Origin of the sequence: Croceibacterium segetis, assembly GCF_011320115.1 — a bacterium.
Lineage (GTDB): Bacteria > Pseudomonadota > Alphaproteobacteria > Sphingomonadales > Sphingomonadaceae > Croceibacterium_B > Croceibacterium_B segetis.
In genome coordinates, this window is the sequence record NZ_JAANOZ010000002.1 from 56,971 (window position 1) to 113,794 (window position 56,824).

Here is a 56,824-nt window from a genome sequence, read left to right on the forward strand (position 1 = left end):
TAGACCTTGGCGCGGTCCGAATCCCAGCTGTCGAACACCGCGGCGATCGCGCCCCACAATTGCTCGCCGACGTCCTGCGGGAACGGCGCGTCGTGCTCGCGGGCGACGATCGCCTGGTACTGGCCAACCAGGTCCTTCCAGTCGGCGGCGGTCATCTCGGTGTCGGCCTGGTAGCCGCGATCTTCCTTGGCGATCTCGAGCGCTTCTTCGAACAGCCCGTGATCGAGCCCGAGCACCACGTCGGAGTACATCTGGATGAACCGGCGGTAGCTGTCCCACGCGAAGCGCTCGTCGCCCGATACGGCAGCGAGGCCCTTCACGGTCTCGTCGTTGAGGCCGAGGTTGAGGACGGTGTCCATCATTCCGGGCATCGACACCCGGGCGCCCGAGCGGACGGAGACGAGCAGTGGGTCGGCCGCATCGCCGAAGCGCTTGCCGACGGCCTTTTCGATATGGTTCAGCGCCTTGCCGACCTCGCTTCGCAAGTCGTCCGAAAAGTCGGCGCCTTCCTTGAGGTAGCGCACGCATTCCTCGGTGGTGATGGTAAAGCCCGGCGGGACCGGCAGGCCGATGCTCGCCATCTCCGCCAGGTTCGCGCCTTTGCCGCCGGTGACGGTCTTGTCCTTCGCGCGCGGATCGTCATGCGCCGCATGGCCGCCGAAGGTGTAGACAGTCTGCATGGACAACCTTTCGAAAACAGGGTGACACTTTACGGACCCTGTCACCCTGCAGGATTTTCTAAACTGCTGTTTTAACTTAGATAATTCAGAAACCGGCGGGTGACACTCTTCCTACAGGAAACCGCGCGGTCAGCCCTCTATCCTCGAGAAATCGGCCACTTTGTGCACTGCAGCACGGAAGCGTGCAAGCAGGCTCAACCGGGCCTCGCGCCTCGCGGGATCGTCGTCATTCACCGTCACCGTGTCAAAGAACCGGTCTATCGGGCCGCGCAAGGACGCCAGCGCGGCCATCGCCGCCTCGAAATCCTCCGCCTGGACCGCGGCGGCGGCTTTCGGCTCGGCCGAATCCAACGCCTCGATCAGGTCCTTTTCCGCAGGTTCGGGCGTGTAGGAAAGTGTTTTCTTCCTGTTCTCGGCCATTTTGGCCGCAATCACCGGCTTGAGGTCGGGATCGTCGACCAGCGCCAACGGGTCCTCCTCGCCGGTGCGTGCGATCTCCCCTTCGGCGCCCTTCCAGTCCTCCTTCTTGAGGATATTGGCCGCGCGCTTGTAGGCGGCGAGCAGGTTGGCGCCGTCCTCGGTCTTGATGAAGGCCTGCAGCGTGTTCACACGAGAAAGAAGGCGAACGAGGTCGTCTTCGTTCCCGAGCGCGAACACCGCGTCGATCAGGTCGTGGCGAACGCCGGCTTCGCGCTGCTGGACTTTTAGGCGGTCGGCGAAGAAGTCGAGGAGTTCATCGGCCGCTGCATCTCGGCGTGCGAACACGGCCTTGGACCCTTCGAGATGTTGAGCTTCGGCGTTCGCAAGGATGTCAGTGATGAATTTGTCATCCATTTCGAATGGGCGACCATATTCTTGAGAAATCAGCGCTAACCTTTCCGCAGCATCTCGCAGCCGATCGTCCTTTGGATCGTACGGAAGGTGCGCACCAGTCGCCTTGCGAGCAAGCTGATGCAGAGAGACGCGAAGTGAGTTGGTCAGAATGAGTTGAATCGCTCCGATGCTGGCTCTCCGAAGAGCGAAAGGGTCCTTTGAGCCAGTCGGACGCTCACCGATCACGAAGAATCCGGCTAAGCTATCGAGCTTGTCGGCCAAACTGACAGCTACGGTTATAGGAGCGGTTGGAACTTGATCGCCTTGGCCGGTCGGTTTGTAATGATCGCGGATTGCGTCGGCGACTTCAACCGGCAAACCTTCAGCGCGAGCGTAGTAGCCACCCATAAGACCTTGAAGCTCGGGGAACTCACCGACCATCTCGGTGACGAGATCTGCCTTGCAGAGCCGGGCAGCGTCCTGCGTCCAATTAAACAGCATAGTCTCAGGCTGCTGGTGATTGAGTGCAGGCTTTACAACTTGCTGTTCCACCAGCCACCGCGCCAGCCTGGCCACGCGCTCCACCTTGTCGGCGACGGTGCCGAGCTTCTCGTGGAAGGTGATCCGTTCGAGCTTCCTGGCCTGCTCGGCCAGCGGCACCTTGCGGTCCTGCTCCCAGAAGAAGCGCGCGTCGGAAAGGCGCGCGGCGAGGACCTTGCGGTTGCCGTCGACGATCGCCGCGCCCTCGTCGGTCGCGACGATGTTCGCCGTGCAGACGAAGGCGTTGGCGAGCTTGCCCTTCTTGGTGCGGCAGATGAAATATTTCTGGTTGGTACGCGCGGTCAGCTGGATGACTTCCGGCGGCACGTCGAGAAACGCCTCATCGAAATGTCCCAGCAAGGGGACCGGCCATTCGGTGAGCCCGGCGTTCTCGACCACCAGCCCCTCGTCCTCGACGAGCACCAGCCCGGCCTGGTGGGCGGCGTGGATGGCGCCCCGCCGGATCAGGTCCTCGCGCTCGGCCTGGTCGACAATGACGTGGCAGGCGCGCAGCTTCTGGGCATAGTCCGCGGCCGAGCCGATGGTGATCGGGCCGGGACAATGGAAGCGGTGGCCGAGCGTCATGTAGCCGCTGGCGACATCCCCCACGGTGCATTCGACCAGTTTCTCGCCGAAAATCGCAACGATCCCCGACAAAGGCCGCACCCATCGCAGGCTCTCGGTGCTCAGCGAAGCCGCGCCCCAGCGCATCGACTTGGGCCAGGGGAATGCGCGGACAATCGCCGGGATCGCCTTGGCGAGCACTTCCCGGACCGCGCGGCCGGGCCTCTCGATCACCGCGAAGTAGACCCCGTCGCGATCCTCGAGCTGCTCCTGCGTGAGCCCCGACTTGCGCAGGAACCCTTCGAGCGCCTGCGGCGGCGCGCTGGTGCGCGGGCCCTTCGTCTCCTCACGCACCGCCTCGGTGGCTTCGGGCAGCCCGCGCGCGATCAGCGCCAGCCGCCGCGGGGTCGACCACACGGTGATTTCACCGACCGCCACGCCCGCCGCCTGCATCTCGCCGCGGAACAGCTTCTCGAGGTCCGCCCGCGCGCCGGCCTGCATCCGCGCGGGGATTTCCTCGGAACGCAGCTCAAGGAGGAAGTCGGTCACGCGGACCACCCGGGGAACTTCGCTTCCCATTCGGGCGAATTCTTCTCGATCCACGCCTCGCAGCTGCCCTTGGCAAGATCGCGGACGCGGCCAATATAGCTGGCGCGTTCCTGGACGCTGATCACGCCGCGCGCCTGGAGCAGGTTGAACAAATGGCTCGCCTCGATCGCCTGGTCGTAGGCGGCGAGCGGGATCTGTGCCTCGATGCAGCGTTGGCATTCGGCTTCGGCGTTGCGGAAGCCGGCGAACAGTTGTTCGGTGTCGGCGACTTCGAAGTTGTATTTCGAGTGCTCGCGCTCGTTTTCGAGGAACACCTGGCCGTAGGTCACGCCGTCGGAATTGAACGCGAGATCGTAGACCCGGTCGACGCCCTGGAGGTACATCGCCAGCCGTTCGAGCCCGTAAGTCAGCTCGCCGGCGACCGGCTTGCAGTCGTAGCCGCCGATCTGCTGGAAATACGTGAATTGGGTCACTTCCATTCCGTCGCACCAGACTTCCCAGCCGAGGCCCCAGGCGCCGAGCGTCGGGCTTTCCCAGTCGTCCTCGACGAAGCGGATGTCGTGCTTCAAGGGATCGATGCCGATGGCCTCGAGGCTCTTGAGGTAGAGCTCCTGCAAGTCCGGCGGGTTGGGCTTGAGGATCACCTGGTACTGATAATAGTGCTGCAGGCGGTTGGGGTTTTCGCCGTAGCGACCGTCCGTGGGCCGGCGGCTCGGCTGGACGTAGGCGGCCTTCCACGGCTCCGGCCCGAGCGCGCGCAAGGTCGTCGCGGGGTGGAACGTGCCCGCGCCCATGCGCATGTCGTACGGCTGCAGGATCAGGCAGCCCTGCGCGCTCCAGTAATCGTGGAGCGCGAGGATCATGTCCTGGAAGCTCTTGGCGCCGGTCCCGCTCATGGCGCGGCGCTTTGCAGGATGGCCGAAACAGCGTCAATGCCGCGCTGCAAAACGCCCCTGTAAGTCGGCGTGGAAAGCGCCTAAATAGGCACCGGGCTTAAACAGGGTCACTTTCACCGATGCCGCCGTTTCGCCGATTCATTGCCGCGCTGGTCGCGCTCGCCATGCCGGCGTGCGCGCCGGTCGACGCACGCCCGGCGCACGCGGCCGCGGCCTACCAGGGCCCGGCGATCTGGAAGGTCGCCGACAAGGACACCACGATCTACCTGTTCGGCACCGTCCACGCGTTGCCCAAGGACACCAAGTGGTTCTCCGGGCCGGTCGAACGCGCCTACAAGGCGTCGGACGAACTGGTCACCGAAATTCCCATGGATGCGAGCGGCGACGCCCAGGCGATTGCCGCGCGCGCCTTGCTGGCCAAGGGCCAGTCGCTGCGCGCCATGATGGCCCCGGACGATCGCATGAAGTTCGAGGAGGCGCTCGTCGGCCTCGGCCTGCCGATCGAGGCGATGGACCGCTTCGAACCGTGGTACGCGGCGATGACCCTGTCACTGCTGCCGGTGATCAAATCGGGCTACGATCCGCAGACCGGCGCCGAAACCAAGCTGACCGCCGAAGCCGAGGGCAAGCGCAAGGCGGCCCTGGAGACGGTCCAGCAGCAGATCGACCTGTTCGACGGATTGCCGGTCGAGGCCCAGCTTTCGTTCCTCAAGGAGACGGTGGATTCGATTTCCAAGGCAACGACGACGCTCGATGCGATGGTCGCCGAGTGGATGAAGGGCGATGCCGACGCGCTCGCCATGCTGCTCAACGACGAGCTCGACGACCCGGTGCTCTACAAGCGACTGCTGACCGACCGCAACACGCACTGGGCGCAATGGATCGACCAGCGGATGAAGCAACCGGGCACGGTCTTCGTCGCCGTCGGCGCCGGGCACCTCGCGGGGCGGGACAGCGTGCAGGCGCAACTCAGGAAGCGCGGCATCAAGGCCCGCCGCGTCTGGGAGTAATGCGCGCGCTCGCGGCGCTGGCGCTCGCGCTGGCGCTCGCCGGATGCGGCGAGCCGGCGCGCGACTGGCCCGCCCCTTCGCCGGCGCTGTGGGAGGTGACTGGCCCGGGCGGCGCGCACGGCTGGCTGTTCGGCACGATCCATTCGCTGCCCGAGGGCGCCCACTGGCGCACCAAAGCGGTCGACCAGGCGCTGGCCGATTCAGGCGTGCTGGTGGTGGAGATCGCCAACCTTGGCGATGCGGCGGCGGCAAAAGAGGCTTTCGACCGGCTGGCCACGACACCCGGGCTACCGCCGCTGTCGCAGCGCGTTCCGGCGAAGGAGCGCCCCGCCCTCGCCGCGTTTCTCGGGCGCGCCGGTCTCGCCGACGACGCCTTCCCGCATACCGAGACCTGGGCCGCCGCGATCGTCCTCGCCAACCGGGCGCGCGGGCGCGATCCCGGGACCGGGGTCGACCGCGCGCTGATCGCCGGAGCGAAACGCGTCGAGGGGCTGGAGACGTTCGAGCAGCAGTACCGCGCCTTCGATGCGCTCCCGCCGGCCGAACAAGCCGACCTGTTGCTGGCGCTGGCCCGCGAGGCCGACGACACGTCCGACGCGCGGCAGGTCGAGGCGTGGCTGACCGGGGACCTTGCCGGCCTCGAGAGCGATTCCTCCGCCGGCGTCCTCGCCGACCCCCAGTTGCGCGAGGCACTGCAAGTCGCCCGCAACCGGCGCTGGGCGGAACGGATCGCCCGGTTGCTCGCTGGCCGGGAGCAGCCTTTCGTTGCCGTGGGCGAAGCGCACATGTTCGGCGAGCAGAACTTACCCGAACTGCTCGAGGCGCGCGGTTACACCGTCCGCCGCGTGCAGTAAGGCCTTCCTTGCTTGCCCGCGGCTGCGCTGCTTGAGGCAAGACTTGCACCGCGCGTCGCTTTCCCCTAGGGGCGCGCCTCCGTCATGGTCATCCCTGGAGGCGTGGCGGTAACCCAATGCAATTCGAAAGGCACGTGACATGAGCGACGCTCTCACCCTGCCGGCCGAGGCGCGCGAACGGGCTGGCAAGGGAGCCTCCCGCGAGTTGCGCCGTCAAGGCCGTGTTCCCGCCGTGATTTACGGCGGCAAGGAAGAACCCACCCCGATCCACCTCGAGGCGAAGGAGCTGGTCCGCCAGCTCGGCTCGGGCCACTTCATGAACTCGATCGTGATGATCGACGTCGGCGGCAAGATGGTTCGCACCCTGCCCAAAGACGTCGCCCTGCACCCGGTCACCGACCGGCCGCTGCACGTCGATTTCCTGCGGCTGTCGAAGGATGCGAAGATCCAGGTCGCCGTGCCGGTGGTGTTCGTCAACGAAGAGGAATCGCCCGGCCTCAAGAAGGGCGGCGTGCTCAACGTCGTGCGCCACGAGCTCGAGCTGGTTTGCGAATCCGACAAGATCCCCGACGAGATCAAGCTCGACGTCACCGGCCTCGACATCGGCGATTCGATCCACATCAGCCATGTCACGCTGCCCGAAGGCTCGGTCAGCGCGATCACCGACCGCGACTTCACCATCGCCACGGTCGTCGCCCCGTCGGCGATGAAGCGGACCGATGAGGAAGAAGCCGAGGAAGCCGCCGCCGGCGCCGCCGCACCGGCCGAAGCTGCCGGCGAGGAAACCGAAGCCAGCGAAGGCGAAGCGGAAGCGACCGAGCAGTAATCCTCGCTCTTCCCGGACCGGACAAGCAGGCGCCGGCTCCGCAAGGGGCCGGCGCTTTGCTTTTCGCGCCCGCGCAGAATAGGACGCCGCGATGCAACTGTGGGTGGGCCTCGGCAATCCCGGACCTAAGCACGCGATGGAGCGGCACAACGTCGGCTTCATGGCGGCCGACGTGATCGCCGAGATGCACCGTTTCGGCCCGGTGCAGAAGAAGTTCCAGGGGTGGCTGCAGGAAGGCCGCATCGGCGGCGAGAAGATCCTCCTCCTCAAGCCGGCGACCTTCATGAACGAAAGCGGTCGCTCGGTCGGTGAGGCGCTGCGCTTCTACAAGCTCGGCATCGAAGACCTGACGGTGTTCCACGACGAGCTCGACCTCGCCCCGTTCAAGGTCAAGGTGAAGCGCGGCGGCGGCACCGCCGGGCACAACGGCCTCAGGAGCATCGACCAGCACCTCGGCCCCGATTTCCGCCGCGTGCGCCTCGGCATCGGCCATCCGGGGCACAAGGACCGCGTCACCGGCTACGTCCTCGGCAATTACGCCATGGGGGAGATGGACGACCTGACCGACATGCTCGCGGCCCTGGCCGGCGAGGCGGAATGGCTCGCGAAGGGCGAGGACGCGCGGTTCATGAGCGACGTGGCGTTGAGACAGCAGGAGACCGAACGATGAGCAAGCGCGTTTCCCTGGCCCTCATGTGCGGCGCGCTTACGGTCCTCGGCACTGCCTCCGCCGCCCAGGAGCCAACCGACAAGGCGGCCGATTACCGCGCCGACGCCCTGTCGTTCGCGCCGCTGGTCAACGAACGTTACGCCTATCTCGACCGACTGGGCGGGCATTTCGACCTGCCGCCGGCGCTCCAGCACGAGGCCGAGGCGGTTCACGACGACAAGTCGCTGCTGAAGTTCCTCGAACGCGGCGTGGCGCTGCTCGCCGACCACCACGCCATTACCGGCAGCTCGTTCAACGACAGCTGGGCGATCGTGCCGAGCTATTCGGACATGTGGGTCGAGGAGAAGGACGGGACTTACACGATTACGTCGATTCGCTCGGCCTCCCCGGCCGAAGGCGTCGTCAAACCGGGAGACAAGCTGATTCAGGTCGCCGGCGTTCCGATGGCCCAGGCCGTCACCGCGTTCTGGCACGACCTCGGGCTCGACGCTCCGGATGCCGTTCACCGCGCCTATGCCGCCCGCGTTCTGCTCGCCGGACGACGCGACCGCGAACGCGCCTTCACGGTCCAGCGCGGGGCCAAGCAGCTGCCGCTGACCCTGCCGAGCCTCTATGCCGTGCGCAAGAACGACCGGCCCCCGGTCACGGTTACCCACGACGGTCCCGCGTGGCGAGTGCGCTTCAACGACAGCATCGGCGATGACGCGACGATTCCCGCGTTCGACGCGGCGATGGCACAAATACCCGACGCCGCGCCGGTCATCCTCGACCTGACCGACACCGCCAGCGGCGGCAATTCGTCGATCGCCCGGGCGGTGATCGGCTGGTTCATCGACCGCCCGCGTCCCTATCAGGTCCATTCGAGCCCCGAGGAAGAGCGCGCCACCGGCGTTCCCCGGATGTGGGTCGAATACGTCATCCCGCGCGCGGGCAAGCATCACTCCGGCCCGGCGACGGTCCTGGCGGATCGCTGGACCGGGAGCATGGGCGAAGGCATGGCGATCGGCTTCGACGCGATGGGCGTGCCCGTCTGCGGTACGGCGATGGCCGGGCTGGTCGGCGCGGTCGACGACAACCGGCTCGAGCATTCGGGGCAGGTGGTGAAACTTCCGACGGAGCGGCTGACGACGGTCGCCGGTCTGCCGCGCGAGCAATTCCAGCCGAAATCGCTCAGCGATCCGGCGTGCGCGACGATCGCCAGCGACAAGAAGGCGCGATAGCCAAGAGGCGAGGAGCGCGCTAAGCGCGCGCCACATTTTCTACCGAAGGATCGAAATGGGTTTTCGTTGCGGAATCGTCGGGCTGCCGAATGTCGGCAAGTCCACCTTGTTCAACGCGCTGACCGAGACGCAGGCGGCGCAGGCGGCGAACTATCCGTTCTGCACGATCGAGCCGAACGTCGGCCAGGTGTCGGTGCCGGACGATCGACTTGATCAGCTGGCGAAGATCGGCGGCAGCGCCAAGACCATTCCGACCCAGCTCGGCTTCGTCGACATCGCCGGCTTGGTCAAAGGCGCGAGCAAGGGCGAAGGCCTGGGCAACCAGTTCCTCGGCAACATCCGCGAGGTCGACGCGATCGTCCACGTGCTGCGTTGCTTCGAGGACGACGACATCCAGCATGTCGCCAACAAGGTCGACCCGCTCAGCGACGCCGAAGTGGTTGAGACCGAGCTGATGCTGGCGGATCTCGAAAGCCTCGAGAAACGCGTCCCAGCGGCCGCCAAGAAGGCGACCGGCGGCGACAAGGAGGCGAAGGTGATGGCCAGCGTGCTCGGCCAGGCGCTCGAGCTCTTGCGCGAGGGCAAGCCGGCGCGGTTGACCGAGCCGAACGGCGACGACGAGGCGCGCGTGTTCGCCCAGGCTCAGCTGCTGACCGCCAAGCCGGTGCTCTACGTCTGCAACGTCGCCGAGGAGGACGCCGCCAACGGCAACGCCATGTCCGAGCAGGTCTTCGCCAAGGCCAAGAGCGAGGGGGCCGAGGCCGTTGTCGTATCCGCCGCGATCGAAAGCGAGCTGGTGGCGATGGAGCCGGACGAACGGGCGGAATATCTCGCCGACCTCGGGCTCACCGAAAGCGGCCTCAGCCGCGTGATCCGCGCCGGTTACAAGCTGCTCGGCCTCAACACCTTCTTCACCGTCGGGCCCAAGGAAGCGCGCGCCTGGACCTTTCACAAGGGCGCCAAGGCGCCGCAGGCGGCGGGCGAAATCCACACCGACTTCGAGCGCGGCTTCATCCGCGCCGAGACGATCGCCTTCGACGACTACGTCAAGTTCGGCGGCGAGGCCGGCGCCCGCGAAGCCGGCAAGCTGCGCCAGGAAGGCAAGGAATACCTCGTGCAGGACGGCGACGTGATGCTGTTCAAGTTCAACGTCTGAGCGGGCCACGAAAAAGGGCGCGGAAGCCGAAGCTGCCGCGCCCCTTGTTCGATTGGTCCGGTGTCAGGCCGCTGGCGGAGCGGGCGGAGCCGGCGGAGCCGGCGGCGCATTCTTGCTGTCGATGTAGGCCTGCCACATCCTGGCGATGGTCGCCCGCGTGCCGCCGACCCGTTGCAGGGTGGCCTTCGCCTGGTCGGGCTGCCCCGCGTTGAGCTGGGAGATGCCGAGACGCGTCAGGATCATGTCGCGGTCTTTCACGCCCTTGTCGAGCGCCAGCTGGTACATCGCCGCCGCCTGGGCGTAATCACCGAGCGAGAAGAACGCGTCGCCCGCGCCTTGCGCGGTCGAGCCGTTGGCCGCGCTCTTTGCATCGGCGGCCAGAGCGGGCGCATCCTTGCGATCGAGTGCGACGCGGGTGGTCGCGGTGGTCTTGGCTTCGGTGTAGATCGGATCGCTTGTCGTGAGTGCGCCCGCCTTGACGCCCTCGTCGAGCACCGCGAGCACTTCGCCGGCCATCAGCCGCGGGTCGGCCGCCTGGATATACTCGACGTATTCGTTCCGCTCCTTCAGCGTGCCGGTCGCGCGCATCAGCCGAAGCATGTCGAGCTGGCCTTGCGGGTCGAACGGGCTGACCGCGCGGATCACCTGCAACGAGCTGAGCCAGGATTTCTGGCTCGGATAGTCGTGCACCAGCATCTCCGAGAACTCGGCTGCTTGAGGGGCGAGCCTGGCCTGGTAGGCCACCTGAAGCCCGCGCAGCATCCAGTCGTTGGGCGCCTTGCGCCCGGCCGCTTCCTCCTGCTTGATGACGTCGGACAGGTACTTGAGGCCTTCGACCGCCTGGTTCGAGCCGAAATAAGTCTCGGCGATCGCCGGACGGGCGTCGTTATCGGTGTAACCGGCCTGCTGGGCCGCCTGGAATTGCGTGCGCGCCTCGGCGTAGTTCTTCTCGTCGTAAGCGAACTTGCCGAGGAAGAAGTGGAACAGGCCGGCCTGCGCGTTGCTGATCTTGCCGCCATCCAGCGCCAGCTCGATGCCCTGCTTTTCCAGCGGGATGTCCTTGAGCTTGCCGCCGAGGGAAATCAGCGCGAGGCCGAAGGTGTTCTTGTCGGTGCTGTTCTGGATCGCTGCCTGGATCGTCGGCACCATGGCCTTGGCGGCGGCGAAGTCGCCGGCCGGATTGTTGACGATCGTCTGAAACGGCGCATAGGCGGCGGCAAAGGCCGCCGAGTTGCCTTCCGCTTTCGGCGCTTCCTTCTTGTCCTTGGCGAACGCGGGGGCCGACACGGCGACGCCGCCGAGCGCCATTCCGCTCGCCAGCGCGGCGGCGAGCACCGCACGAGGAGCGAAGCGCTTGCGCGAGCCAGCGACGTGATGAGTGGACTTGCGGTACATAAATTCGTCTCTCCTGAGGAAACCGTCGGCCGCGCCGGCCGCTGAAAATTCTGCGCGCGCTCCTGCCGCGTCGCGCAGCAATTTGCAAATGCCAAGCTAGCTCCGGTGCGCTGAATAGCGATTGAACACCTCGTTGTTGCGACGAAACGGCCAGGGGCCCCGGAACCGGGCTGGAAGTGTGGAAAACGAGGCCCATATGGGCCTACACACCCCCCGCAAGCTGGCACCGCCGCACCCTTTGCCCTAGGGTCCGCGCCACGCCACTTACCCTATAACAGAACAGGCCGATTTCGCAGGTGAGCGACACCACCGACACACTCGATCCCCCCGCCGAGCCCGGCGGCTACGAACGCATCGACATCGTCGATGAGATGAAGACCAGCTACCTCGATTACGCGATGAGCGTGATCGTCAGCCGCGCGCTGCCCGACGTGCGCGACGGCCTCAAACCGGTCCACCGCCGCATCCTGTGGAGCTGTTACGAGGGCGGCTTCGTACCCGGCCGGCCCTATCGCAAGTGCGCCAAGATCACCGGCGACACGATGGGCAACTACCACCCGCACGGCAACCAGGCGATCTACGACGCGCTCGCGCGCATGGCACAGTGGTGGTCGATGCGCGTGCCGCTGATCGACGGCCAGGGCAACTTCGGCTCGATGGACCCCGATCCGCCGGCCGCCGAACGCTACACCGAAGCGCGGCTGGCCAAGGTGGCGACCTCGCTGCTCGAGGACATCGGCCAGGACACCGTCGATTTCGTCGACAACTACGACGGCAGCCGGCAGGAACCCTCGGTTCTCCCGGCGCGGTTCCCCAACCTGCTGGTCAACGGCGCGGGCGGCATCGCTGTCGGCATGGCGACCAACATCCCGCCGCACAACCTCGGCGAAGTGATCGACGGCTGCCTGGCGTTCATCGACAACCCCGGAATCACCACTGAAGAACTGATCGAGTTCATCCCCGGCCCCGACTTCCCGACCGCGCCGCTGATCCTCGGCAGCGCCGGCAGCCGAGCGGCTTACACCACCGGCCGCGGCTCGATCATCATGCGCGCCCGCCACACGATCGAGGAAGGCCGCGGCGACCGCCGTTCGATCGTGTTCACCTCCATTCCCTACCAGGTCGGCAAGGCCGGCCTGGTCGAGAAGATCGCCGAAGGCGCCAAGGAAAAGCGCATCGAGGGCATTTCCGACATCCGCGATGAATCCAACCGCCAGGGCGTGCGCGTGGTGATCGAATTGAAGCGCGACGCGACGCCTGAAGTGGTGCTCAACCAGCTGTGGCGGCACAGCCCGGCGCAAGCCAATTTCCCGGCCAACATGCTGGCGATCCGCGGCGGCCGGCCCGAGACTCTGACGCTGCGCGATTTCATCCAGAGCTTCGTCGTCTTCCGCGAGCAGGTCATCACCCGCCGCACCAAGTTCGAGCTCAACAAGGCGCGCGACCGGGCGCACATCCTGCTCGGCCTCGTGGTCGCGGTGTCGAACCTCGACGAGGTCGTGGCCATGATCCGCAGCGCGCCGAATCCGGCCGAAGCGCGCGCGCGCCTGCTCGCCAAGGAATGGCCGATCGGTGAGATCGCGCCCTACCTGACGCTGGTCGAGGCGGTCGAACCCGATCTCGGCGCGGCGGAAGGGTCCTACCTGCTGTCCGAAGCGCAAGTGAAGGCGATCCTCGATCTGCGCCTGCACCGTCTCACGGCGCTCGGCCGCGACGAAATCGGCGACGAACTGCGGAAACTCGCCGTGGCGATCGAGGAATACCTCGCGATCCTCGCCGACCGGGCCAGGCTCTACGCGGTGATGCGCCAGGAGCTCGAGGAAATCCGCGAGGCCTATGCCACCCCGCGCCTCTCCGAGATCGCTCCGGCGTGGGACGGCCTCGAGGACGAGGACCTGATCGAGCGCGACGAGATGGTCGTGACGGTCACCCTCGACGGTTACATCAAGCGCACCCCGCTCTCGACCTTCCGCGCCCAGAACCGTGGCGGCAAGGGCCGCGCCGGGATGGCGACCAAGGACGAAGACGCGATCTCCGAGATGTTCGTCACCTCGACGCACAACCCGGTGCTGTTCTTCTCGACCGCCGGCAAGGTCTATCGCCTCAAGGTCTGGCGCCTGCCCGAAGGCGGGCCGACCACCCGCGGGCGGCCGATCGTCAACCTGCTGCCGGCGCTCGATCCGGGTGAGACGATCGCCACCGTGCTGCCGCTGCCGGAGGACGAGGAAAGCTGGGGCGCGCTCAACGTGGTGTTCGCCACCGCCAAGGGGCGTGCGCGGCGCAACTCGATGGACGCGTTCGCCAACATCCCGCGCGGCGGCAAGTTCGCCATGCGCTTCGACGAGGACAGCGACGACCGCCTGATCGGCGTCGCGCTGCTCGATCCGGGCGACGATGTCCTGCTCGCCAGCCGGCAGGGCAAGGCGATCCGCTTCTCCGGCGACGACATCCGCGAATTCCAGAGCCGCACCTCGACGGGTGTGCGAGCGATGAGCCTCAAGCCTGACGATGAGGTCGTCTCGCTGTCGATCCTGCACAAGGTCGGAGTGAAGGACCAGGATGAGCGGGACGATTACCTGCGTCACGCGCCGTGGAAGCCGGACAAGGAGAGCGAGCCGCAAATGTCGGCGGAGCGCTTCGCCGAGCTGGCGGAGAAGGAGCAGTTCATCCTCACCGTCTGCGCCAATGGCTACGGCAAGCTGTCGTCCGCCTACGAATACCGGCGTACCGGCCGCGGCGGCCAGGGCATCCTCAACATCGACAACATCGCCCGCAACGGCCCGGTGGTGGCGAGCTTCACCGCAACCAAGGAGCACCAGCTCATGCTGGTGACCGACCAGGCCAAGCTGATCCGCATCGGGCTCGATTCCCTGCGCGTCATCGGCCGCAACTCGGCCGGCGTGAAGCTGTTCGACGTGGCCGACAAGGAACAGGTGGTCAGCGCGGTCAGGCTCGACGAGCAGGAAGAGCCCGAGAACGAGGCCGAGGAAGCCATCGTCGAGGAAATGCTCGGCCGCGAGAGCGAGGACACGGTGCCCGACACCGAGCAGGCGCGCGACGATATCGCAGATGAGGACGAGGCGGAGTAACGCTCCGCCTCGAATTGCCCCTTGACCCTCACGCGGCGTGAGGGACTATCAGCCGTCCTCGCGGAAGGACGATCGACATGGGCACCTACACCGTCAAGCAGCTCGCACGGCTCTCCGGAGTCTCCGTGCGCACGCTGCATCACTACGACGAGATCGGGCTGCTCAAACCGGCGTTCACCGGCGAGAACCGCTATCGCTACTACGGCCGCGAGGAGCTCCTGCGCCTGCAGGACATCCTGTTCCATCGCGAGCTCGGCGTTCCGCTGCAGGAGATCGGCAAGCTGCTCGATCTCCAAGGCCGCGACCGGGCGGCCGTGCTCAGCGAGCATCGCAACTGGCTCGACCAGAGGATCAAGCGCTCTCGCCAACTCCTGCGGACGATCGACCGCACGATCGCCGAATTGAACGGAGAAGGCACCATGAACGACAAGGACATCTACAAGGGCTTCGCGCCCGAAAAGCAGGCCGAGTACGAAGAGTGGCTCGTCAAGCGCTACGGCGGCGACATGCGCGACCGGATCGAAGCAAGCAAGGCGAAGCTCGCCTCGCTCAGCGAAGAAGGGCTGAAGGCACGGCTGGCCGAAGGGGAGGCCGCATCGCGCGCGCTGGCGGACGCATTCAAAGCCGGGGCGAAACCTGACGATCCGTCCAACGACCCGCTGCTCGCTCGTCACCATGGCTGGATTGCCGGGATGTGGGATCGGGCCTGCCCGCCGCAGGCCTATGCCGGGCTGTCCGACCTTTACCTCGAGAACCCGGACTTCCGGGCCATGTTCGAGAAGCAGCGCGAGGGTTTCGCCGAATGGCTGGCGGCAGCGATGAAGGCTTACGCAGCGCGACTGTCCGGCTGACGCGAGTGCAGGCGCTGCACCACACCGACGGCGATCAGGAACTGGCCGACATAGTACAGCGGCCAGACCAGCGCGTCGGCTTGGCCCTGCCCCATCAACGGTCCCTCCCCCGCGATGAGCAGCAGGTCGGAGGCGAGGAAGAGCGCGGCGCCGACACCGACGCGGTAGCGCGGGAAAGCGCTCATCCACGCGCACGCGGCCATGGCCCCGAGCGCGAGGCCGTAAAGCCCGGTCGACCAGGCCGTCGCCCGGTCGGCCGGGAGCAGCCATGCCAGCAGCGGCGTCAGCAACAACATCGCCACCGCGGCCGCTTTCTGCGTCGGCGTGGCGTGCTCGCGCGGGTGGCGCAGGTACAGCGAGATCGCGATCACGTGATACGTGAAGAACAACAGCGCGCCGGAGCCGACGTCGATTTCGAGCACCATGTCCCCGAGCGCGGCGATGGCCATCATTCCAGCGAGCCAGCGGCTCTCCCGCCCGCCATGGACAAAGGCGTACAGCGCCAGCAGAGCGCACCCCGCGCCTTTGACGGGGATGAGGAAGAGTTCCGGCATCGTCGAAACGCGCAGCGCATAATACGCGACGGCCGCGACAATGCTCGCCACCAGCCACGGCCGTTTCTCGATCAACGCGCGCCTCGGCATCGCCCTCCCCTTCGCCTTTCGCGTGAGTTGCCCTTGATGTGGAGTGCACGCAAGCACTAGGCGGGTTAGCAATGTCTTACGATGTCCATATCGTCGGCGGCGGACTCGCCGGCAGCGAGGCGGCCTGGCAGCTCGGCCGGCGCGGAGTGCGCGTGCGTCTCTCGGAGATGCGCGGCGGAGGGGATTCGACGCCTGCCCACCAAGGCGAGGGGCTCGCCGAGCTGGTCTGCTCGAACAGCTTCCGCTCCGACGACGACGAGCGCAACGCCGTCGGCCTGCTGCATCACGAGATGCGCCGCCTGGATTCGCTCATCATGCGTGCGGGGGAAAAGGCGCGAGTGCCCGCCGGTTCGGCGATGGCGGTCGACCGCGCCGTGTTCTCCGCCGAAGTCGAGCGCGAATTGCGCTCGCTGCCCAACGTCGAGATCGTCCGCGAGCGCGTCGACATCCTCCCGGAGAGCGGCCTGACCATCGTCGCCACCGGGCCCCTCACGGCAGCTTCGCTCGCCGCCAGCATCGGCGCAGCCACGGGGCGCGAGAGCCTGGCGTTCTTCGATGCCATCGCCCCGATCGTCCACCACGAGAGCATCGACATGTCGGTGTGCTGGATGGCCGCGCGGTGGGACAAGGGCGGGAAGGACTACATCAATTGCCCGATGACCCGCGAACAGTACGAGACTTTCGTGCAGGGGCTGCTCGACGGCGAGAAGACCGAATTCCGCGGATGGGAAGCGAACACGCCCTATTTCGACGGCTGCATGCCGATCGAGGTGATGGCCGCGCGCGGCCCCGAAACGCTGCGCTTCGGACCGATGAAGCCCGTCGGGCTCGACAATCCGCATTGGGCCACCGCCGAGCATCCGACAGGGCGCTGGCCCTATGCCGTCGTCCAGCTACGGCAGGACAACAAGCTCGGAACGCTGTGGAACATGGTCGGCTTCCAGACCAAGCTCAAGCACGCCGAGCAGGTCCGCCTGTTCCGCACCATCCCCGGCCTCGAGAACGCCGAGTTCGCCCGGCTCGGAGGCTTGCACCGCAATACCTTCCTCAATTCACCGATGTTGCTCGACCGGCAGCTGCGGCTGAACAGCGCGCCGCATGTCCGCTTCGCCGGGCAGATCACCGGCTGCGAGGGATACGTCGAGAGTTCGGCCGTGGGCCTGCTCGCCGGGTTGATGACAGCGGCGGAACTGACCGGCGGCGAATGGTCGTCACCCCCGCGCACCAGCGCGATGGGCGCCCTGCTCGCCCACATCACCGGCGATGCCGAAGCCGAGAGCTACCAGCCGATGAACGTCAACTTCGGATTGTTTCCCCCGCTGCCCGAGGTGAAGAAGAAGCAGCGCAAGGAAGCGTACACCGAAAGGGCAAAGGCCGACTTCGGCGGCTGGTTGGCAGAACTGGAGCTGGTCCCGGCCTGAGCTACTTCGCGCAAGCGCACTTCGGTTTCGGTTTCGCCTTCGGCGCCGTCGTGGCGAACTCGGCCTGGCTGAGGATGCCGTCGTGGTTGGCGTCGGCGCCGGCAAAGCGGTCCGAGGTGGCGACCGCCCATTCCTCGAACGTGAGCAGGTTGTTGCCGTCGGCGTCGAGCTTGCGGAAATCGTCGACCCGGGTCGAGAGCATCTCGTTGCGGGTGATCTTGAGGTCTCGGTTGCGGTCGTAGCGGAAGAAGCGCTGCTGCTCGCGAGTCAGTTCGCTCACCCGGGGAAGCCCCGGCCCGCTGAGCCCGGCGAGATCGCCGCTGGGCAGGCCCGTGGGCGTCGCCGTCGGCACGACCGGGGGCGGCGCGCCCTTCTCCACCTGCGCGCGGCCCTGCAGCCAGAACAGCCCTATGCCGACGAGCACCAGCGCGGCGAGTGCCCCGAGGACAATGCGATTCATCAGGAGCGACCCCTCATCGCGCTTACAATAGCCTAGCGACCGGCGATGCCAAGCCGGACTGCGAGCAGCATCGCGCCCGGGCCATCGAGCAGCGGGAAGCCTCCGCGCGCGAGCGAGCGGCGCGCGAGGCCGGAGAGCACGGCGAGCGGGCGCAACGCACGCGGCAGCGGGGGGCATGGCAAACCCCCGGCCGCTTCGAGCACCCTTGCCCGTTCGGCCGTATCTGACAGATTCGCCGCCAGGTCGCCGAGTGCCCATAGGCGGGCGCCTGCGCCGGCTGCCTGCGGATCGTTGCCGAGTTCGATTGCCAACTGCGCGAACGCGTCGCCGCGCCCTGCCGCAAAACCCTCGATCGCCTCGGCATCGAGCGTTTCGCCGAGCAGCGCTTCCCAGCCATCGACCAGCGCAACCAATGCGCCCGGATTTCGCCACACTTGCAGCGCCTCCAACACCGCTTCGCCTGCAGGCCAGCCACCGGGCCCTGCAGCGAGCGTGTCGCGCCACCACGCGAGGCGCATCTGCACGAGAACAGGTTCTCCCCCTTGCCGCAGCGCCGCGCCGAGCCGGGCGTCGAGCGCCAGCAACGCCAGCGTCGCCGCGCGCGAGGCAGACGGCGCATAGCTAAGCGCCAGCCGCTGCGGCGCCGGCAACTCCTCGAGAAGCATTCGGTCCATGCGAACGGCCATCGATGGTGGCGTCACGCGGGTCAAGGACCGGCGCGCGCAATCCCGTAAGAGATGGTCAAAGTTCTGTTAACCCTGATGTTTCACGTCCCGGTTAGCATGCCCGCGTAATACCTACCGATAGATAGGTCGGATTCCGTCATGAGGCATGGGAATATGCGCGCAATTGGATACCCTTTCCTGAAGCGATTCGTTGGGCGGCTGGCACGCAACACCAGCGGCAACGCGATGATGCTGGTGGCGCTCGGCGCGCCGCTGCTTATCGGCAGCGCCGGGCTCGCTGTTGACATGTCTCAATGGTACGTCTGGAAACACGAGTTGCAGCTGGCTACCGATCAGGCGGCCATGGCCGGTGCATGGGCGCAGACGAATTCGAACACGCAAAGCACCTACGCGGACCGCGCCACTCAGGACTACTACAAGAACTTGGCTGTCACTTCCGACTTCGCCAGCTCGCCGACCGTCATGCTCGCGAACTATTCTAACGGATCGAACAACAGCGTTGTCGTTACGGCGACCGCGACCAAAGAGCTCGCCTTCAGCAGCCTCTTTCTGAGCACGCCGGTGACCGTCGAGGCCTATTCGCAGGCAAGCTTTGCGGCGGGCGCCAACTATTCGGCATGCCTGATCGCCACCGGCACCTCTGGCACCACGCTTTCCGTTGGGGGTAGCGCCACCGTCACGGCCCACTGCGGCATGGCTGCGCTTTCCTGCTCGGACGACGCGGTTGTGATCGACGGTTCCGCTACCGTGGTGACCGACTCGATCGCAACGTGCGGCACGGCCAGCGTGCCGACCGCCAACCAAGGGGTGGTGACAGAGAACGTAGAGGGCTTGAGCGACGCGTTTGCAGACCTCGAACCGCCTACGAACAATACCCCGCGCACGTACTCCTGCACGGGCCACGGCCAATCAGCCCAAGCGTCTCCGCTCGCGGGAACCTATCACGGATTGACGGTATCCTGCAGGACCATTTTGGGCGCCGGTATCTATGTCATCGACGGCGGCACCCTGGACTTGACCGGAAATTACAACGTGTCGGGCACGAACATCATGTTCGTTCTGAAAAACGGCGCAACGCTGAAACTCGGCGGGAGCGGCAACGGCAACACTCTCACGCTCACACCGATGCAAGCTTCGGACTTCACGGCTCTGGGTTATTCGGCCACGCTAGCCAACCGCTATGCCAACATGCTGATCTTCGAAGACCGCGACAATAACCCTTCGCAGTCGCACATCATCAACGGGAACTCGAATTCGCTCATCCAGGGCACGATATACCTGCCTTCCAGCAACGTCCGGGTGAACGGTACCGCCGACATCAACAGCAGCTGTTTGCAGCTGACCGCTCAGACGATCACCGTGCTGGGCAACGCGACGCTCGAGACGCGCTGTCCCTCGTCGCAGACGAACAGCGCCGGCAGCGCCGCAGCAGACGTCAGGCTCGTCGCGTGATGGCTCGGCTTGCCCTAGTTCGCCGATTCTTGCGCCTGTCCCGCGATGTTCGCGGCACTGCGGTGATCGAGACGGCGATTGTCGCCCCGGTCCTGGTTTCCCTGGCATTGGGGGGATTCGACGTGAGCCGTATGGTCGCGCGCCAGCACGAGCTTCAGTCCGGCGCGGCGGACGCCGAACAGATCATTCTGGCAGCCGCGACGGGAGCCGCCACCGATACGACGACGATGCAATCCGTTCTTGCCAACACGCTGAACATTCCGAACGACAGCGACCACATCCAGGTCAGCAAGGTCTATCGATGCGGAACCGACGCCAACACAAGCTCGACGCCCTGCGGTTCGGGCTCGTCGCAATCGACTTACGTGCAAGTGGTTTTTCTCGACACTTACACACCGCTATGGACCAACTTCGGCGTGGGTCACGCGGTCAACTATCACGTCGAACGGCTTGTTCAGGTTTCGTCGGAACAGGTCGCCTGACGATGTTGCGCTTTATCCGTCGCCTGAAGCAGGACCGCCGCGGCGCCGCGATCGTGGAATTCGCGATACTCGCCCCCACGCTGTTCGCCATGATCTTCGGCGTTGTCCAGGTCGGCATACAGATGTGGTGTTACAATTCGCTTCGTTCGATCGCCGCCGATGCTGGGCGCTACACCATGGTCGAATATCAGAAGCAGAACGAGATCACGACCGACCAGATCGCGAGCAAGGCCCTCGCCATAGCCGTCAATGCTCCTTATGAATTCGACACCAATCGCCTGACTTACCCCGACGTCCAGAATCCCGCCAGCGACATCGCCGGCATGACGAAATTCACCATCACCATGGTATACGACCCGATAAGCGTTCTCGACTTCATCGGCGTGAGCGCGCCGACGCTTACAATCACCCGCCCGATCTACGTCGCATCTTGAGATCACGGTCCGAGGTGATCGCCCCCAGGGGCAAAGGCACGTCGATCCTCAGCATTCCAATCGGGTCTTCCGCTGTTCGTGCCGCCTAGGGCCCGTATCGACGCTGCGGCACCTTTAGCTGAATAATCAACAAATTAACCAGATACATTGGGCATGCACTTACGGCGCTCCGCCTAAGACGGCGCCGTGCATCCGCGTTTCGCCCCGATTGCCGTCCGGCACGGCATCTTCGCTCACCTCGCGCACGACACCGCCGGCAACACGCTGATGATCGTCGCCGCGGCACTGTTGCCGCTGGCGGCGATGATCGGCAGCGGGGTCGACATGGGGCGCGCCTACCTTTCCGAAACGCGACTGCAGCAGGCGTGCGACGCCGGGGTGCTGGCCGCGCGCAAGCGGCTCGGCACCGAAGCCGCGATCAGCGGCACGATTCCCGACGACGCCGAGCTCGCCGGCGAGCGCTTCTTCAATGTGAACTTCGAGGAAGGCGACTACGGATCCAGAGACCGCAGGTTCGCGATGTCCCTCGATGAGGACTTCTCGATCTCCGGCGACGCGAGCGTTGCCGTGCCGACGACGCTGATGGCGATCTTCGGTTTCGGTGACATCCCGATTCACGTCGAGTGCCAGGCCCAGCTCAACATGGCCAACACCGACGTGATGATGGTGCTGGACGTGACCGGGTCAATGGCGGAGACCAATCCCGGCGACAGCACCAGCAAGATCGAAGCGCTCAAATCGACAGTCCGCGGCTTCTACGCGCAACTGTCGGCAGCCGCACCGAGCACCACCCGGCTGCGCTTCGGCTTCGTGCCCTACTCGACCAACGTCAACGTCGGCGCCTTGCTCAGGGACGACTGGGTCAACACCACTTGGAAGTACCAGTCGCGCGAGCGGTTCAAGGAGCTCGGTCCGCTGACGACGACGACCTATGTCCGCAACTGGATCTATAAGAGCGGTTCGGTCGGCGCCGCCAGCGTGCTGTCGAGCTACGCCGCCACCTATCATCCGGGCTCGGCCGGCTACACTTACGTCGACGCCAACGAGAAGGTCGTGACGGTCCCCCCGAAGGCGGCGTATTACACTTGCGACCAGGCGACCCCGGCGGGCAGTTACACCGCGCAGGACCAGAAGCTCAGCACCGCGACCGAGCCTTTCGCCGGGCCGCCCAGTGGTACGCGCAAGATCGACCGCTACCAGCGTACCGAGAACGGAACCAACAAGTGGACGAGCCGCTCGGGCGCAACGTGCAGCGTCTATGCGCAAACGTACAACATTTACGTCCGCACTTATGAGCGAGTCACCGACCCCTATCAGACGACCGTCGACAAGTGGCGCTACGACCAGCTGGAAAAGGATGTCAGCAATTGGCGCACCGAAGGCAACGGCTGCGTCGAGGAACGCGGCACTTACGAGATCGACGACTACGACCATATCGACCTGGCCAGGGCGCTCGATCTCGACATCGACCTGGTCCCGACATCCGATCCTGCGACCAGGTGGTCGCCGATGTATCCCGGCGTGATCTACGAGCGCGCGATGAAATACGACGGGTCGGGCTCGTTCAGCACCGGCCAGAAGGTCACCACGGACGAGTACATGAACCCCGGTACGCTCGGCACCGCTGCATGCCCGCCGGCCGCGCGCAAGCTGGCGCCGATCACCGCCTCGCAGCTCGACGCCTACCTCTCCACCCTGACGCCGAACGGCTCGACCTACCATGACATCGGCATGATCTGGGGCGGGCGGCTGCTCTCTCCGACCGGTCTCTTCGCCAGCGAGAATGCCGACATCAGCTCGACCCGGCCGAGCACGCGGCACCTGATCTTCCTGACCGACGGCGAAACCGCGCCGCTCGACATCTCGTACTCCTCATACGGGGTCGAACCGCTCGATCGCCGGCGATGGAAGCCGGGCTCTAAGTACACCCTCACGCAGACCGTCGAAAAACGCTTCACCGCCGCCTGCAACGAAGTGAAGAGGAAGAATATCTCGGTGTGGGTGATCTCGTTCGGCACCGGCGCCAATCCGGTGATGCAGGACTGCGCCGGAGCCGACCGCTATTTCGTCGCCGCCGACACGGCAGCGCTCAACCAGACCTTCGCCACTATCGCCAAGCGAATGGGCGAACTGCGGGTGACCCGATGAGCGCGGCCGGGCTTGCCGCATCACTCGCTGCCGACAAGCGGGGCGTCACCGCGGTCGAATTCGCGATGATCGCTCCTGCGCTGCTGATGGTGCTGCTCGGCGTCTTCGATGCGGGGTACAATCTCTACGCCGCATCGGTGCTCGACGGCGCGGCGCAAAAGGCGGCGCGCGATTCGACCATCGAAGGCGCCGAGACCAAAGGGCTGGCGATCGACGACAGGGTCACCGCGGCGGTGCACAATGTCGTCCCGAGCGCCGACGTCACCTTCGATCGGCGCGCGTACCGCGACTATTCCGACATCCGCCGCCCGGAGGACTACACCGACGTCGACAACGACGGCGCCTGCGACAACAACGAACCGTTCAAGGATATCAACGGTAACGGGATTTGGGATTCCGATCGCGGCACCGACACGATGGGCGGCGCGCGCGACGCCGTGCTCTACACCGTCACCGTCAGCTATCCGCGGGCCTTCCCGCTGATGCACCTGCTCGGGCTCCCTGACACGGTCACCTCACAAGTTCGGACCGTGCTCCGCAATCAGCCGTATGGCACGCAAAGCCAGGCGGTCAGTGTGGCGCAATGTTCGTGAGGCGCCGCCTGCTTTCGCGCCTCGCCTCCAGCCGCACCGGCGTGGCGGCGACCGAGTTCGCGCTGTGCCTGCCATTCCTGCTCGGCGCCGGGCTGATGGGCCTCGAAGTGGCCAATCGGGCGATCATCCAAACCCAGGTGGCCCAGCTGGCGGCGCAGATCGCCGACAACGCCTCGCGCATCGGCGACACCTCAACGCTGCAGGACCGCAAGATTTATGAGAACGACATCGACGACCTGCTGCGCGGCGCGGCGGTACAAGGGGGCGGCCGTCTGGACCTGTTCGGCCACGGAAGGGTGATCATCAGCAGCCTCGAGGTGGTCCCAGGAAGCGACGATCGCCAGTACATTCACTGGCAGCGCTGCGCCGGAACCAAGCACCACTTGTCGAGCTACGGGCTCGAAGGCGACGGCCTCAACGGAGAGTTGGCCGGCATGGGCCCGGCGGGAAAAGAGGTCTGGGCTTTCCCGGACGAAGCAGTGATATTTGTCGAAGTCGCCTACGATTACCGGTCGCTGGTCGGGCCGCACTTCGGGATGGGTGGCGAAATCGTCTCCACCGCGTCTTTCACGGTGCGCGACGATCGCGACCTGACGCAGATCTACCAGCGAAATCCCGCCGCCCCCGATCCGGTGGCAAGCTGCAGCACCTACACCGACCCGACGGTCGAGACTTAGGCCTTGTAGGAGACTTTGCGCACCGCCTCGGCAATGCGCGCGCTGTCGATCAAGGCGAGCTTCTCGAGGTTCGCCGCATAGGGCAACGGTACGTCCTCGTTGCACACCCGCAGCACCGGCGCGTCGAGGTCGTCGAAGCCCTGCTCCATGCACAAGGCGATCACTTCGGAAGCGATCGAGCAGGTCGGCCAGCCTTCTTCGGCGACGACCAGGCGGTTGGTCTTCCTGAGGCTGGCAAGGATCGTCTCGGTGTCGAGCGGGCGCAGCGTGCGCAAGTCGATCACTTCGGCGTCGATCCCCTCCCCGGCCAGCGTCTCGGCCGCTTCGAGCGCGAGGCCGACGCCGATCGAATAGCTCACTATCGTCACGTCCGCGCCCTCGCGAATGATCCGCGCCTTGCCGATCGGCAGCACGTGGTCGTCGAGCTGGGCGAGCTCGAAGTTGCGGCCGTAGAGCAGCTCGTTCTCGAGGAATACCACCGGATCGTCGCAGCGGATCGCCGCCTTGAGAAGACCCTTGGCGTCGGAGGCATCGTAGGGAGCGATCACGATCAGGCCGGGCACGGCGGCGTACCACGGCGCGTAGTTCTGGCTGTGCTGCGCGGCGACGCGACTGGCGGCGCCGTTGGGGCCGCGGAACACCACCGGGCAGCGCATCTGCCCGCCGGACATGTAGTTGGTCTTGGCCGCCGAATTCACGATGTGGTCGATCGCCTGCATCGCGAAGTTGAAGGTCATGAACTCGACCACCGGGCGCAGGCCGCCCATCGCCGCGCCGGTGCCGATGCCGGCGAAGCCGTATTCGGTGATCGGCGTGTCGATCACCCGCCTGGGCCCGAACTCCTCAAGCAGGCCCTGGGTGACCTTGTAGGCACCCTGGTACTCGGCGACTTCTTCACCCATCACGAATACGCGGTCGTCGCGGCGCATTTCCTCCGCCATCGCATCGCGCAGCGCTTCGCGCAGGGTGACGGTGACCATGTTGGTACCGGCGGGGATGTCCGGATCGGCCGGTCGCGGGGACGATTGCGGACGGGTGATCTCGGCTTCGTCGGGCGCCTGACCAATCTTCTCGCCCTCGCCCGGCGCTTCGGCCGGGGTGGCGGGTGCGGGTGTAGGGGCCGAAATGGCGGAGGCGTCCTCGCCCTCGCCGGCGATCACCGCGATCACCGTGCCGACCTTCACGCCTTCGGTGCCTTCGGGCACGAGGATCTTGCCGACGGTGCCTTCGTCGATCGATTCGAATTCCATCGTCGCCTTGTCGGTCTCGATCTCGGCGAGCACGTCACCGGCGGAGATCTTGTCGCCTTCCTTGACCAGCCACTTGGCCAGCGTGCCCTCTTCCATCGTCGGCGACAGCGCGGGCATCTTCAGCTCGATACCCATCAGTATGCCCCCACCAGGACGTCGGTGTAGAGCTCGGCTGGAGGCGGCTCGGGCGAATTCTCGGCGAAGTCGGCCGCCTCGGCGACCTTGGCGCGGATCGCCTTCTCGATATCCTTCAACTGGTCCTCGGAGACACCCATGCCATCCAGGTCGTGCTTGGCGCGCTCGATCGGGTCGTTGTGCTCGCGCACGTCCTGCACTTCCTCGCGCGTGCGGTACTTCGCCGGATCGGACATCGAGTGCCCGCGGTAGCGATAAGTCTCGAGCTCGAGCAGCACCGGGCCCTTGCCGGCGCGAACGTGGTCGAAAGCGACCTTCCCCGCCTGGTGCACTTCCAGCACGTCCATCCCGTTGACCTTCATCCCGGGAATGCGAAACGCGGTGCCGCGACGATAGAAATGCGTTTCGGCGCTGCTGCGCTTGACCGAGGTGCCCATCGCATACTGATTGTTCTCGACCGCGAACACGATCGGCAGGCCCCAGAGGCTGGCCATGTTGAACGTCTCGTAGACCTGGCCCTGGTTGGCCGCGCCGTCGCCGAAATAGGCGAGGCACAGCCCGCCGTCGTCACGGTACTTGTGCGCAAAGGCAAGGCCCGCGCCGAGCGGCACTTGCGCCCCGACGATGCCGTGGCCTCCGTAGAAGGCATGGTCGGTCGAGAACATGTGCATCGAACCGCCTTTGCCTTTCGAGATGCCCGCCTCACGCCCGGTGAGCTCGGCCATGATCAGCTTCGGATCGATCCCGTAGGCGAGCATGTGGCCGTGGTCGCGATAACCGGTGATGACGCTGTCCTTGCCCTCCTCGAGCGCCGACTGCAGCCCGACTGCGACGGCTTCCTGGCCGATGTAGAGATGGCAGAACCCGCCGATCAGGCCGAGGCCGTAGAGCTGCCCTGCACGCTCCTCGAACCGACGGATCAGCAGCATCTGCTCGTAAAGGTGCAGCAGCTGTTCCTTGCTCGCCTTGAAGCGGCGGTCCTTCTCGAAGGCTTCCTGCAGGCTGTGCAGTGCGAACGCCGCGTCTTCCGCGGCGGGTTTGGCGGCGGCCTTGGCCGGCTTCTTAGGAGCGGAACTGGCGGCTTTGGCCAAGGCGAACTTCCCTGTCTTTCGAGCGGTGCGGGACCGGCGGTTGCCGGGCGCTATAAGCGCACAACCCGCGCGCTTGCAACGCCCGCCACGATGCAACGGGTCACCGGCACGCCAACGCCTTACTTGTCGTTGAGCTGGTAGATGTATTCGTCCGGATGGACGACGTTGAGATCGCCGCGGATCAGCTCACCTGCCATGTCGGGATCGACATGGTTGGGATCGAGCAGCGCGACACGGTTCTTGAGGTCGGCCCGCTCATGCTCGAGCTGCTTGATCTGCGCCTCGCGCTTGTCGAGCAACGACAAGTTCTCGCCCCAGGCGATGAAACCGTAGGGACCAGCGAGCGCCAGTCCGCCGAGCAGGAGGAGGTAACCGAGCGCGCCGAACTGCCTCACCTTTTCACGATCGAGCAACGGGACGGCAGCGGGACGATTCATGACCGGAGAGAATCACAGTTAACGACCCGATTCAAGCGGTTTCGCGGGGAACTCACCGTATTTTCGAACGGCCTGTCTGCATCGCCGCTTGTCGCTCGGGCCGGAAAAGGTTACATTTGAAACCATGACCGACCTGTTCGACAATCCGCTTGGCCTCGACGGCTTCGAATTCCTCGAGTTTTCAGCGCCCGAGAAAGGCACGCTGGAAGCGTCGTTCACAGCGATGGGCTTCACGCTCGTCGCGCGCCATCGCAGCAAGGACGTGCAGCTGTGGCGCCAGGGCCAGATCAACTTCGTCGCCAATTACGAACCCAGGAGCCCGGCCGCCTATTTCGCCGCCGAGCACGGTCCTTCGGCCTGCGGCATGGGCTTTCGCGTGCGGGACGCCGGCGCGGCCTATGCCGAGGCGCTGCGGCGCGGGGCCGAACCGGTGGACGTGCGCACCGGACCGATGGAACTCAACATCCCGGCGATCCGCGGGATCGGCCATTCGCTGATCTACCTGGTCGACCGCTATGAAGTGGACGACAACGGCGCCCTGTCGATCTGGGACATCGACTTCGTGTGGGAAGCCGGTGTCGCCAAGCATCCGGTCGGCGCCGGGCTCGAGATCATCGATCACCTGACGCACAACGTCTACCGCGGCCGCATGGCTCACTGGGCAGGGTTCTACGAGCGCATCTTCAACTTCCGCGAGATCCGCTATTTCGACATCAAGGGCGAATACACCGGCCTCACCAGCAAGGCGATGACCGCCCCCGACGGGAAGATTCGCATTCCCCTGAACGAGGAAGGCCAGAAGGGCGGCGGGCAAATCGAGGAATACCTGCGCGAGTTCAACGGTGAGGGAATCCAGCACATCGCGATGTCGAGCTCGAATCTCTATGAAGTGTGGGACCGGCTGAAGGCTCTCGGCACGCCCTTCGCTCCGCCCCCGCCGGCGACCTATTACGAGATGCTCGAAGAGCGGCTCCCGGGCCATGGCGAGCCGGTCGACGAGCTGCAGAAGCGCGGCATCCTCCTCGATGGCTCGACCGAAGACGGCGACCCGCGGCTGCTGCTGCAGATCTTCAGCCAGACCCAGATCGGGCCGGTCTTTTTCGAGTTCATCCAGCGCAAGAAGGACGAAGGCTTCGGCGAAGGCAACTTCACCGCGCTGTTCAAGTCGATGGAGGCCGATCAGCTTCGCCGCGGCGCGCTGAAGGTGGAAGAACCGGCCGAGGACTGACGAACGAGCAAGACATGGCGCGCGTCCGGGCACGGTGTTAAGTTCGCCCGACAAGTTCCGAGGGAGAGAACCGCCATGCTTCGCGCCGTTTGCGCCGCACTCGCCATTGTTGCGCTCGCCGCTCCTGTCTCGGCTCAGCAATCGGTCACCCGCCATTCGCTCAGCGTCGAGCAGGCGCAAACGATGCTTCATGCGGCCTACGCCAAGGCGCAAGAACGCAAGGACCAGGTGGCGATCGTGGTGGTGGACGACCATGGCGACGTGGTCGCTTCGCTGCGGATGGATGGCGCCAAGGCGTTCGTCTACGAGCTGGCGCGGCGCAAGGCGGTGACTTCGGCAGACTGGGGCAGCCCGAGCAAGGGCATGCAGGACGCGCTCGCCGCGGGCCGCACCGGCCTGCTGGCGATGGACCGCGTCATGCCCCTGGCCGGCGGCCTGCCGGTCAAGCTCGGCGGCGAGACGATCGGCGCGATCGCCACCAGCGGCGGCGGCGGTGCCGACGGCGACACCGTGATTTCGCAAGCGGGTCTCGACGCGTTCAAGTGAAGGACGCTTGAGGCGACATTGCCGACCTGCAGATTTCGCTGTCCTACACGCGTCGATTTTGCCAGCGTAGCCTGAATACAGGCACGAGTTCGGCGTGGGCCACGTGCAAAGCAACGAAGCCAGGGTGACAGCGGGTTCGCCAAAGGTCACACGGGCGATCGCGGAATTTCGGCGCGAACCCGCGCAAATCCGCGAATTCCGTTGAAGTCGCCCGGCGCGAAAAGTTGCAAGGTGTCACCCGCGCCCGCGGCTCCGGCGGCGAAAGAGGAGAGATTCGATGGCATTCGACTTCGCTGGGCGCACGGCGTTCATCACCGGCGGGGCAAGCGGGGCCGGCTTCGGCCAGGCCAAGGTGTTCGGCCGCGCCGGGTGCAAGGTGTGCATTGCCGACATCCGCGCCGACGCGGTGGAGCAGGCGCTTGGCGAATTGCGCGGCGAAGGAATCGAATCTCACGGCATCGCGCTCGACATCACCGACCGAGAGGCGTTCGCGCGCGCCGCCGACGAAGCCGAAGGGGTGCTTGGCCCGGTCACAATGCTGTTCGGCACTGCCGGGGTGTCGATATTCGGCCCGCTGGAGAAGGCCAGCTACGCCGACTACGACTGGATCTTCGACGTCAATTTCGGCGGCGTGGTCAATCTGATGCAGACGTTCGTGCCAAGGATGATCGCCCACGGACAAGGCGGCCACATCGTCAACACGGCCTCGATGGGCGCGTTCTTCGCCAACAGCGGCGCCGGCATCTACTCGGCCTCGAAGTTCGCCGTCCACGGCATCACCATGGCCATGCGCGACGCGCTCAAGGATTACGGCATCGGCGTTTCCGTGCTGTGCCCGGCGAACATCAAGACCAATATCGCCGAGAGCGTGAAGACGCGGCCAGAAAAATATGCCGCGAGCGGTTTTGCGGTCGACGAGCGCGAGATCGCCGCACTACGCGAGATCTACTCTCACGGGATGGAGCCCGAGGAACTCGCCGGTCACGTCAAGGCGGCGATCGAGGAAAACCGCTTCTACATCATCCCCTACCCGGAGGCGCGCGGCCTGCTCGAGGCGAAGTTCCAGCAGGTACTCGACGCCCTCCCGCCACCCGAAAGCGATCCCGAAGGGCAGGCGAAGCGGAACGAGGCGATGACAAACTACATCGAGGCGCGCAGGGCCATGGACGCCGAGCGTTACGGCAAGAGCACGCGCTGACGCATGGCGTTCAGGCCCGCGCAAGGCTCTTGCGCGAAACCGGCCGAAACGCCACTAGCGTCACGGACGAGAGGGAGTTCTTTTCAATGATCACGGCGCAGCGCGCAATTGTCCTGCTTACCGGCGCCGCCCTGGCGCTCTCCGCGACCCCGAGCGCGGCCCAGGTGGATCCGGGCATCGTCCTCAACATCATGCGCGAATGCGCCAAGATCGACGACCCGACCGCCCGGCTCGCCTGCTACGACAACAATGTTCGCGCGGGTGGCGCGGTCGGCGCCATTCCCGGACAGATGCCTCGCCCGAGCGGCGGCGGCGCGGTGGCCAATCCGAACGCGCCGAGCGGCTTCGGGGCCGACGATCTGCGCACTCAGTCGCAGGAACGCTTCAATCCCACCCGCAACGGTGCGAAGGAAATCTCCACGACCGTCGCCGACGCGCGCGAGCGCCAGCCGGGCGTGTACCTCGTCACGCTCTCCAGCGGCGCGCAATGGCTGTTCTCCGAAGGCGTCAGCCAGACATACCGGCCGCCGCGTAGAGGCGACAGCGTGCGGATCGAGCGTGGCGCGCTTGGCAGCTATCTGATGATGGTCGGCAAACAGGCCGGCGTTAAGGTCACCCGCATCAAGTAAAGCGGCGGCGCGCTCAACCCGCGCGGTCAAGCTCCTCGAATGCCCGCTCGCGTTCGAGCTGGGCAACCGCGTTGCGGCGCAGCTTGTCGAACGTGCCGAGGAAACGCTTGCGTTCCTCTTCGCCGAGCGGAGCCATCAGGAAGCTGCTGCGTTCGACGCTGGTCTCCTGGATGATGTCGTATAGCCGCCAGCCCTCGGTGGTCGGGGAAAATCGACCGTGACGGCGCCCGGGGCGGCCCTCGCGGGCGACCAGGCCCCTGTCGATCAGCGCGCCCACGGTGCGGCCGGCCTGGCTGTGGTCGCGCTGCAGCTGCGCGGTCAACGTCGGCCAGTCGATCGGCGCCCGCATGCCGATCTCGTTGAGCACCCAGGCCTCGAATTGCGACAAGCCCGTCCGGCGCTTGAACATCAGGGCTCCGCTGCGGCCGAAATAGGCGCTTAGCGTGAGCAAGGGCGAAACGATCCGTGCGCGATCGATCAGCACCGGCTCGTTGCTGCGCCGCTCGGCGCGGACGATGTCCTCGACCTCCGCATCGCCGCGATCGAACGTCGCGGTGCGCGCGCGCTCCTGCTCGTAGAGCGCGACCGAGCGGTCGAGCAGCAGCTCGATGGCGGCGAAGAAGTCGGCCAGCTCCTCATCGTCGATGTCGAAGGTCAACTCGCGGTTCCGCAAGTCAGCCAGGCGCAGCAGGCGGTCGGCCTGGCTTTCGCCCTTGCGGGTCAGCGTCACCGGTGAACGGATTTGCTCGCGCTCGACCATTCGCAGCTCGAGCAGCCGCTTTACCGAGCGGCTGACCTGGGCCTTGTCGACACCCACCGAGCTCGACAGCTCGGCCGGAACGAGCGCTCGTTTCGTCCGCAGCAGGAACAGGATTCGGCGATCGAGTTCGACCAGGTCGAGTTCACGCGCATACGACAGCTCGGCACTCTCACGCGTCTTGTGAAGAAACTGCCACAACTCGCTCTGAAAGATGATCGGCGCCGTCTGCTTGCCCGAATCGTCACCGCCGGCGCGCGGCGGCTGCAAGCCCTTGAGGATAAGCCCCAGCCGGGCGACGAAATCGTCTGGCGCCTCGGCCGGCAGCGCACCGTTGCGGCGGGCCTGCGCCAACGCACCGAGGGTGAATGTTTCGACCAGTTCGAGCGCCTCGTCGGCGATCGACCCGAGCGGCGCGAGCGAACGACGGTCCGGCATCCCGGCGGCTGAGCCGCCCGCTGCCTCGCGCCACAAAGCCAACGCCTGCTCGCGCAAGGCGCCGCGCCAGCCGTCCTGGCGAATGTCGTCTGCCGCTGTCGTTCTATCTCCCGCCTTCGATGCGGCGGCGGCGCGCTTGGCCATCTGCAATTGTTTCTCCCGGTCCAGCACGGCCGTGTGTCATGCCTAATTACATTTTGCGACAATTAACAGCCGGTCGAGCAGGCCGGACTTTATCAACCGCACCCGGAACGAAGAATCGCCGAACCGATGCACCTTGGCAACAGTGCCCGCCCCGCCCCCCGCGAGACAACTGAAAAAGCGAGCAAATCCTAGTGCTTCCGCTCTTACGGAGGCTGTTGCAGCAGGTAACGGAGTGGCAATCATGAGCGCGAACTTTTGCGAAAATTGCGCAAACGGGGACGATTCCGCGTGTTTGGACATGCCCTGGCACTAGACACTGTCAACGCCGCGCCATATGAGCTTTTCCTGACGGAACCCGCCGACTCAACGAGTGGGACCGTAGGGGAGGATTAATGGCCATAGCGCAAGTCCGCGCAGTCGGAGCGCCCGCGACGGGGCTCGATGGCCGTCATTCTCCACTAACTGGATTGTTCCCGGGGCGGCTCACCGCTTCCGGCATATTAACGCACAAAACCGGCACCGGCCGCACGGCCGTTGACCTACATCGTGAAGGGAGCTCGAAGTGAGGAGTTTGCAGACAACCCGCAATGCGGCGTTCAAGGCCGCTCTGCTGGCCGGCGGCGCCGGCATTATTGCTTTGGCCCAGCCCGCGTACGCGCAAGCTGGCCAGCCGGTTCAGACCAACGAACCAGTCGCAACCTCGCCCGACCAGCCAGAGGGCAGCACGGTCACCGACACGACCAACCAGCCGGGCATCGTCGTTACCGGTTCGCGCATCGTGAAGAAGGACTTCGAGTCCAACAGCCCGATGGTCACCATCGACCAGGGCCTGCTGCAGAATTCCTCCACCGCGGCGCTCGAGCAGCAGCTGAACAAGCTGCCGCAGTTCGTCCCGGCGCAGACCCCGACCGCGGGCGGCGACATCCAGCCGACCGCCACCAACACCCCGGGTGCTGCGACGGTGTCGCTGCGCGGCCTCGGCATCAACCGCAACCTCGTCCTGATCGACGGTCGCCGCGCGACTCCCGGCAACGCTTCGGGCTCGGTCGACATCAACACCATTCCTTCGGCCGCCGTTGAGCGCGTCGAGGTCATCACCGGCGGCGCCTCGGCGACTTACGGTGCGGACGCCATCGCCGGCGTCACCAACTTCATCCTGAAGAAGAACTTCCAGGGCCTCGAGCTCGACGGCCGCCTCGGCCTCAGCGAGCACGGCGACGGCATGGAGTTCCAGGTCTCCGGCATCATGGGCGCCGACTTCGACGACGGCCGTGGCAACGTCAGCATCGCCATGTCGATGAACAAGCGCGATGCCAGCTACCAGGTCGATCGCAAGTGGTACCGCGACCTGTGGACCGACCCGCAAGTCGGCGGCGACCAGTTCTTCATCGAGTATCCGGGCGTGGCCTTCGGCAACGACTGGGGCGGCATGCCCAGCAATGCCGCGCTGCAGACGCTCTTCCCCGGCTCGAACCCGACGGTCATCAGCACCGCGCCGAACGCCATTTCGACACTGTTCGGTATTTTCGCGCCGAACATCTATGTCCAGCCGGAGAATAACAACGCACCGTTCACCTGGGGCTTCTTCAACCGCTACCAGCAAGGCGGCCTGGTGAACTTCACCGGCTTCCAGGAAGATCCGATCCGCTACAAACGCACCGCCGACGGCGGCGCCGCGGCCAACTTCGGGCAATACTACCTCACCCTGCCGCTCAAGCGCTACAACATGTTCGCGCGCGGCAACTACGAGGTCAACGACTGGATCGGCGTGTTCGGCCAGGCGATGTTTACCCAGACCCACACGCAGAACCTCAACCAGGGCGGCGCACTCGTCGGCGGCTGGGACGTCTTCGTTCCCTACGGCAGCGGCGTCTATACCGGCAGCGCTCTGCCGACCAACGTCCACACCGGTGGCCGGGACATCAACGTCAACGGCTACGGCAACCCGAGCTCGGTCGTCCTCAACGGGATGGTCTATGGTGGGGGAACCTACGTCGACCCGACGCCGGGCAACCTAGCCGACAACCCGACCAACCCGGCGTTCACGACGCTTTACGGTACCAGCCCCAACTCGACACTGGCGGCGTGCGCCAACGCAGCGGTCGGCGGTTGTACCAACCAGCAGGCGATCGGGCAGTTCATGCCGGCCGCGATCCAGGCGGCTCTCAACAGTCGCCCGAATCCGAATGCACCCGCTCAGGTGGTCTTCGGTATCCCCGAGCCACGCACGGTGTTGACCGACGTCACCACCTATAACCTGACCGCTGGCCTCGAGGGTTCGATCCCGGGCACCGACTGGACCTGGGAAGCGTTCGCCACGTTCGGTGAATCGTACACCTTCGCCCGCCAGACCGGCACGTATTCGCTGACCCGCGCCCGCAGCCTCATCCAGGCTCCTGGTTTCGGTCTCGACTACGTCAACAACAGCAACACGGCGAGCATCCGCCAGAACGTCGTCAACGGGGTTCCGTACGGCTTCGGTGCGAACATCGCCACTTGCGACAGCGGCTTCAATGTCTTCAACGGTTGGAGCGGAATCTCCGACAACTGCAAGGAAGCGTTGAAGGCGGACCTCAAGAACCGCTCGAAGATCCAGCAGAACATCTGGGAAGCCAACACTACCGGCACCCTGTTCGAGCTTCCGGCCGGCCCGCTGCAGGCGGCTCTCGGCGCCAGCTATCGTGAGACGGACTACGAGTTCATCAATGACACGCTCACGACGCAGGATGCTTCGTTCCTCGACCAGTCGATCGGCATCTACCCGAGCATCGACTTCGCCGCGCAGATCAACGTCAAGGAAGTCTACGGCGAGTTGGCGGTTCCGATCCTCAAGGACAGCTTCATCAAGGAACTGAGCCTCGAACTCGGTGGCCGTATCTCGGATTACAGTACCACGGGCACCAGCTACACCTACAAGGCGCTCGCCAACCTGGCGATCACCGACTGGCTGCGCTTCCGTGGCGGGTACAACCGGGCCGAGCGTTCGCCGAACATCTCGGAACTGTTCCTGACCCCGCAGCAGACCTTCGCGTTCAACGCCATTGGTGACATCTGCTCGACGAACTCGAACTACTTCATCTCGACCAATCCCAATGCACCGGGCAACAACGCCGGGCAGGCGGCCGACATCCTGGCGGTCTGTAAGGCGGTGATGGACAACACCGGCGGGCCCGGCACTTCGACGGCCTACTACGCCCCGGGCAGGACCCAACCTGCGGCGGGCGGCGGGTTCTCGTTCCCGACCATCCAGGGCAACCCGAACCTCAAGCCGGAAATCGCGGACACCTACACCTTCGGTGTGGCACTCAGCTCGCCGTTCAGCACTCCGCTGCTTTCGCGGCTCCGGCTGACGGTGGACTGGTACCAGATCAAGCTGCGCAACGCGATCGGCGTCTCACCGGCCGCGACCATCCAGCGCTGCTTCGATCCGTTCTACAACCCCCTGGTCACCGGTGCCGCTGGCAGCCCGGCGCAGGCCGTCGCCGCGGCGACGTCCAACTCCTGCGCTGGTCCGACCACGGCGCTGACCTACGATCCGGCGCCGGGCCTGGGCCTGGGCCGTGTCACGGCCAGCTACACCAACGAAGGCAAGGCGAACATCGAAGGTATCGATGCCCAGCTCGACTGGGGCGCGGATATCGGTCCGGGCACGCTCTCGCTCAACGTGGTGGGCAGCTACTACATCCACTACAAGGTGAAGGAGCTCGCTCACAACCCGATGGTCGACTACACCGGCACGTTCGGAACGAGCGCGCTGGGGCTGCAGACCGGTGCCTACGAATGGCGCTTGCTGACCAACGTCGGCTACAAGGTCGGACCGGCCTCGCTCGGGCTCCAGTGGCGGCATCTGCCCTCGGTCGAGGACAGCGGCCAGGCCAGCCAGCCGACGCCGAACGCCACGGGCGACGAGCATCCGTATGACCTGTTCGCGCTCAACGGCAGCTTCGAAGTCACCGACAACTTCACCATCCGCGGCGGTATCGATAACCTGTTCAACCGGGCTCCGCCGTTGGTCAACTACCAGACGAACTACGACAACACCGGCGCGACCCAGGGCCTTCAGACGCTCCGTGGCGGCAGCTACAACGGCAGCTTCTACGACACGCTCGGCCGCACCTTCTACATCGGGGCGAACGCCAAGTTCTGATCTGAAAGAAGGCGAAAGCCAAAACCATTCGGGGCTCCTCCTTCGGGAGGGGCCCTTTTTCTTTGGCCTCCGCGAGGCTGGAGTAATCTGGACAAAGCCCCTTCGCCTGACCAAGCTGCGCCGGCACCCACCGACCTGACTTCTGGGAGATTTGAAAATGGCCAAGGTAATCCGCGTCCACCAGCTGGGCGGCCCCGAAGTCCTGCACATCGAGGACATGGCGGTCGGCGATCCTGGGCCCGGCGAAGTGCGCATCAGGGTCGAGGCCGTGGGCCTCAACCGTTCCGAGGCGATGTACCGGGCGGGCCGCTATCCGGTTACGCCCCGCTTGCCGAGCCTGATCGGCTACGAAGGGGTCGGCACGATCGAGGTGATCGGCGCCGGCGTGACCGATTACAAGCAAGGCGACCGGGTCTGCGTGCTGCCGATGATCCAGCAGGGCCAATACGGCATCTGGGCCGAACAGGCGATCGTCCCGGCGCGCATCCTGCTCCCCGCCCCGCCCGGACTGTCGGCGGCCGAAGCGGCGTCGATCTGGATGCAGTACATGACCGCCTTCGCGCTGATCGAGGTCGCCGATGTCGGCCTCGACGACGGCGTGATCGTCCGCGCCGCGTCATCGAGCGTCGGGATCGCCGCGATACAGCTCGCCAACTGGGCGGGCGCGGTGTCGATCGCCGCCACCCGCACCAGTGCCAAGGCCGACGCGTTGCTGGCGCAGGGCGCCGCGCATGTGGTCGCGACCGAGGAGGAAGACCTGGTCGAGCGCGTTATGGGCATCACCAACGGCAAGGGCGCCTACGTGGCGTTCGACCCCGTCGGCGGGCCCTATGTCGAAACTCTGGCGACCGCGCTGCGCCCGCGCGGCATCCTGTTTGTCTACGGCGGCCTGAGCGAGCAGCCGACGCCCTACCCCCATTGGCAGTGCGCCTTCAAAGGCCTGTCGATGCGCGGCTGGGTCGCGAGCGAGATCTGGAACCACCCGCACCGCTTCGACCGTGCGAAGGATACCATCCTTGCCGGCCTTGCGGGGGGTGAGCTCAAGCCGGTGATCGCACGGCAATTCTCGGGCCTCGAAGCGCTGCGCGAAGCGAACGAGTTCCTCGAATCGAACGACCAGATCGGCAAAGTCGTCGTGACGTTCTGACCGAGAGGCCGTCTACTTGGTCGCGGCGCCCGGCTGCCGGGACTGCTGCATCTTGAGCATTTGCTGCATCACCGCGTCCAGCCGAGCGATGCGGCTTTCGATGGTCAGCCTCGCCTCGCTGCCTTCGGGGGCGCGATGGGCGGCTTCCGCCCATAGGCCGCGCGCGTCGAGGAAGTTGCCGGCCTCGAGCTGGTAGACGCCGACGAAGAACGGCACTCCCGGGCTTTGCGGCGCGGCCGCCTCCGCGCGGCGATAGGCAAATTGCGCCGCCGGCGTCATCGCGCCGTCGGCCTGCGCGACGAGATTGTTGCCGAGCGCCAGCCATGCCTCGCCGTCCTTTGCATCGTCGCGCACCGCGCCGAGAAGGAAAGTCGCGGCATCGGCGAATTTGTCACGACGGGCCAGGCCATCGGCGATGATCACAGCGTTGTGATGGCTCCATTGCTCGCTGGGCAGCACGGCCCGGCGCAGCTCGACGAGATTGGCCCCTTCTCCCTCGACAAGCGGCGCGGCGACCTTGGGTGCCCCGGGCACTTCGGGAGAGCCTTGCGCGGCGTAGCCGGCGAGGCCCAGGGCCAGCGCGGTCAGCGCGGTCGTCCAGGCTGGGCGCGGCAGCCGGAACAGTAGCGCCATCGTCGCGAACGCTACCGCCGCCAGCCCCAGAACCAGCGCCCAGATCATGCCCGCTCCCCCAACCGGCGCCGCACTATCAACAGACCCAGCAGCAGCAGCGCCGCCGGGATCGCGAACAGCGGCCAGGTCACACGGGTGACGCGCGGCTCGTAGCTGATGTAATCGCCGTAGCGGCCGATAAGCCATCGGCGGATGTGCCCCGGGCTTTCGCCGGCGGCGATACGGGTGCGGATCTCGCTGCGCATGTCGCCGGCCATCGAGGCATCGCTATCGGCGATCGACTGGCTCTGGCAGGTCAGGCAGCGCAAGGTCTCCATCAGCGCCTGCGCCTTGGCTTCGAGCCTGGGATCGTCGAGTTGGCGGTAGGCGTAAGGAGCCGGCGGCAGCGAATCCTGCGCGGCCGCCGGGGCGGCGAGCGCGATTACCAGGAGGGCGAACAGCCACTTCATCGCTTGGCATCCCGCAGCCGGGCCAAAAGATCCGGCACGTCTTCGGGACGAATCTCGCCGATATGCTGGTGGCGGATCACTCCCTTGCCGTCGACGACGAAGGTCTCGGGCACGCCCGACGAGCCTATCAGCAGTTGCACGGTGCGCACGTTGTCCGCCCCGATCCGGCTGAACGGGTTGCCATAGCGGTTGAAAAAAGCGGCAAGGTCTTCCGGCCGGTCGCGGACGGCGACGGCGACGATCGGCGCGCCCCGGCGCTCGAGCTCAGCGAGCTGCGGCGCCTCGGCCGCGCACGGCACGCACCAGCTGGCGAAGACGTTGACCAGATGCGGGGTTCCGTCGGCGAGATCGGCGCTGGAGAGGCCCGGGCGCTGCTCGATCGCGGGCGGCAGCGCGAATTGCGGCATCGGCTGGCCGATCATCGCGCTCTCGACGGTGTCGTTCTTCGGCCGCGAGAGCTGCAGCGCGAACAGGCCGAGCAACGCGGCGAACGCGGCCAGCACCCAAAGGCTCCAGCGCACGCCCTTCATCGCGCCGTCTCCGCGCGGCGGGCGGCGATCCGGCGCGTGGCCACGCGGCGGCGCACGTCGACCGACACCCGCCCGATCAGCGCCAGCAAGCCGCCAAGGCCGATCAGCAGCCCGCCGAACCAGATAAAGGTGACGAACGGCTTCCACCACAACCTGAGCTGCCAGCGCCCGTCCTGCGTGGCCCCGCCGACGACGGTGTAAAGCTGGCCATTCCAGCGGGTCAGCAGCGCGGATTCGCTGGTCGTCTGGGGCGGCGCCCAGAACGTCCGCGACTGCGGCGCGAGCATGTGCCCCGCCCCGCCCTTATAGCTGGCCGAGAGGCGGCCTTCGAGCGCGGTCCAGTTCGGCCCCGCGACCGGCTCGACCGCGGTCAGGCGGACCTGCCACGGGCCGACCTCGACCATATCGCCGACGCCTGCCGCGCTCAGCTTCTCGACCGTGAAGGCCGTATCGACCGACATTCCGAATAGCGCCACGGCGACGCCGAAATGGGCGATCGCCATGCCCCAGACCGGTAACGGAAGGCGCTTTAGCGATCGTCCCTGCAAAGGCAGGAAAGCGGCCACGGCGACGACGGCTGCGAGCGAAACGCCGAGCAGCGGAAACAGCGCAAGCCCCGCGATCAGCCACATCGCCAACAGCACGACCAGCCCGGCAGCAGCGATCGCGATCACAGCCGGCTTGACGCGGGCGAACCGATCGCGCCGCCAGCGCAAGAGCGGACCGACCGCAAGCACCAGCAGCATCGGGAAGACAAACGCCGCGCTCACCGGATTGAAGTACGGCGGTCCCACCGAGACTCGCACGCCGAAAGCCTCGGTGACCAGGGGGTAAAGCGTGCCGAGCAGCACGATGCCCAGCACCGCCGACAAAGCGACGTTGTTGATTACCAGTGCCCCTTCGCGACTCAGGGGTGCAAAGCGCTCCCCCTCGGCAATCGTGTTCGCCCGGGCGGCAAAGAGCACCAGCGCGCCGCCGATGTTGATCGCCAGCAGCGCGAGAATGAAGGTGCCGCGTGTCGGATCGACGGCGAATGCGTGCACACTGGTGAGAATCCCGGAGCGCACCAGGAAGGTCCCGATCATGCTCATCGAGAAGGCGATCACGCCGAGCATGATGGTCCAGGTACGCAAGGCGTCACGCGAGGCGAGCACGCTCGCCGAGTGGAGCAGCGCGGTCGCCGCGAGCCACGGCATCAGCGACGCGTTCTCGACCGGATCCCAGAACCACCAGCCACCCCAGCCAAGCTCGTAATAGGCCCAGTAGCTGCCGGCGGTGATGCCGAGGGTGAGGAAAATCCAGGCGCCGAGAATCCACGGGCGCATCACCTTGGCGAAATCGGGCGTCACGTTGCGCGTCAGCAACGCGCCGACCGCGAAGCTGAACGCGATCGAAAGACCGACATAGCCCATGTAGAGAGTCGGCGGATGCATCGCGAGGCCAATATCCTGCAGCAGCGGGTTGAGCCCGTTGCCCTCGGCCGGAGCCGGAGAAATCCGTGCAAAGGGGTTCGAGGCGAACAGCAGGAAGGCGTAAAAGCCGAGACCGACGAATGCCTGCGCGCCAAGCGTCGCGAGCATCGTCCGTTCAGGCAGCCGGTGCTCGATGAGCGCGATCAGCCCGCCGGCCAGCGCCATGATCGTGACCCACAGCAGCATCGAGCCTTCGTGGTTCCCCCATGCGCCGGCGATCTTGTAAATCATCGGCTTTTCGGAGTGCGAGTTCTCGGCCACGAGCAGCACCGACAGATCGGTCCGCGCGAAGACCCACAGCAGCATCAGGAAGGCGACACCGCACAGCAGCGCCTGGACGACGGCGGCCGGCCGCACCACGCTCGCCAGTGTCTCGCCACCCGCGCGTTGGCCTAGCGACGCGGCGACCAGTTGCAGCGCCGCCAGGGAAGCGGCGAGCCACAAGCAGGCGAGGCCGAATTCGGCGATCATTTCGTCTCGGCGACCGTTTGGCGCGCCTGCTGCTTGCTCATGTCCTGCAACTCGCGGGGCACGTAGTTCTCGTCGTGCTTGGCGAGCAAGTTGTCGGCGACGAACGTGCCGTCGATCATGTGTCCTTCGGCGACCACACCCGAGCCTTCCTTGAACAAGTCGGGCGCAATGCCGGCAAAAGTCACCGGCACCTGGCCGTGGCCGTCGTCGACCACGAAATGCATCGTCACGCCGTCGGGCGAGGTCTTTAGCGTGCCGGCCCTGACCATCCCACCCAGTCGCACGGCGCGATCCGCCGCTGGGGGATTTGCGACGATTTCGCTCGGAATGTAAAAGTAGCTCGCCTGGTTCTTGAGCGCCCACGCGGCCAGCGCGCCCGCGGCGAGGATCGCCGCCAGCGCCAGCACGACCAGGACGAGCCGTTGATGTTTGGGCTTGAAGGCCGCTGTCATTTTGCCCGTGTCTCCTCGCGACGCTTCTCCGCCCGGCGCATGGCGAGCCAGCTCCAGGCGACGAGCGCCAGCGTCGCGCCGATGCCGACCGCGTAGGCGGCGATCACAAAGGGCCACGGATCGAGCGCCTCGCGCATCAGGCTTCCATCGCTTTGCGGCGAAGCCGGGCATCTGCCTGGATGCCGGCAAGCAGCGCTCGCATGCGCGCCAGCACGACCCCGGCGAAGATCAGCGTAAAGCCGAGCGAGGCGGCGACCAGCCCCCACAGAAACGGGCCCGCCATGCTCGAGCCGCCCCAGCCGAGGCTCGGCGGCTGATGCAGGCTGTTCCACCAGATCACCGAGTAATGGATGATCGGGATGTTGATCGCACCGACAAGGCCGAAGATCGCCGGAATCCGGCTCGACCCGCCTTCGCGTTGCACCGCGCCGGCGAGCGCGATGTAGCCGAGGTAGAGGAACAGGAGCACCAGCATGCTGGTCAGCCGGCCGTCCCACACCCAGTACGTGCCCCAAGCCGGGCGGCCCCACAACGAACCGCTGGCGAGGCAGAGTGCCGCGAACACCGCCCCGGGCACGGCACTTCCACGAGCGGCGAGGGCGGCAAGCGGATGGCGCCAGACCAGCTCGACCAGGCTGGCCACGGCAATCGCGCTCCAACCGGCCATCCCGAGCCAGGCCGCAGGGACATGGATGAACAGGATACGCACGGTCTCGCCCTGGAGCTGCTCGGCAGGCGCGTAGAACAGCCCGTAGATCAGCGCCGCGGCCGTGATCGCTAGGCCCGACAGCAGCAGCGCCGGCGTCAGCGGCCGGGCGATGCGCAAAAAGCGGGTGGGATTGGCAAAGGCGTGCATGATCTGGGGGCTGGCGCCGCGTTAGAGCAGCAGCCGGGCGCGCTCAAGCGCGGAAGCTGTGTGCTCGGGAACATTCCTGAGCGGTTTGAAGGCCACGGTCGAACTTGCGGGCAAATTGTCGCAGAACGTTTGACTTTTACAAAAGCAAGGCAGAACCTGTCGGCACAACAAGACAAGGAGGCCGGCTGGCCCCACTTTGCAGGGAGAGAATCGATGAGCGGCATTGTTTTCCGTAAGCAATTCGTGCGTCTTGGCCTCAGCACCGCGGCGTTGGCGGCGGGCCTGCTGGCCGGCGGCACCGCCTTCGCCCAGGACGCCGCTCCACCGGGCACCCCGCAGAACACTGACGTCCAGGCAAACGGCGAAGCGACGAAGGACAGTAACGGGCAGATCATCGTCACCGGTTCGCGCGTCGCCCGCAGCACCTTCGAAACGCCCAGCCCCGTGACTGTCCTCAACGCCGAGGATATCGAGAAACTCAACCTCAACAACGTCGCCGAAGTCGTCGCGCAACTGCCGTCCAACTCCAACTTCTTTGCCGCGAACAATGTCGGCCTCGGCAACTTCAACGTCGGCGCGCAACTGGTCAACCTGCGCGGCCTCAACCCATTCTTCGGCACGCGCACTCTGACCCTGGTCGATACCAAGCGCGTGGTCCCGACGACCACCGGCGGCGGTGTCGATATCACCCTGATTCCCTCGATGCTGGTGGCACGCACCGAAACCGTCACCGGCGGCGCCTCGGCGGTCTACGGTTCGGATGCCGTCGCGGGCGTGGTCAATATCATCCTCGACACCAAACTGCAGGGATTCAAGGCACAGGCGGACTTCAGCCAGACGACGCACCACGGCGACGGCGACCAATTGCACGCCTCGGCCGCTTACGGCACCGCCTTTTCCGACGACCGCGGCCACTTCGTCGTCGGCGGCGAGTACCAGAAGACCGATGCGATCGGGATCTGCTCGGCCGAGCGCGGCTGGTGCGGCCAGAACTACGGCTTCTTCACCAACCCCGGCTACACCACCAACGGCCAGCCGCACTACATCATCGGGCCAAATGCCACTTCGGCGAACACCAGCCTCACCGGCGTCCTGGCCCCTTGCACCGTGTTCGTGGCGGGTCCCGGCGTGTGCGTCGACGTCGTGCCGGTAAGCGGGCCCCCGGTGCAACTCAACGAGGCCGGCACAGGGGTCATCCCGTTCGACCGCGGACTTTATTCCAGCGGCGCCGGATTCTTCGGTTTCCGCCAAGGCGGCGACCAGTATGCGGTCGGTGCCTATGACACCACGACGATGCGCCCGAGCGTCAAGCGCTGGAGCACCCTCGCCCACCTGACCTACGAATTCAGCCCGGCGGTGACCGCCACGCTCGAAGGGTCTTATGCGCGCAGCGAAGCGGTCAATCCGGTCGCCAACGGCGCGATCGGGCCTTACGCGCTCGAGGTCGCCGACTTCACCTACGTCGGCTACCACATCGCGCCCGATAACGCCTTCCTGACGCCTGCCGTAGCCGCCGCGATCGGCCCGAACGGCGCCCAGTTCGGCCGCAACATGGTCAACGTGCAGACCGCGCGAAACGAGACAAACAATTCGACATGGCGCGTCGTCGCCGGACTCAACGGCGACATCGGCGGCAGTTGGCAGTGGGACGCGTACTACGAGCATGGCGTCAACAAGAATAACCAGCACCTCTATCACAATGTCGTCAGCACACTGCTCGGCTACGCGCTGGACGCCGTGCGGACTCCAGGTGGCATCGTCTGTGGCGTCACCATTCCCGGCCGGATCAATCCACGCACGGGATTGCCGTACTCCGCCACGGACGTGGCCAAAGCGGCGGCGGCCGGCCCGTGCACGCCGCTCAACCTGTTCGGCATCGGCAACACCGATCCGGCCGCGGTCGAATACGCGTTCCGCACGCTCGAGGAGTTCTCGACCTACAAGCAGGACGTCGCCGCTTTCAACCTGCGCGGCAATCTGTTCGATGGCTGGGGCGCTGGACCCGTCAAGCTGGCGGCCGGCGGCGAATGGCGACGGGAGCACGGCAATGTGACCCACGATCTCGCCAACCAGCCGTGGTACACCGATTACACGCTCAGTTACGGTCTCGATTACGGCGGCACCATCGACGTGATGGAGGGCTACGCCGAGCTCAACGTGCCGGTGTTCCAGGATTGGGCGCTCGGCAAGTATCTCGAGCTCGACGGCGCAGTGCGCGGCACGCACAACAAGAGCACCGGCACCGCCGGGGCCAACGACGGCCTGTCGAAATCGCACAGCTTCATCACCTGGAAGGCGAGCGCGATCTGGGACATCAACGACTGGCTGCGCCTGCGCGCTACCCGCTCGCGCGACGTTCGTGCGGCGCAATTCCGCGAGCTGTTCCAGTCCTATGCGGTCACCGCCGGCGGACCGTTCGGCTCGGTCAACAACCCGTGGAACCACGGGATCACCGATCCGGTCTTGTCAACCACCGGCGGCGATGTGAACCTCAAACCGGAAAGAGCCGACACGCTCACGCTCGGCGTGGTTCTCTCGCCGAAGGACGGGTTCCTCTCGCACTTCCGCTTCTCGGCCGACTGGTACCAGATCACCATAGAGGACGCGATCGTTGGCCCGCCGTTCGGCCTCGGGGCCCAGAACATTGTCGCTCAATGCTATCAGGCCGCCGGCCAGACGGGGCCGCTAACCGGGCCCTTCTGCGATCGGATCACGTTTAACACGCCGTTGGATCCCACTGCGGACCCGAGATCTGACCTCGGTTCGGTCAACAACAAGGCCGCCAATCTGCAGGGGTTCACCACCCGCGGCATCGATTTCGAAGCCGCTTACACTGCGCCCATGGGCGACGGCACGTTCAGCCTCAGAGTGCTGGCGTCGTATTTGTACGATCAGCTATTCGCGCCCGGAACCGGCGCCCCGACCCGCAACTACGCCGGTCAATCGGGCCCGACGGCCGCGTTCGGCAGCTTCAACACCGCGCCGAAATGGCAGGGCAACGCCTTCGCCACCTATACCGAGGGTCCGTTCAGCGGCACGGTGCAAGTACGCTATATCGGAGCGGGCCGGTTCATGACCGTGACCGGCAGCGGCGGGCTGGCGATCGATCCGAGCGATCCGAACTACAGCACGACCGACCCCAACAGCATCAGCAACAATCACGTGAACGATGCCGCGTATGTCAACTTATCGGCATCGTACGAGATCACGCCCAATATCCAGGTGTTCGGCTCGATGAACAACTTGTTCGACACCGATCCGGTGGTCGCGCCGGGCGGCAACGGCTACCCGACCAACCCGGTCTACTTCGACACTTACGGGCGCACTTGGCGCGCCGGGGTGCGGGTCAAGCTATAACCGGGGCTTGAGTCGCCCGGGTCGTAGCCAAAAGAAGGGGGCTCGGCTTTCCGTAGCCCCCTTCCATTTTGGTGCGCCCGACAGGATTCGAACCTGTGGCCCCCAGATTAGGAATATGAATCCGGCGTTACCCAGCCGTTCCCATAAGGCCCCTTGCCTCTCGAAAGACTTGCCTTGACCTTCGAATTTGTTACCGCAACTTCCTATGAGTAGCGGCAGATTCGTTACCCCGTTACCCGAGTTTGGGTAACGGCATTTTCGGACGAGGAAGGGCACAAGACGTGGCGGGGCTGACAGAGACCACGATCAGGGAAGCCAAGGCGCGCGCCGGGGAGCGCGTTGAGCTGGCAGACGACAAGGTTCTGGGGTTGCGGGTCCGGGTAGGGTCCGGCGGGTCAAAGACTTTCATGCTTCGCAAGCGCGTGGGAGGCAAGCCGGTTAACCTCACAGTGGGAAGATGGCATCCCACGGCGTTCACCTTGGCGGACGCCCGCAAGAAAGCGCGGAGCCTGACAAGTGACCTAGAGACCAGCGGCGATGCACTAGCGAAAGCGAAGGCACTCACCAAGGCATCCAAGGCCCCGACGGTGCGGACCATGTTTGACGACTACCTTGTTTATATACGTGACGGAAAGAAGAACCGGGCGTGGCAGGAAAGTGAGCGAATATTCAAGAAGCACGTCCTGCCGGTGATCGGCGACAGACTCGCAGATACGGTCACGCGCGGGGACGTAACCCGCCTAATCGATGGGATCGATGCGCCCGGCGCGGCGCGAGGTGCGCATGCGCAAATCAGCGCTTTCTATACTTGGGCCATGCCCCGGCTCGACAACCTACCGGCGAACCCGGCTCGAGACGCCGGCCGACCCCCGAAGTTCAAAGCCCGCGAACGCATTCTGTGCGATGCCGAACTGGCGGCGCTGTGGAAGGCTTCCGACGCCGAGCCGTTCCCATGGCGCGCTGCGATCAAGCTCCTCATCCTGACGGGCGTTCGCCGGGAAGAAGCCTTTGCCGCCGACCGTGCCGAATTTGACTTGAAAGGGGCGCTTTGGACCATCCCCGCCGAGCGCGCGAAGAACAGGAACGCGCACCTATTGCATCTGTCTGGCGCGGCAGTCGAAGTGCTCAAGTCGGTCCCCGTAATCGGGGAAAGCCCCAAGCTGTTCCCGGCCTCGCGTGGCGGTGAAGGCCATGCGAGCGGCTACAGCAAGGCAGCGGCGCGTATGCGGGACAAGGTAGCGGAAGAAACTGGCCTACCGGGTGATTGGACATGGCACGACATTCGTCGCACCGTCGCCACGGGCATGCAGCGCCTTGGGGTGCGCCTAGAGGTCACTGAAGCAGTGCTAAACCACGTCTCCGGGACGCGGGCCGGCATCGTCGGCGTGTATCAGCGTCACGATTTCGCAGAGGAAAAGCGCCATGCGCTGGACCTGTGGGCAGCGGAAGTTGCCCGCATCGCGAGGGGCCAGGAGCGTGGAAACGTGGTCCCGATGCGGAGCGCCGAGTGAAACGGCGGGGACGACCGGAGAAACCCGCAGAAGCAATCGGCATCGAGGCGTGGCAGGTGTGGACGTTCCTAGACGAACGCATAGGCGCCGGATGGAAGCTTGAAGCGGCTGTGCAAGCGGCTGTCGATCATTTCGGCATCAGCCGCGCCCAGGTGTTCAAGCATATCGACTTGTCGGAAACGGTCGCCATGATGTTCGCGCTGCGCCTCGGCGAGGATGTGGATCAAGAGGAAGCCTTTGCGGCGGTTGGCCTGCAAGGGCTTCTGAAAAGGCTAATTAATTAGACTCGCTTCTTGCTGACGCGCGGGAATCCATGAGTATCAGCAGGGTCGTCTAGAAAGAGGCGGCGCCCTGTCGTCTCAAGCAAGAAAGCGAGACGACATGCAATACGAACCTACCGACCCCCTGCTAAGGATCGCCGACGTCAGGAAACTTACCCGGCGCTCCACCTCACGCATCTATGCCGACATGAACGCCGGCCTCTTTCCCCGCCCCATCCGCATCGGCACCCGCGCCGTGGCGTGGCGCGAGAGCGACTTGATCGCGTGGCTGGGCCATCGCGTCGCAGAGCGCGATCAGAGGGAGGCGGCATAATGAACGGCTATAAGAATCACCCAAACAATGTGTGCCGGTTTCTGGTCAAGAAAATACTCGGTAAGCACATGCTCAAGAAGCCCGCGTTGGCTGTTGAACTGACCGCCGATGGCAAGACTACCTTCTACGAGTCTTCCGGGTTGGTTTACGCTACGGTCGACCCCAGCCGCGGTGCTGCGGCGTTCGCCACCAAGACCTTGAACGACCTTGGCCGTGAACTTGGGCTGCCATTCAAAGTAGGGCTTGGCCTGTTCACACCGGATGGGCGCGCGACGTTCATCGCCTCTCCCCTCGATCAGCAGGGGGCGGCGTGATGCATAGCGAGCGCCACGAAGCTCTCGAACGAAAGAGTCCCACCGCGAAGATTCTCCACTGGTCCACGGTAGCGCCATGGCGCGGGATCAGAGTAAGTCAGCAGACTGTCGTGGGTCCAAACGACGTCCTTATGGATGACGGATGGAACATCATCAGAATGCCGCTGCTCGTGGGGAAGCCTTGCTTCGGTCAACCTACCGCCTTTGCAAGACATGGCGGCCCCCAACCAATCCTGCACCCAGTGCGCGGACTATTGCCGTCTCGGTGCATGCGGTGTTCGGCGAAAGACGCCTGCGAAAACGTGGCGAAGAAGAGGCTTCGGGTTACGACGAATGTCCAGGATGCTTTTCGTGCTTTCGATAGGGCTGGTGGCACTTATGGACTCGGGAATCCGTCAGACTGTCCCACGGCACAGCGACAGTTCGATGCGCTAGTTCACGCACTCGTAAGACATGGCGGGTTTACCAGCTGCAACGACGCAGTCGTGGTGGCGCACTACGAGAGCGCAAGGGACGAAGCTCGCCAGCTCGCCGCAAAGAGGAAGCGCGTAGCGCGACTCAAGGCGGCTAGGCGCGGTGACCTCGACGACGAAATGCTCGCCCTCTTGGAAGACCATAGGCTGTGGCGCGAAGCTCAACTTAGACTGGTCCTTCGAAAGTCCGAATTACCGGCGCGCATCGCGAGGCTGCCACTAAAATCGGCCCGACTCACTGCGGATGCTTGGCTTGCCCGCTTGGTCCTCACGCTCCGCCGCGCACCCGTGAATCATTCAAGTGTCGCGTCCGAGATGATGAGACACCGACCCACTAGCTATAGGAACCACAATGCGCTCCGGCAGAGAGTGGAGAATGACCTGCTGCGAGTGGACTTGCTGGAACGCTATTGTGTGCCGGGGCACAACACATCTGTGTGGCCGCGGTTCGATCTGAAGCAAGCACTACGTGATTCTGAGCAGCTGACCCACTACAAAGCTATGGCGGCCTAACGCCGCCAGCCAATGGGGATTGCTCCCTACCTAGTGGCCAAGCGTAAGCAGTCGCGCGTCCGAACTGCTCGAAGCCAAACATGAGGAACTCCGCGGGGTTCGCCGGCTACAAACGGCGTCCTGCTCGAATGAGAATAATCTAAAGATTATTCACGCAGGTCCCGCAAAAGCGGGGACGCTGCGGAGTGTCTCTCAAACATCACTCATCCGGCGTGCCCAAAGTTCGAGGCACCAGCCAGCAGCCATTCCCGGCGCGCCGCGCCCACGCGCGTTGCGACACGTCAGGGCGGTGGACGAGGGCTAACTCGGCGGTCCCTCGGATGACATGACTGCACTGACTAGCGAGTCGCTCGGGCGTCCGCGCTTACCTTCGCCGCTACCCCAGCAAACCCATCACGAACCCACGCGCGTCCATCGAGCGCGACACCTAAGCTGCACGCACCAACCAACACAAACCAACACAGGGAGACATGATCATGCGTTTACAGTTTTTCAGGATCGAGCCTGGCAATGACCCAGTGATGTTCATCGCTGCGCGCAACGAGCCTCACTGTGCGGAGATCTTCGTAACTTGGGATACCGCGTCCGGTCGTCCGCATCAGGAGTTCTCGACGGAGCGCTTCTATCGGCAGCTGCCGCCGGACATGCGGATCGGCCTCGATGACATGCTGAACGCGGGCATCTGGGGCATCGCTGATTACGATCCGCTGTTTGGCTGGCATGTTCGCCCGCCGGAGTGATGCGACTGCCGGGAGCCCCTAGACGAACACTTCTATGGGGCTCCCGGCCAATGCTCCTCCAGCTCCTGGACCTTGGGTTTAGTAGCCGCCGCGCATCAACCTATCGACCGAGACCTTGAGCTTGCACTTCTGGTCAATGAAGATGCCGGTTTGGCACTTCTTGTAGGGGCTGCTAGCGGGAAGCCGAGTTTCGAAATACGTTATCAATAACCCCAGCGCCACGAAGCCGGCGATAACTAGCAAGACCATGTCGGCTCGGCAAATGGATGCTTTTCGAATCTCTTTATAGTCCATTTTTGATCCTTCCGTCGGGATGGTGCGTCGATCTCGTGGCGGTTCGGAAACCGACGCGGCAGCTCTGCCTTGAGCTGGTTCAATACACACTATAGTTGATAACCCGCAATCATCACCTGCGGCACTGTCCGCGGCATGGACATGCGCCTTCTGGTCGGGCTGAACTTTCGCAAGCTTCGCGCTGCCAAGGGACTGACGCAGGAGAGGGTATCCGAACTCACCGGCATTTCTCAGCAGTATCTGAGCTCTCTTGAGGCAGGGCGGCGCAATCCGACTGTGGTAACGCTGTTCGAGTTGACCGACCCTCTAGGCGCCATGCCGATGGACCTCCTGCGGCCCATCGAGGAGGCAGACTAATGGTTCGTCGAACGGACCACTGACACCCTTCGGCGCAGTCCCCAACGTCGAATTCATTGCCCACCCGACACCCGCGTTCAACGCTCTCATAGTGACCTCACCAACAGCAACTAGTGAGGTTCACATGAAGATCTTTCGAGCTACCGAGCTGCGCATCAACCCCATCCCGATCGTCGCCGACGACATTCACCACGCGAGCCACTCGCTCCTCTTCGCGCTCTACGAAGGGCTCAGGCATTGGCCCGGAGTGTCATACTCGATCGGCCCTTGGGAGCCCCCATGCGACATGGCGCCGGACATCCTCAAGAAGGTTGCCGAAGAGCACGCCGGCGGGCTCGCACACTTCGTTGAAGATGGATGGGAAGTCATCCGCTCGGACCCGCACCGAACCTGGTGATCCCTCCGCCGTTGATGAGGTGGCCGTGCGCCCGCCTCTACAGTCTCGGCACAATATCAAACGCACCGACGGCCATTGTCGTCGGTTCCGAACAGGAAAGAGCGGATTTATGGCTAAGGCAAATAACAAGGTGGTCAACTTGGACCCACATGGCGACTACCCTCTGGCAAATTCAGAGGCGACCCGCATGCTCGCGGCAGGTCTGGAACACGCTGCCGAGGACAAGGGTTGGTCTCAGCGCACCATCGCCAAGATGCTCAACTACAGGGCCTCCGTGGTGCTGAGTCACATGGCCTTGGGTCGAGTGCCCATCCCGATCGACCGCGCACTCCAGTTCGCGCGACTGCTCGGCATGGACACGGCGAAGTTTCTCCTGGCCGTGCTTGAACAGCGCCACCCGGAGATCGACTTCGTCAAGGTTCTCGGCGCTACTGCGAAGACCTAGGGCAGCGCCCCCGATCGTGCTAACGCTCAATGAGTTGGTCGCAGCCGCATCGGTTCGATCGGAGTGCTTCGCTGCGGGTCGCGGTGCGCAAAGTATTCGTTCCCCGGCCGGACCAGAGGAAGAGTTCGACGGGATGAGTTATCGGTTGAGGGCCGAAATCAGGAAGCGGCCAAGGCGGTTCCAATAAGCGCGCAATTCATTCTCCATCGGGGCGAAGTCTGGCGAGTGAATGTATCGCTGCATGCTTGCGACCGAAATGAGTTGATCGTTGAGCCGCATGCGCTCCAGCTCGTCGTAGTATGCCCGATCGATTATCTGGCGACGGAAGAGGTGAGCGCTCACTGCACCTACCTTTCTGGACAGATTGTCCGGCACCTGGAGGCCATGTTCGGCCACATAGCTTTCGACCGACAATTCGACCAAAATGCGCATGAGGGCAGAAACAGCGTTCGGATGTTCACCCAATGATAGCGATTGCAGCTCTTCCCAGATGGCCCGGACGCGCTGCTGGGTCGCGATCCATTGAATATGCGGCGCGTCCGCCGGGATAAAAGTGGTCTGAGGAGGGCGAGGCGCGGGTTGACGCGGCCGGGGGTTGCGAGGAACGCCAGGACCTTCAACGGGCTCTTCTAGACGCTCGTTTTCACGAGGCAGAATTCCTTCCGCTTCGAGTCGATTGAGATAGGCTCGCTTACCCTCATTGTTCCAAAGGTGGCCCAGTGTGACGACCTGGTTGGCAAGATCGTTGGTGATGCGTTGGAGCGCCTCCGTCACCGCACCATGATCGTGGGTTAGCCGAAACCGTCGACCGGCCGTGCTGACACCCGCCCGATTGCGAAACTCCTCGGACGACAGAAGGCGCGTCAAGGTAGACCAGGGGATGTTGCCCTCGGGAAGCCGATCTGCCTCAGCCAAGAGGCGCTCCACCTCTGCCGCGACATTGATGCCGCCACCTTGGCCCGTCCGTTCGACGAAGTTGAGTTTTGCCCGGTCGTTCCAGTCGAGCTGTCCGACACCGCGCTGGGATCCAGTGTGGCGGCGGAATAGGATGTTGTCGATAAGGATGCGGTCGTCCTCAACCTGACACGTCAACCGGTCGGGAATGACGACCCCGTCTGCAAGACCCTCGAAATATCCTCGTAGATGGGCTGTCGGTGACCGAGCGGGGTCCCGAAGGAGCTTAAGACAGGTTACCCGGCGATTGCCGTCGAAGACGACGTAGATGTCCTCGGAGCGCATCACGAGCGGTGGATCGTAGACCGCTCCAACGGCCGCAATATCGGCGGCCAAGTTGCGCATTTGGGCTTCGTGCAACCGGAATAGCTCGGCGATTGCGAGATCCTCGCTACCGACCTCGCCGTGGCGATCATTAGCCTGATTAACTCGTAGATCGTCGAGTTCCAGTTCCTCGTAGGCCAAAATTGCCCCCTGCTTATCTGACAATCTATGCCGATCTCGACGTGGTCGCATGTCCCGATCTTGCTCGTCAAACCGCTGCTTACGGTCGGCTCGGAATAATGGTGGCACCCGTTCCAAGCTGTTCGTCTTTAAGCAGCATACCTCCCGTCTTTTAGTCGGCGTGCCATCCCGACCCCCGCCAGGGCATCCAGGACGGGGCGGATGGTAGCGGCTCGTTTGCCCTTGAAGGCGCGAGCAACGTCTTGGGGTGCGAGTGGAACGCCAACGGAGGCGAGAACGGACTGGACCGCGCTCACCTGCTCGGGGAGGCTGTCGGGCCACGGGATGACATTGTCGGGCGCCGTCGCGGCGGTCTGGCCGAGGTCGAGCGACTGGGTGACAGGTGCGTCGTAGTCGGGCGCCTGGTATTCGGGGCGTAGCCAGCGGATCAGCCCCTTGCCTTCTTCGGCGGCGCGTTCCTTGTTGAGCGCGACGAGGCGGGTGAGGATCTCCTCGTCGGACAGATGCGCCGGCCAGCCGTAGGCTTCGGCGACCATAGCGTCGATCGCTTCGTGATGGCGGCGGATCAAGGTGACCAGACCGTGGTCATGGATGTCGCGCTCGACCTCGGTTAGCGCCCGGCCCTCTCGCAGCGCTTCGAGCACGTTGTAGAGCTTCGTGAGGGTCAGGTTCTCGTGCTCGTCGAGCACGCGCTTGCGCAGGGCGTCGAGGGCCTCGGCCTCGGCGCGGATACGGTCTTTGAGTGGCGCGGGGACGTCAGCGGGGAAGGGGAACTTCCCGAAGCAATCGGAGTGGTTGTAATTCGGTCGATCCTCCAAGAATGCCCCGGTGCGGAGTGCCCAAACCAGGTGCATGCGGCTGCAAAGCACTCCAAGTAGCCAAGCATCGTCCAGTGCGATGCCAATGATCTTTGCATCGAGAATGTGATCGGTGGTCACGAAAGTAAATATGCGATGCTTCGCGGTTCGACAGGTTGCGATCACGCGGTCAAGCTCGCGCGAGGCAAGGCGCAACGTCGGTGCATTCTCGCCAAAAAGCCACCAGTTGAGACGTCGGGTCTCTCTGCGGTTTTGATCTCGCTCAGGCTTCACCGTGTTGAAGATGTGCTGGTAGAGCGTCGGCGCCTCCGCCTTCGCCTGTTGTTCCGACAACCCGTAGAAGTCGACGACCCACTTCGGCTGGTGCCGCTGCACGAGGTCACGCCCGATTAGATATGGTCTTAGCCGAGAGGGTAGCGCATTCGGGTCGATCTGGAGGCGTTCGAGATCGCTCGTCTCCAGTCGGAAGCCCAGCCCAAGCGGATTCATCCCTTGAACCGCTAGTCCATCGTTGGCGCGAAGCGACTTTGCATCTTCGACATCGACGCCGACAGTGAGGTCAGCATTGATCCGATCAGCACTGGTCGCGTGCAGCTGAACCCAGCGCTCGCCATAGCCCTCAGGAAGAATGCCCTCGTCCTCGACAAGTTCAAGGACGGCGGGTCCTGGTGAGGCGCCAGCGCAGGTCATTGCGATGCGCACGTCTGCACCGTCGGTGCCATCGACCCAAGGGTGGTCAGGAATCGCGTAGAGCAAGCGGCACTTCGCAGCCTCAATGACGGTGCGATTGAAGGTCTGGGTTATCGAGTTAGTCGTGATGAAGCCGAAGCGGCTCGTTGCGCCCACCGTTGTCGCCGCCGTGGCCCACCAATACATTACGAAGTCGACGGAATCGCTGACCCTCGGATACGCAACACGAACCGCGTCGGTGTAACCATCTCCCAGCCTTTCCCGCATCCGCTTGTTGCCGATGAAAGGTGGGTTGCCGATGGTGAAGTCAGCCCTCGGCCATTGGGCCGCACGCGGCCTTACATAGCGGTAGACCTCGATGCGGCCCGTGTCGTCAGGCACCAGTTTGCCGGTCACGGGGTGGGTCTTGAAGCTCAGTCCATCCCAGATCGTGAGCGGCGCTCCGGCTTCGTCACGCTCAAGGATACGCTCGTCGTAATCGATCAGCGCGTCGCGGTTCTCAATGGTGCGGATGTCCTTGAGGATCGGCTCCGGCGGGGCGCGGTCCTTGCCGTTCACGCGGAAATGCCACTGTAGGTAGCCGATCCACAGCACCAGCTGTGCGATCTCCGCGGCACGCGGATTCAGCTCGATGCCAAGGAAGTTCTCGGGCGTGATCGTGTGCCCCGTAATCTCCGCGACATACTGGTCGTCGCCGAGGCCGACGAGCAGGTCGAGCACCTCACCTTCCAGCTCCTTCATGCGCGCCATGGCGACGTAGAGGAAGTTGCCGGTGCCGCAGGCCGGATCGAGCACTTTAGTCTGGGCGAGCCGGGCATGGAACGCCTCGACATGGGCGCGGGCCTCATCGGTTTTGCCTTCATCGACCAGGGCGGCGGCGGCCGCCTGCACCCCATTCCAATCGGCGCGCAGCGGCTCCATGATCGTCGGTCCGACTAGCCGCTCGACATAAGCTCGCGGGGTGTAGTGCGCCCCTAGCTTGGCCCGCTCCTTCGGGTTCAGCGCGCGTTCCAGCAGAGTGCCGAAGATCGCCGGCTCGACATCGGTCCACACTTTTGAGGCTGCCTCGACCAGCACCTTCAGCTCGTCGGCATCAAGCGGCAGCGCCTCGGTTTTCTTGAACAGATAGCCGTTAAACTTGCGCACCTGGACCGCCAGCGCGGGGGCGAACTCGCCGGCGTCCATGGCCTCCCAAAGCGAGGAGAGCGAGCGCGGCAGATTGTCCAGGTTATGCTCGTGAGCCTTGAGCAGCTCCTTGAAGCTGTCCTTCGGCAGCAGCACCTCGGTGTCCTCAGCGAACATCGTGAACAGCACCCTCATCAGGAAGCCGCTGACACTCTCGGCGTTATAGCCGCGCGCCTCCAGCCTCTTGGATACGGTGGCAAGGAGGTCGGCGACTTGGCGGGTGACCTTCGCGGACTCGATCGCGGGATCGAGGCGCTTCGGATCGATCCAGATGGCGTGCAGGCGATCACGCACCTCTTCGTCGCGCAGGTCCTCCAGCATGATCCGGTAGCGCGCACGATCTGGGAATTGGGCGTATGCCTTGCCGGTGCCGGTGAAGTCTGCCCAGACCTCGATGCAGTAGCCGATGTCGGCGACAAGCAGGAACGGCGGCCAGTCGTGATCGACCGGCAACGCCTTGGCGTAGCGTTCGGCCTGGCCTTTCGCTTGGAGCATCGCCCGCGTCCATCCCGGCGTGCCACGCCGCGCGGTGCCGCGCTTCAGGCGGGTCGATGCGGTCTGGCCGAAAAGGTCGAGATCGTCCTCACCGCGTTCGGCGGCGGCCCGGTCAGCCTCGCTGCCCTGCTTGGCCTCGAGGATGAAGCTGTCGCGCTTGTAGCAGTCGATCCGACCGAAGCTTTGGCTGCCGTCGCCGTTGTCCTGGAAGACGCGGCGTTCGAAGACGTAGTCGTTATGCGCATCGCTGGTGCGGCTACCGTCGGGCGGCGGGACTCCGATCAGGTGGCAGAGGCCGTTGATGAAGCTCTGGGTATTCGCCAGCTCTGACCCGCCAGTCGATCGCCAGTGAGCGATGAAGCTTTCGATGTCTGCTTTCTCCCCCATCGAGTTGGAGAACAGCACAGCGCTAAGCCGCTGGCAACAATCCAACTTGAAGCCTCACATGCGTATACCCCCACGAGGCTAGAGGCGAGACACAAGCAGCCCCGCCGTCTCGTCTCATTAGGGTTGACTTCGGTATTTTGGGACACGAAGGTGTCGGGGTTTAGAAGCTAATGAGACAGGGGACACAGATGCTGGTCGGTTATGCTCGCGTAAGTTCAGTAGGTCAGTCCTTAGAGGTCCAGCTGGAAGCGCTGAACGCGGCTGGTTGTGAGAAGGTCTTTGCCGAAAAGCGCTCGGGGACGACCACCGCAGGTCGGTCCGAACTGGCCGATGCCTTGTCGTTCGTGCGCGAAGGCGACGTCCTTGTGGTGACGCGCCTCGACCGTCTCGCACGGTCAGCGAACGACCTCCACAGCGTGGTCAAGAAACTCACCGACAAGGGAGTTGCGTTCCAGTGCATTCAGCAGTCCTCGATCGAGACATCGACGTCGACCGGGAAGCTTCTGCTAGGCGTGCTGGCATCGATCGCCGAGTTCGAAGCCGACATTCGTCGCGAGCGACAACGTGAAGGTATCGACCGCGCGAAGGCGGCTGGTATCTACAAGGGGCGCAAGCCTTCGGTGGACGTCGCCGCGGTGCGAGCGCTTCGCGAACAAGGGCTGGGAGGAAGCGAGATCGCCAACCAGCTCGGTATCGGTCGTGCCAGCGTTTATCG

52 protein-coding genes (2 of these 52 running past the window's edge) are annotated in these 56,824 nt (G+C 64.8%); 31 read left to right on the top strand and 21 right to left on the bottom strand.

Annotation, left to right across the window (positions count from 1 at the left end; translation table 11 throughout):
- The 3 genes from ppdK to G7B69_RS02110 form a co-directional block, all read right to left on the bottom strand.
- On the bottom strand, positions 1 to 680 hold the 5' end (the start) of the coding sequence (ppdK, locus tag G7B69_RS02100; RefSeq protein WP_207785929.1) for a pyruvate, phosphate dikinase. It extends 1,987 nt beyond the left edge of the window; the window shows 680 of its 2,667 coding nt (coding positions 1-680); the start codon lies at positions 678 to 680; its stop codon lies off the left edge, out of view.
- Positions 681 to 809: 129 nt separating this feature from the next.
- Positions 810 to 3,176, bottom strand: coding sequence for a glycine--tRNA ligase subunit beta (gene glyS / locus G7B69_RS02105; protein ID WP_243414994.1), 2,367 nt, complete (start codon positions 3,174 to 3,176; stop codon positions 810 to 812).
- A complete protein-coding gene (locus tag G7B69_RS02110; protein ID WP_166175621.1) occupies positions 3,143 to 4,042 on the bottom strand; it encodes a glycine--tRNA ligase subunit alpha in 900 nt (299 codons plus the stop codon). Before G7B69_RS02110 ends, glyS begins: the two co-directional genes overlap by 34 nt.
- A gap of 119 nt (positions 4,043 to 4,161) precedes the next feature.
- Here G7B69_RS02110 and G7B69_RS02115 point away from each other — a divergent pair, with 119 nt between their 5' ends.
- The 6 genes from G7B69_RS02115 (at position 4,162) to ychF (ending at position 9,778) form a co-directional block, all read left to right on the top strand.
- Positions 4,162 to 5,052: a TraB/GumN family protein gene (locus G7B69_RS02115; protein WP_166175623.1), complete on the top strand. Its 891-nt coding sequence runs from the start codon at positions 4,162 to 4,164 to the stop codon at positions 5,050 to 5,052.
- Positions 5,052 to 5,906 (top strand): TraB/GumN family protein, encoded by an 855-nt coding sequence (locus G7B69_RS02120; RefSeq protein WP_166175625.1) that lies wholly within the window; start codon positions 5,052 to 5,054, stop codon positions 5,904 to 5,906. Before G7B69_RS02115 ends, G7B69_RS02120 begins: the two co-directional genes overlap by 1 nt.
- Before the next feature lie 139 nt (positions 5,907 to 6,045).
- Positions 6,046 to 6,732, top strand: a complete 687-nt coding sequence (locus tag G7B69_RS02125; RefSeq protein WP_166175627.1) for a 50S ribosomal protein L25/general stress protein Ctc — start codon at positions 6,046 to 6,048, stop codon at positions 6,730 to 6,732.
- Positions 6,733 to 6,823: 91 nt separating this feature from the next.
- Complete coding sequence (gene pth, locus G7B69_RS02130) at positions 6,824 to 7,402, top strand: aminoacyl-tRNA hydrolase (RefSeq protein WP_166175629.1); 579 nt, start codon at positions 6,824 to 6,826, stop codon at positions 7,400 to 7,402.
- Positions 7,399 to 8,622 (top strand): S41 family peptidase, encoded by a 1,224-nt coding sequence (locus G7B69_RS02135; protein WP_166175631.1) that lies wholly within the window; start codon positions 7,399 to 7,401, stop codon positions 8,620 to 8,622. Before pth ends, G7B69_RS02135 begins: the two co-directional genes overlap by 4 nt.
- A gap of 55 nt (positions 8,623 to 8,677) precedes the next feature.
- Positions 8,678 to 9,778: a redox-regulated ATPase YchF gene (gene ychF, locus G7B69_RS02140; RefSeq protein ID WP_166175633.1), complete on the top strand. Its 1,101-nt coding sequence runs from the start codon at positions 8,678 to 8,680 to the stop codon at positions 9,776 to 9,778.
- 63 nt (positions 9,779 to 9,841) lie between these two features.
- Here ychF and G7B69_RS02145 read toward each other — a convergent pair whose 3' ends face one another.
- Positions 9,842 to 11,173, bottom strand: coding sequence for a tetratricopeptide repeat protein (locus G7B69_RS02145; RefSeq protein WP_166175635.1), 1,332 nt, complete (start codon positions 11,171 to 11,173; stop codon positions 9,842 to 9,844).
- A 296-nt stretch (positions 11,174 to 11,469) separates the two neighbouring features.
- Between G7B69_RS02145 and gyrA the strand changes: the two genes are divergently transcribed.
- Together gyrA and G7B69_RS02155 are read left to right on the top strand one after the other, a co-directional pair.
- Complete coding sequence (gene gyrA, locus G7B69_RS02150; protein WP_166175637.1) at positions 11,470 to 14,262, top strand: DNA gyrase subunit A; 2,793 nt, start codon at positions 11,470 to 11,472, stop codon at positions 14,260 to 14,262.
- 77 nt (positions 14,263 to 14,339) lie between these two features.
- Entirely contained in the window at positions 14,340 to 15,113 is a 774-nt protein-coding gene (locus tag G7B69_RS02155) for a MerR family transcriptional regulator (protein WP_166175639.1), read from the top strand.
- Here the strand turns inward: G7B69_RS02155 and G7B69_RS02160 are convergent.
- Positions 15,089 to 15,757, bottom strand: a complete 669-nt coding sequence (locus G7B69_RS02160) for a lysoplasmalogenase family protein (RefSeq protein ID WP_166175641.1) — start codon at positions 15,755 to 15,757, stop codon at positions 15,089 to 15,091. The two genes, G7B69_RS02155 and G7B69_RS02160, sit on opposite strands and share 25 nt — an antisense overlap.
- A gap of 71 nt (positions 15,758 to 15,828) precedes the next feature.
- On the opposite strand from G7B69_RS02160, the gene trmFO reads away from it, so the two are divergent.
- Positions 15,829 to 17,178: a methylenetetrahydrofolate--tRNA-(uracil(54)-C(5))-methyltransferase (FADH(2)-oxidizing) TrmFO gene (gene trmFO / locus G7B69_RS02165; RefSeq protein ID WP_166175643.1), complete on the top strand. Its 1,350-nt coding sequence runs from the start codon at positions 15,829 to 15,831 to the stop codon at positions 17,176 to 17,178.
- Position 17,179: 1 nt separating this feature from the next.
- Here trmFO and G7B69_RS02170 read toward each other — a convergent pair whose 3' ends face one another.
- Complete coding sequence (locus tag G7B69_RS02170; RefSeq protein WP_166175645.1) at positions 17,180 to 17,638, bottom strand: EF-hand domain-containing protein; 459 nt, start codon at positions 17,636 to 17,638, stop codon at positions 17,180 to 17,182.
- A gap of 32 nt (positions 17,639 to 17,670) precedes the next feature.
- The gene (locus G7B69_RS02175; protein ID WP_243414995.1) at positions 17,671 to 18,312 is read right to left on the bottom strand and encodes a hypothetical protein; all 642 of its coding nucleotides are present in this window, start codon (positions 18,310 to 18,312) and stop codon (positions 17,671 to 17,673) included.
- 165 nt (positions 18,313 to 18,477) lie between these two features.
- Here G7B69_RS02175 and G7B69_RS02180 point away from each other — a divergent pair, with 165 nt between their 5' ends.
- The 6 genes from G7B69_RS02180 to G7B69_RS02205 all read left to right on the top strand — a co-directional run bounded on the left by G7B69_RS02180 (position 18,478) and on the right by G7B69_RS02205 (position 24,110).
- Positions 18,478 to 19,776 carry a TadE/TadG family type IV pilus assembly protein gene (locus tag G7B69_RS02180; RefSeq protein WP_166175649.1) on the top strand — a complete coding sequence of 433 codons (1,299 nt, stop codon included), beginning with the start codon at positions 18,478 to 18,480 and terminating at the stop codon, positions 19,774 to 19,776.
- A gap of 29 nt (positions 19,777 to 19,805) precedes the next feature.
- Complete coding sequence (locus tag G7B69_RS02185) at positions 19,806 to 20,258, top strand: TadE/TadG family type IV pilus assembly protein (RefSeq protein ID WP_166175651.1); 453 nt, start codon at positions 19,806 to 19,808, stop codon at positions 20,256 to 20,258.
- Positions 20,259 to 20,260: 2 nt separating this feature from the next.
- A complete protein-coding gene (locus G7B69_RS02190; protein WP_166175653.1) occupies positions 20,261 to 20,692 on the top strand; it encodes a TadE/TadG family type IV pilus assembly protein in 432 nt (143 codons plus the stop codon).
- Between the two features lie 186 nt (positions 20,693 to 20,878).
- Entirely contained in the window at positions 20,879 to 22,840 is a 1,962-nt protein-coding gene (locus G7B69_RS02195) for a Tad domain-containing protein (protein WP_166175655.1), read from the top strand.
- Complete coding sequence (locus G7B69_RS02200) at positions 22,837 to 23,433, top strand: TadE/TadG family type IV pilus assembly protein (protein WP_166175657.1); 597 nt, start codon at positions 22,837 to 22,839, stop codon at positions 23,431 to 23,433. The genes G7B69_RS02195 and G7B69_RS02200 overlap by 4 nt, the downstream gene beginning before the upstream one ends.
- Positions 23,430 to 24,110, top strand: coding sequence for a TadE/TadG family type IV pilus assembly protein (locus tag G7B69_RS02205; RefSeq protein ID WP_166175659.1), 681 nt, complete (start codon positions 23,430 to 23,432; stop codon positions 24,108 to 24,110). The genes G7B69_RS02200 and G7B69_RS02205 overlap by 4 nt, the downstream gene beginning before the upstream one ends.
- On the opposite strand, the gene G7B69_RS02210 is transcribed toward G7B69_RS02205, so the two are convergent.
- The 3 genes from G7B69_RS02210 to G7B69_RS02220 all read right to left on the bottom strand — a co-directional run bounded on the left by G7B69_RS02210 (position 24,107) and on the right by G7B69_RS02220 (position 27,023).
- A complete protein-coding gene (locus G7B69_RS02210; protein ID WP_166175661.1) occupies positions 24,107 to 25,495 on the bottom strand; it encodes a pyruvate dehydrogenase complex E1 component subunit beta in 1,389 nt (462 codons plus the stop codon). The two genes, G7B69_RS02205 and G7B69_RS02210, sit on opposite strands and share 4 nt — an antisense overlap.
- Complete coding sequence (pdhA, locus tag G7B69_RS02215) at positions 25,495 to 26,586, bottom strand: pyruvate dehydrogenase (acetyl-transferring) E1 component subunit alpha (protein ID WP_207785930.1); 1,092 nt, start codon at positions 26,584 to 26,586, stop codon at positions 25,495 to 25,497. The genes G7B69_RS02210 and pdhA overlap by 1 nt, the downstream gene beginning before the upstream one ends.
- 119 nt (positions 26,587 to 26,705) lie before the next feature.
- Complete coding sequence (locus G7B69_RS02220) at positions 26,706 to 27,023, bottom strand: FtsB family cell division protein (protein WP_166175663.1); 318 nt, start codon at positions 27,021 to 27,023, stop codon at positions 26,706 to 26,708.
- A 124-nt stretch (positions 27,024 to 27,147) separates the two neighbouring features.
- Between G7B69_RS02220 and hppD the strand changes: the two genes are divergently transcribed.
- The 4 genes from hppD (at position 27,148) to G7B69_RS02240 (ending at position 30,624) form a co-directional block, all read left to right on the top strand.
- Positions 27,148 to 28,251, top strand: a complete 1,104-nt coding sequence (hppD, locus tag G7B69_RS02225) for a 4-hydroxyphenylpyruvate dioxygenase (protein ID WP_166175665.1) — start codon at positions 27,148 to 27,150, stop codon at positions 28,249 to 28,251.
- Between the two features lie 75 nt (positions 28,252 to 28,326).
- Complete coding sequence (locus G7B69_RS02230) at positions 28,327 to 28,797, top strand: GlcG/HbpS family heme-binding protein (protein ID WP_166175667.1); 471 nt, start codon at positions 28,327 to 28,329, stop codon at positions 28,795 to 28,797.
- A gap of 277 nt (positions 28,798 to 29,074) precedes the next feature.
- Complete coding sequence (locus tag G7B69_RS02235) at positions 29,075 to 29,995, top strand: SDR family NAD(P)-dependent oxidoreductase (RefSeq protein ID WP_166175669.1); 921 nt, start codon at positions 29,075 to 29,077, stop codon at positions 29,993 to 29,995.
- Positions 29,996 to 30,081: 86 nt separating this feature from the next.
- Positions 30,082 to 30,624 carry a hypothetical protein gene (locus G7B69_RS02240; RefSeq protein ID WP_166175671.1) on the top strand — a complete coding sequence of 181 codons (543 nt, stop codon included), beginning with the start codon at positions 30,082 to 30,084 and terminating at the stop codon, positions 30,622 to 30,624.
- Between the two features lie 13 nt (positions 30,625 to 30,637).
- Here G7B69_RS02240 and G7B69_RS02245 read toward each other — a convergent pair whose 3' ends face one another.
- Positions 30,638 to 31,963, bottom strand: a complete 1,326-nt coding sequence (locus G7B69_RS02245; RefSeq protein ID WP_166175673.1) for a hypothetical protein — start codon at positions 31,961 to 31,963, stop codon at positions 30,638 to 30,640.
- A gap of 562 nt (positions 31,964 to 32,525) precedes the next feature.
- Here G7B69_RS02245 and G7B69_RS02250 point away from each other — a divergent pair.
- Positions 32,526 to 36,110 carry a TonB-dependent receptor domain-containing protein gene (locus G7B69_RS02250; RefSeq protein WP_166175675.1) on the top strand — a complete coding sequence of 1,195 codons (3,585 nt, stop codon included), beginning with the start codon at positions 32,526 to 32,528 and terminating at the stop codon, positions 36,108 to 36,110.
- A gap of 157 nt (positions 36,111 to 36,267) precedes the next feature.
- Positions 36,268 to 37,257: a zinc-dependent alcohol dehydrogenase family protein gene (locus G7B69_RS02255; RefSeq protein WP_166175677.1), complete on the top strand. Its 990-nt coding sequence runs from the start codon at positions 36,268 to 36,270 to the stop codon at positions 37,255 to 37,257.
- A 12-nt stretch (positions 37,258 to 37,269) separates the two neighbouring features.
- Here G7B69_RS02255 and G7B69_RS02260 read toward each other — a convergent pair whose 3' ends face one another.
- From G7B69_RS02260 to ccmC, 7 genes are read right to left on the bottom strand one after another with little or no spacing between them, the layout of a single operon-like run.
- Positions 37,270 to 37,938: a tetratricopeptide repeat protein gene (locus G7B69_RS02260; protein ID WP_166175679.1), complete on the bottom strand. Its 669-nt coding sequence runs from the start codon at positions 37,936 to 37,938 to the stop codon at positions 37,270 to 37,272.
- A complete protein-coding gene (locus tag G7B69_RS02265; RefSeq protein ID WP_166175681.1) occupies positions 37,935 to 38,339 on the bottom strand; it encodes a cytochrome c-type biogenesis protein in 405 nt (134 codons plus the stop codon). The genes G7B69_RS02260 and G7B69_RS02265 overlap by 4 nt, the downstream gene beginning before the upstream one ends.
- A complete protein-coding gene (locus tag G7B69_RS02270) occupies positions 38,336 to 38,869 on the bottom strand; it encodes a redoxin family protein (RefSeq protein WP_166175683.1) in 534 nt (177 codons plus the stop codon). The genes G7B69_RS02265 and G7B69_RS02270 overlap by 4 nt, the downstream gene beginning before the upstream one ends.
- The gene (locus G7B69_RS02275; RefSeq protein WP_166175685.1) at positions 38,866 to 40,812 is read right to left on the bottom strand and encodes a heme lyase CcmF/NrfE family subunit; all 1,947 of its coding nucleotides are present in this window, start codon (positions 40,810 to 40,812) and stop codon (positions 38,866 to 38,868) included. Before G7B69_RS02275 ends, G7B69_RS02270 begins: the two co-directional genes overlap by 4 nt.
- Entirely contained in the window at positions 40,809 to 41,264 is a 456-nt protein-coding gene (ccmE, locus tag G7B69_RS02280; RefSeq protein WP_166175687.1) for a cytochrome c maturation protein CcmE, read from the bottom strand. The genes G7B69_RS02275 and ccmE overlap by 4 nt, the downstream gene beginning before the upstream one ends.
- Positions 41,261 to 41,401, bottom strand: coding sequence for a hypothetical protein (locus G7B69_RS02285; protein WP_166175689.1), 141 nt, complete (start codon positions 41,399 to 41,401; stop codon positions 41,261 to 41,263). The genes ccmE and G7B69_RS02285 overlap by 4 nt, the downstream gene beginning before the upstream one ends.
- A complete protein-coding gene (gene ccmC / locus G7B69_RS02290; protein ID WP_166175691.1) occupies positions 41,401 to 42,120 on the bottom strand; it encodes a heme ABC transporter permease CcmC in 720 nt (239 codons plus the stop codon). Before ccmC ends, G7B69_RS02285 begins: the two co-directional genes overlap by 1 nt.
- 213 nt (positions 42,121 to 42,333) lie before the next feature.
- On the opposite strand from ccmC, the gene G7B69_RS02295 reads away from it, so the two are divergent.
- The 6 genes from G7B69_RS02295 (at position 42,334) to G7B69_RS02320 (ending at position 49,622) form a co-directional block, all read left to right on the top strand.
- Entirely contained in the window at positions 42,334 to 45,477 is a 3,144-nt protein-coding gene (locus G7B69_RS02295; protein ID WP_166175693.1) for a TonB-dependent receptor domain-containing protein, read from the top strand.
- Between the two features lie 281 nt (positions 45,478 to 45,758).
- On the top strand, positions 45,759 to 46,988 hold the full coding sequence (locus G7B69_RS02300) for a tyrosine-type recombinase/integrase (RefSeq protein ID WP_166175695.1): 1,230 nt from the start codon (positions 45,759 to 45,761) through the stop codon (positions 46,986 to 46,988).
- A complete protein-coding gene (locus tag G7B69_RS02305) occupies positions 46,985 to 47,272 on the top strand; it encodes a hypothetical protein (protein WP_166175697.1) in 288 nt (95 codons plus the stop codon). The genes G7B69_RS02300 and G7B69_RS02305 overlap by 4 nt, the downstream gene beginning before the upstream one ends.
- Before the next feature lie 97 nt (positions 47,273 to 47,369).
- Positions 47,370 to 47,582 (top strand): helix-turn-helix transcriptional regulator, encoded by a 213-nt coding sequence (locus G7B69_RS02310; protein WP_166175699.1) that lies wholly within the window; start codon positions 47,370 to 47,372, stop codon positions 47,580 to 47,582.
- Positions 47,582 to 47,896: a hypothetical protein gene (locus G7B69_RS02315; protein ID WP_166175701.1), complete on the top strand. Its 315-nt coding sequence runs from the start codon at positions 47,582 to 47,584 to the stop codon at positions 47,894 to 47,896. The genes G7B69_RS02310 and G7B69_RS02315 overlap by 1 nt, the downstream gene beginning before the upstream one ends.
- Positions 47,897 to 49,358: 1,462 nt before the next feature.
- Positions 49,359 to 49,622 carry a hypothetical protein gene (locus G7B69_RS02320; protein ID WP_166175703.1) on the top strand — a complete coding sequence of 88 codons (264 nt, stop codon included), beginning with the start codon at positions 49,359 to 49,361 and terminating at the stop codon, positions 49,620 to 49,622.
- A gap of 78 nt (positions 49,623 to 49,700) precedes the next feature.
- On the opposite strand, the gene G7B69_RS02325 is transcribed toward G7B69_RS02320, so the two are convergent.
- A complete protein-coding gene (locus G7B69_RS02325; RefSeq protein WP_166175705.1) occupies positions 49,701 to 49,916 on the bottom strand; it encodes a hypothetical protein in 216 nt (71 codons plus the stop codon).
- A 135-nt stretch (positions 49,917 to 50,051) separates the two neighbouring features.
- Between G7B69_RS02325 and G7B69_RS02330 the strand changes: the two genes are divergently transcribed.
- The 3 genes from G7B69_RS02330 (at position 50,052) to G7B69_RS02340 (ending at position 51,115) form a co-directional block, all read left to right on the top strand.
- Entirely contained in the window at positions 50,052 to 50,273 is a 222-nt protein-coding gene (locus G7B69_RS02330) for a helix-turn-helix domain-containing protein (protein WP_166175707.1), read from the top strand.
- Between the two features lie 124 nt (positions 50,274 to 50,397).
- The gene (locus G7B69_RS02335) at positions 50,398 to 50,670 is read left to right on the top strand and encodes a hypothetical protein (protein WP_166175709.1); all 273 of its coding nucleotides are present in this window, start codon (positions 50,398 to 50,400) and stop codon (positions 50,668 to 50,670) included.
- Positions 50,671 to 50,779: 109 nt separating this feature from the next.
- Positions 50,780 to 51,115, top strand: coding sequence for a helix-turn-helix domain-containing protein (locus G7B69_RS02340; protein WP_166175711.1), 336 nt, complete (start codon positions 50,780 to 50,782; stop codon positions 51,113 to 51,115).
- Positions 51,116 to 51,253: 138 nt separating this feature from the next.
- Here the strand turns inward: G7B69_RS02340 and G7B69_RS02345 are convergent, their stop codons facing one another.
- Both G7B69_RS02345 and G7B69_RS02350 read right to left on the bottom strand, forming a co-directional pair.
- Positions 51,254 to 52,534, bottom strand: coding sequence for a ParB N-terminal domain-containing protein (locus G7B69_RS02345; RefSeq protein ID WP_166175713.1), 1,281 nt, complete (start codon positions 52,532 to 52,534; stop codon positions 51,254 to 51,256).
- Between the two features lie 128 nt (positions 52,535 to 52,662).
- On the bottom strand, positions 52,663 to 56,109 hold the full coding sequence (locus G7B69_RS02350; protein WP_166175715.1) for a class I SAM-dependent DNA methyltransferase: 3,447 nt from the start codon (positions 56,107 to 56,109) through the stop codon (positions 52,663 to 52,665).
- A 188-nt stretch (positions 56,110 to 56,297) separates the two neighbouring features.
- On the opposite strand from G7B69_RS02350, the gene G7B69_RS02355 reads away from it, so the two are divergent.
- Positions 56,298 to 56,824, top strand: partial view of a recombinase family protein gene (locus tag G7B69_RS02355; protein ID WP_166175717.1) — the 5' portion only. It continues 16 nt past the right edge of the window; the window shows 527 of its 543 coding nt (coding positions 1-527); its start codon is at positions 56,298 to 56,300; its stop codon lies beyond the right edge, outside the window.

Coding starts and splice junctions, on each gene's coding strand:
- G7B69_RS02145 (WP_166175635.1), bottom strand. CDS start 11,173: ATGTACCGCAAGTCCACTCATCACGTCGCTGGCTCGCGCAAGCGCTTC.
- G7B69_RS02220 (WP_166175663.1), bottom strand. CDS start 27,023: ATGAATCGTCCCGCTGCCGTCCCGTTGCTCGATCGTGAAAAGGTGAGG.
- G7B69_RS02295 (WP_166175693.1), top strand. CDS start 42,334: ATGAGCGGCATTGTTTTCCGTAAGCAATTCGTGCGTCTTGGCCTCAGC.
- G7B69_RS02330 (WP_166175707.1), top strand. CDS start 50,052: ATGGACATGCGCCTTCTGGTCGGGCTGAACTTTCGCAAGCTTCGCGCT.
- G7B69_RS02155 (WP_166175639.1), top strand. CDS start 14,340: ATGGGCACCTACACCGTCAAGCAGCTCGCACGGCTCTCCGGAGTCTCC.
- G7B69_RS02265 (WP_166175681.1), bottom strand. CDS start 38,339: ATGAAGTGGCTGTTCGCCCTCCTGGTAATCGCGCTCGCCGCCCCGGCG.
- G7B69_RS02275 (WP_166175685.1), bottom strand. CDS start 40,812: ATGATCGCCGAATTCGGCCTCGCCTGCTTGTGGCTCGCCGCTTCCCTG.
- G7B69_RS02350 (WP_166175715.1), bottom strand. CDS start 56,109: ATGGGGGAGAAAGCAGACATCGAAAGCTTCATCGCTCACTGGCGATCG.
- G7B69_RS02120 (WP_166175625.1), top strand. CDS start 5,052: ATGCGCGCGCTCGCGGCGCTGGCGCTCGCGCTGGCGCTCGCCGGATGC.
- G7B69_RS02335 (WP_166175709.1), top strand. CDS start 50,398: ATGAAGATCTTTCGAGCTACCGAGCTGCGCATCAACCCCATCCCGATC.
- G7B69_RS02340 (WP_166175711.1), top strand. CDS start 50,780: ATGGCTAAGGCAAATAACAAGGTGGTCAACTTGGACCCACATGGCGAC.
- G7B69_RS02200 (WP_166175657.1), top strand. CDS start 22,837: ATGAGCGCGGCCGGGCTTGCCGCATCACTCGCTGCCGACAAGCGGGGC.
- pth (WP_166175629.1), top strand. CDS start 6,824: ATGCAACTGTGGGTGGGCCTCGGCAATCCCGGACCTAAGCACGCGATG.
- G7B69_RS02325 (WP_166175705.1), bottom strand. CDS start 49,916: ATGGACTATAAAGAGATTCGAAAAGCATCCATTTGCCGAGCCGACATG.
- G7B69_RS02285 (WP_166175689.1), bottom strand. CDS start 41,401: ATGCGCGAGGCGCTCGATCCGTGGCCCTTTGTGATCGCCGCCTACGCG.
- G7B69_RS02310 (WP_166175699.1), top strand. CDS start 47,370: ATGCAATACGAACCTACCGACCCCCTGCTAAGGATCGCCGACGTCAGG.
- G7B69_RS02315 (WP_166175701.1), top strand. CDS start 47,582: ATGAACGGCTATAAGAATCACCCAAACAATGTGTGCCGGTTTCTGGTC.
- hppD (WP_166175665.1), top strand. CDS start 27,148: ATGACCGACCTGTTCGACAATCCGCTTGGCCTCGACGGCTTCGAATTC.
- G7B69_RS02210 (WP_166175661.1), bottom strand. CDS start 25,495: ATGGGTATCGAGCTGAAGATGCCCGCGCTGTCGCCGACGATGGAAGAG.
- G7B69_RS02235 (WP_166175669.1), top strand. CDS start 29,075: ATGGCATTCGACTTCGCTGGGCGCACGGCGTTCATCACCGGCGGGGCA.
- G7B69_RS02180 (WP_166175649.1), top strand. CDS start 18,478: ATGCGCGCAATTGGATACCCTTTCCTGAAGCGATTCGTTGGGCGGCTG.
- G7B69_RS02270 (WP_166175683.1), bottom strand. CDS start 38,869: ATGAAGGGCGTGCGCTGGAGCCTTTGGGTGCTGGCCGCGTTCGCCGCG.
- G7B69_RS02135 (WP_166175631.1), top strand. CDS start 7,399: ATGAGCAAGCGCGTTTCCCTGGCCCTCATGTGCGGCGCGCTTACGGTC.
- G7B69_RS02125 (WP_166175627.1), top strand. CDS start 6,046: ATGAGCGACGCTCTCACCCTGCCGGCCGAGGCGCGCGAACGGGCTGGC.
- G7B69_RS02240 (WP_166175671.1), top strand. CDS start 30,082: ATGATCACGGCGCAGCGCGCAATTGTCCTGCTTACCGGCGCCGCCCTG.
- G7B69_RS02160 (WP_166175641.1), bottom strand. CDS start 15,757: ATGCCGAGGCGCGCGTTGATCGAGAAACGGCCGTGGCTGGTGGCGAGC.
- trmFO (WP_166175643.1), top strand. CDS start 15,829: ATGTCTTACGATGTCCATATCGTCGGCGGCGGACTCGCCGGCAGCGAG.
- G7B69_RS02110 (WP_166175621.1), bottom strand. CDS start 4,042: ATGAGCGGGACCGGCGCCAAGAGCTTCCAGGACATGATCCTCGCGCTC.
- ychF (WP_166175633.1), top strand. CDS start 8,678: ATGGGTTTTCGTTGCGGAATCGTCGGGCTGCCGAATGTCGGCAAGTCC.
- ccmC (WP_166175691.1), bottom strand. CDS start 42,120: ATGCACGCCTTTGCCAATCCCACCCGCTTTTTGCGCATCGCCCGGCCG.
- G7B69_RS02255 (WP_166175677.1), top strand. CDS start 36,268: ATGGCCAAGGTAATCCGCGTCCACCAGCTGGGCGGCCCCGAAGTCCTG.
- G7B69_RS02170 (WP_166175645.1), bottom strand. CDS start 17,638: ATGAATCGCATTGTCCTCGGGGCACTCGCCGCGCTGGTGCTCGTCGGC.
- G7B69_RS02320 (WP_166175703.1), top strand. CDS start 49,359: ATGCGTTTACAGTTTTTCAGGATCGAGCCTGGCAATGACCCAGTGATG.
- G7B69_RS02260 (WP_166175679.1), bottom strand. CDS start 37,938: ATGATCTGGGCGCTGGTTCTGGGGCTGGCGGCGGTAGCGTTCGCGACG.
- glyS (WP_243414994.1), bottom strand. CDS start 3,176: ATGGGAAGCGAAGTTCCCCGGGTGGTCCGCGTGACCGACTTCCTCCTT.
- G7B69_RS02245 (WP_166175673.1), bottom strand. CDS start 31,963: ATGGCCAAGCGCGCCGCCGCCGCATCGAAGGCGGGAGATAGAACGACA.
- G7B69_RS02190 (WP_166175653.1), top strand. CDS start 20,261: ATGTTGCGCTTTATCCGTCGCCTGAAGCAGGACCGCCGCGGCGCCGCG.
- G7B69_RS02175 (WP_243414995.1), bottom strand. CDS start 18,312: ATGGACCGAATGCTTCTCGAGGAGTTGCCGGCGCCGCAGCGGCTGGCG.
- G7B69_RS02230 (WP_166175667.1), top strand. CDS start 28,327: ATGCTTCGCGCCGTTTGCGCCGCACTCGCCATTGTTGCGCTCGCCGCT.
- G7B69_RS02115 (WP_166175623.1), top strand. CDS start 4,162: ATGCCGCCGTTTCGCCGATTCATTGCCGCGCTGGTCGCGCTCGCCATG.
- ccmE (WP_166175687.1), bottom strand. CDS start 41,264: ATGACAGCGGCCTTCAAGCCCAAACATCAACGGCTCGTCCTGGTCGTG.